Source organism: Duganella sp. Leaf126, from assembly GCF_001423125.1.
In the GTDB taxonomy this organism is placed as follows: domain Bacteria; phylum Pseudomonadota; class Gammaproteobacteria; order Burkholderiales; family Burkholderiaceae_D; genus Rugamonas.
This window is the reverse complement of sequence record NZ_LMNW01000012.1, coordinates 57672-115111: the sequence shown is the minus strand read 5'-3', so window position 1 is coordinate 115111 and position 57440 is coordinate 57672. Positions and strand designations below refer to the sequence as shown.

The 57440-nt window shown below is 63.9% G+C and carries 50 protein-coding genes; 22 read left to right on the top strand and 28 right to left on the bottom strand.

The features are described 5' to 3' along the window. Positions 1 to 13 precede the first annotated feature (13 nt). A complete protein-coding gene (gene apbC, locus ASF61_RS08240; RefSeq protein ID WP_056153819.1) occupies positions 14 to 1102 on the bottom strand; it encodes an iron-sulfur cluster carrier protein ApbC in 1089 nt (362 codons plus the stop codon). 132 nt (positions 1103 to 1234) lie between these two features. Here apbC and metG point away from each other — a divergent pair, with 132 nt between their 5' ends. The 6 genes from metG (at position 1235) to panC (ending at position 8391) form a co-directional block, all read left to right on the top strand. Beyond that, positions 1235 to 3433, top strand: a complete 2199-nt coding sequence (metG, locus tag ASF61_RS08235) for a methionine--tRNA ligase (protein ID WP_056153815.1) — start codon at positions 1235 to 1237, stop codon at positions 3431 to 3433. Between the two features lie 442 nt (positions 3434 to 3875). Further along, positions 3876 to 5612, top strand: coding sequence for a PHB depolymerase family esterase (locus ASF61_RS08230; protein ID WP_056153813.1), 1737 nt, complete (start codon positions 3876 to 3878; stop codon positions 5610 to 5612). Positions 5613 to 5846: 234 nt separating this feature from the next. Continuing rightward, positions 5847 to 6242, top strand: coding sequence for a hypothetical protein (locus ASF61_RS08225; protein ID WP_056153810.1), 396 nt, complete (start codon positions 5847 to 5849; stop codon positions 6240 to 6242). 191 nt (positions 6243 to 6433) lie between these two features. Then, entirely contained in the window at positions 6434 to 6643 is a 210-nt protein-coding gene (locus ASF61_RS08220) for a DUF3460 family protein (protein ID WP_056153804.1), read from the top strand. A gap of 18 nt (positions 6644 to 6661) precedes the next feature. Further along, positions 6662 to 7531, top strand: coding sequence for a ScpA family protein (locus ASF61_RS08215; RefSeq protein ID WP_056153803.1), 870 nt, complete (start codon positions 6662 to 6664; stop codon positions 7529 to 7531). Between the two features lie 20 nt (positions 7532 to 7551). Further along, positions 7552 to 8391, top strand: a complete 840-nt coding sequence (panC, locus tag ASF61_RS08210) for a pantoate--beta-alanine ligase (RefSeq protein ID WP_056153801.1) — start codon at positions 7552 to 7554, stop codon at positions 8389 to 8391. Positions 8392 to 8414: 23 nt separating this feature from the next. On the opposite strand, the gene ASF61_RS08205 is transcribed toward panC, so the two are convergent. From ASF61_RS08205 to flhD, 15 genes are all read right to left on the bottom strand, one after another. After that, the gene (locus ASF61_RS08205) at positions 8415 to 9647 is read right to left on the bottom strand and encodes an EAL and HDOD domain-containing protein (RefSeq protein ID WP_056153800.1); all 1233 of its coding nucleotides are present in this window, start codon (positions 9645 to 9647) and stop codon (positions 8415 to 8417) included. 147 nt (positions 9648 to 9794) lie between these two features. Continuing rightward, positions 9795 to 10184 (bottom strand): chemotaxis response regulator CheY, encoded by a 390-nt coding sequence (gene cheY, locus ASF61_RS08200; RefSeq protein WP_056153797.1) that lies wholly within the window; start codon positions 10182 to 10184, stop codon positions 9795 to 9797. Between the two features lie 134 nt (positions 10185 to 10318). Next, positions 10319 to 11395: a chemotaxis response regulator protein-glutamate methylesterase gene (locus tag ASF61_RS08195; RefSeq protein ID WP_056153795.1), complete on the bottom strand. Its 1077-nt coding sequence runs from the start codon at positions 11393 to 11395 to the stop codon at positions 10319 to 10321. 18 nt (positions 11396 to 11413) lie between these two features. Next, positions 11414 to 12010 carry a chemoreceptor glutamine deamidase CheD gene (gene cheD, locus ASF61_RS08190; RefSeq protein ID WP_056153793.1) on the bottom strand — a complete coding sequence of 199 codons (597 nt, stop codon included), beginning with the start codon at positions 12008 to 12010 and terminating at the stop codon, positions 11414 to 11416. A gap of 9 nt (positions 12011 to 12019) precedes the next feature. Beyond that, positions 12020 to 12886: a CheR family methyltransferase gene (locus ASF61_RS08185; protein WP_056153790.1), complete on the bottom strand. Its 867-nt coding sequence runs from the start codon at positions 12884 to 12886 to the stop codon at positions 12020 to 12022. Between the two features lie 66 nt (positions 12887 to 12952). Next, on the bottom strand, positions 12953 to 14746 hold the full coding sequence (locus ASF61_RS08180; RefSeq protein WP_056153787.1) for a methyl-accepting chemotaxis protein: 1794 nt from the start codon (positions 14744 to 14746) through the stop codon (positions 12953 to 12955). Positions 14747 to 14876: 130 nt separating this feature from the next. Continuing rightward, on the bottom strand, positions 14877 to 15365 hold the full coding sequence (locus ASF61_RS08175) for a chemotaxis protein CheW (protein WP_056153783.1): 489 nt from the start codon (positions 15363 to 15365) through the stop codon (positions 14877 to 14879). 12 nt (positions 15366 to 15377) lie between these two features. Further along, entirely contained in the window at positions 15378 to 17585 is a 2208-nt protein-coding gene (gene cheA, locus ASF61_RS08170) for a chemotaxis protein CheA (protein WP_056153781.1), read from the bottom strand. A gap of 45 nt (positions 17586 to 17630) precedes the next feature. Further along, a complete protein-coding gene (locus tag ASF61_RS08165; RefSeq protein WP_056153778.1) occupies positions 17631 to 17996 on the bottom strand; it encodes a response regulator in 366 nt (121 codons plus the stop codon). A gap of 82 nt (positions 17997 to 18078) precedes the next feature. Further along, positions 18079 to 18627: a hypothetical protein gene (locus ASF61_RS08160; RefSeq protein WP_056153775.1), complete on the bottom strand. Its 549-nt coding sequence runs from the start codon at positions 18625 to 18627 to the stop codon at positions 18079 to 18081. 52 nt (positions 18628 to 18679) lie between these two features. Next, positions 18680 to 19642, bottom strand: a complete 963-nt coding sequence (gene motB, locus ASF61_RS08155; RefSeq protein ID WP_056153772.1) for a flagellar motor protein MotB — start codon at positions 19640 to 19642, stop codon at positions 18680 to 18682. Between the two features lie 33 nt (positions 19643 to 19675). Continuing rightward, the gene (gene motA / locus ASF61_RS08150; RefSeq protein WP_056153769.1) at positions 19676 to 20536 is read right to left on the bottom strand and encodes a flagellar motor stator protein MotA; all 861 of its coding nucleotides are present in this window, start codon (positions 20534 to 20536) and stop codon (positions 19676 to 19678) included. Between the two features lie 129 nt (positions 20537 to 20665). Continuing rightward, on the bottom strand, positions 20666 to 21472 hold the full coding sequence (locus ASF61_RS08145; RefSeq protein ID WP_056153767.1) for a cyclopropane-fatty-acyl-phospholipid synthase family protein: 807 nt from the start codon (positions 21470 to 21472) through the stop codon (positions 20666 to 20668). Further along, positions 21469 to 22038, bottom strand: coding sequence for a flagellar transcriptional regulator FlhC (flhC, locus tag ASF61_RS08140; RefSeq protein ID WP_056153763.1), 570 nt, complete (start codon positions 22036 to 22038; stop codon positions 21469 to 21471). Before flhC ends, ASF61_RS08145 begins: the two co-directional genes overlap by 4 nt. A gap of 51 nt (positions 22039 to 22089) precedes the next feature. Continuing rightward, positions 22090 to 22407 carry a flagellar transcriptional regulator FlhD gene (gene flhD / locus ASF61_RS08135; protein ID WP_026636987.1) on the bottom strand — a complete coding sequence of 106 codons (318 nt, stop codon included), beginning with the start codon at positions 22405 to 22407 and terminating at the stop codon, positions 22090 to 22092. 577 nt (positions 22408 to 22984) lie between these two features. Here flhD and ASF61_RS08130 point away from each other — a divergent pair. From ASF61_RS08130 to ASF61_RS08125, 3 genes are all read left to right on the top strand, one after another. After that, positions 22985 to 23533 carry an alpha/beta hydrolase gene (locus ASF61_RS08130; protein ID WP_056153759.1) on the top strand — a complete coding sequence of 183 codons (549 nt, stop codon included), beginning with the start codon at positions 22985 to 22987 and terminating at the stop codon, positions 23531 to 23533. An 802-nt stretch (positions 23534 to 24335) separates the two neighbouring features. Continuing rightward, on the top strand, positions 24336 to 24839 hold the full coding sequence (locus ASF61_RS23200; protein WP_156369497.1) for a hypothetical protein: 504 nt from the start codon (positions 24336 to 24338) through the stop codon (positions 24837 to 24839). A gap of 136 nt (positions 24840 to 24975) precedes the next feature. Then, on the top strand, positions 24976 to 25863 hold the full coding sequence (locus tag ASF61_RS08125; RefSeq protein WP_056153756.1) for a hypothetical protein: 888 nt from the start codon (positions 24976 to 24978) through the stop codon (positions 25861 to 25863). Between the two features lie 217 nt (positions 25864 to 26080). Here ASF61_RS08125 and htpG read toward each other — a convergent pair whose 3' ends face one another. Continuing rightward, positions 26081 to 27994 (bottom strand): molecular chaperone HtpG, encoded by a 1914-nt coding sequence (gene htpG, locus ASF61_RS08120; RefSeq protein ID WP_056153753.1) that lies wholly within the window; start codon positions 27992 to 27994, stop codon positions 26081 to 26083. 124 nt (positions 27995 to 28118) lie between these two features. Further along, positions 28119 to 29558 carry a PLP-dependent aminotransferase family protein gene (locus ASF61_RS08115; RefSeq protein WP_082491346.1) on the bottom strand — a complete coding sequence of 480 codons (1440 nt, stop codon included), beginning with the start codon at positions 29556 to 29558 and terminating at the stop codon, positions 28119 to 28121. A 730-nt stretch (positions 29559 to 30288) separates the two neighbouring features. Between ASF61_RS08115 and ASF61_RS08110 the strand changes: the two genes are divergently transcribed. From ASF61_RS08110 to ASF61_RS08100, 3 genes are all read left to right on the top strand, one after another. Then, positions 30289 to 30750, top strand: a complete 462-nt coding sequence (locus ASF61_RS08110) for a RidA family protein (RefSeq protein ID WP_056153747.1) — start codon at positions 30289 to 30291, stop codon at positions 30748 to 30750. An 82-nt stretch (positions 30751 to 30832) separates the two neighbouring features. Continuing rightward, positions 30833 to 32026, top strand: coding sequence for a PLP-dependent aminotransferase family protein (locus ASF61_RS08105; RefSeq protein WP_056153744.1), 1194 nt, complete (start codon positions 30833 to 30835; stop codon positions 32024 to 32026). A 352-nt stretch (positions 32027 to 32378) separates the two neighbouring features. Further along, positions 32379 to 33722: a diguanylate cyclase domain-containing protein gene (locus ASF61_RS08100; RefSeq protein WP_156369495.1), complete on the top strand. Its 1344-nt coding sequence runs from the start codon at positions 32379 to 32381 to the stop codon at positions 33720 to 33722. On the opposite strand, the gene ASF61_RS08095 is transcribed toward ASF61_RS08100, so the two are convergent. Further along, positions 33700 to 34908, bottom strand: coding sequence for a hypothetical protein (locus tag ASF61_RS08095; RefSeq protein WP_056153738.1), 1209 nt, complete (start codon positions 34906 to 34908; stop codon positions 33700 to 33702). The two genes, ASF61_RS08100 and ASF61_RS08095, sit on opposite strands and share 23 nt — an antisense overlap. Before the next feature lie 144 nt (positions 34909 to 35052). On the opposite strand from ASF61_RS08095, the gene ASF61_RS08090 reads away from it, so the two are divergent. Continuing rightward, positions 35053 to 36099 carry an AraC family transcriptional regulator gene (locus ASF61_RS08090; protein ID WP_056153734.1) on the top strand — a complete coding sequence of 349 codons (1047 nt, stop codon included), beginning with the start codon at positions 35053 to 35055 and terminating at the stop codon, positions 36097 to 36099. A 6-nt stretch (positions 36100 to 36105) separates the two neighbouring features. Here ASF61_RS08090 and ASF61_RS08085 read toward each other — a convergent pair whose 3' ends face one another. Genes ASF61_RS08085 through ASF61_RS23970 form a run of 3 tightly spaced genes read right to left on the bottom strand, consistent with a single transcriptional unit; the run spans position 36106 to position 39910 of the window. Then, positions 36106 to 36972 carry an SDR family oxidoreductase gene (locus ASF61_RS08085; RefSeq protein WP_056153732.1) on the bottom strand — a complete coding sequence of 289 codons (867 nt, stop codon included), beginning with the start codon at positions 36970 to 36972 and terminating at the stop codon, positions 36106 to 36108. Then, positions 36969 to 38504, bottom strand: a complete 1536-nt coding sequence (locus tag ASF61_RS08080) for an aldehyde dehydrogenase (RefSeq protein ID WP_056153730.1) — start codon at positions 38502 to 38504, stop codon at positions 36969 to 36971. Before ASF61_RS08080 ends, ASF61_RS08085 begins: the two co-directional genes overlap by 4 nt. An 8-nt stretch (positions 38505 to 38512) precedes the next feature. Beyond that, complete coding sequence (locus tag ASF61_RS23970) at positions 38513 to 39910, bottom strand: NAD(P)/FAD-dependent oxidoreductase (RefSeq protein WP_056153727.1); 1398 nt, start codon at positions 39908 to 39910, stop codon at positions 38513 to 38515. A 261-nt stretch (positions 39911 to 40171) separates the two neighbouring features. On the opposite strand from ASF61_RS23970, the gene ASF61_RS08070 reads away from it, so the two are divergent. Then, positions 40172 to 42634: a TonB-dependent receptor gene (locus tag ASF61_RS08070; protein WP_082491342.1), complete on the top strand. Its 2463-nt coding sequence runs from the start codon at positions 40172 to 40174 to the stop codon at positions 42632 to 42634. A 15-nt stretch (positions 42635 to 42649) separates the two neighbouring features. On the opposite strand, the gene ASF61_RS08065 is transcribed toward ASF61_RS08070, so the two are convergent. Beyond that, positions 42650 to 42850, bottom strand: a complete 201-nt coding sequence (locus ASF61_RS08065) for a hypothetical protein (RefSeq protein ID WP_056143877.1) — start codon at positions 42848 to 42850, stop codon at positions 42650 to 42652. A gap of 67 nt (positions 42851 to 42917) precedes the next feature. Next, entirely contained in the window at positions 42918 to 45758 is a 2841-nt protein-coding gene (locus ASF61_RS08060) for a pitrilysin family protein (protein ID WP_056153721.1), read from the bottom strand. 115 nt (positions 45759 to 45873) lie between these two features. Between ASF61_RS08060 and ASF61_RS08055 the strand changes: the two genes are divergently transcribed. From ASF61_RS08055 to ASF61_RS08035, 5 genes are all read left to right on the top strand, one after another. After that, on the top strand, positions 45874 to 46662 hold the full coding sequence (locus ASF61_RS08055; protein ID WP_056153717.1) for an ABC transporter permease: 789 nt from the start codon (positions 45874 to 45876) through the stop codon (positions 46660 to 46662). 33 nt (positions 46663 to 46695) lie between these two features. After that, positions 46696 to 47706, top strand: coding sequence for an MlaD family protein (locus ASF61_RS08050; RefSeq protein WP_082491340.1), 1011 nt, complete (start codon positions 46696 to 46698; stop codon positions 47704 to 47706). Next, positions 47703 to 48380 carry a hypothetical protein gene (locus ASF61_RS08045; protein WP_082491338.1) on the top strand — a complete coding sequence of 226 codons (678 nt, stop codon included), beginning with the start codon at positions 47703 to 47705 and terminating at the stop codon, positions 48378 to 48380. Before ASF61_RS08050 ends, ASF61_RS08045 begins: the two co-directional genes overlap by 4 nt. Before the next feature lie 70 nt (positions 48381 to 48450). Then, on the top strand, positions 48451 to 49437 hold the full coding sequence (locus ASF61_RS08040) for a nucleoside hydrolase (RefSeq protein ID WP_056155338.1): 987 nt from the start codon (positions 48451 to 48453) through the stop codon (positions 49435 to 49437). Then, positions 49434 to 49784 (top strand): translation initiation factor Sui1, encoded by a 351-nt coding sequence (locus ASF61_RS08035; protein WP_056153713.1) that lies wholly within the window; start codon positions 49434 to 49436, stop codon positions 49782 to 49784. The genes ASF61_RS08040 and ASF61_RS08035 overlap by 4 nt, the downstream gene beginning before the upstream one ends. Positions 49785 to 49974: 190 nt before the next feature. Here the strand turns inward: ASF61_RS08035 and ASF61_RS08030 are convergent, their stop codons facing one another. Together ASF61_RS08030 and ASF61_RS08025 are read right to left on the bottom strand one after the other, a co-directional pair. Continuing rightward, complete coding sequence (locus tag ASF61_RS08030; protein WP_056153710.1) at positions 49975 to 51219, bottom strand: DEAD/DEAH box helicase; 1245 nt, start codon at positions 51217 to 51219, stop codon at positions 49975 to 49977. A gap of 84 nt (positions 51220 to 51303) precedes the next feature. Continuing rightward, complete coding sequence (locus tag ASF61_RS08025; RefSeq protein ID WP_056153708.1) at positions 51304 to 53139, bottom strand: DUF4153 domain-containing protein; 1836 nt, start codon at positions 53137 to 53139, stop codon at positions 51304 to 51306. Between the two features lie 175 nt (positions 53140 to 53314). On the opposite strand from ASF61_RS08025, the gene dapC reads away from it, so the two are divergent. From dapC to ASF61_RS08010, 3 genes are read left to right on the top strand one after another with little or no spacing between them, the layout of a single operon-like run. Next, positions 53315 to 54529, top strand: a complete 1215-nt coding sequence (dapC, locus tag ASF61_RS08020; RefSeq protein WP_056153705.1) for a succinyldiaminopimelate transaminase — start codon at positions 53315 to 53317, stop codon at positions 54527 to 54529. Positions 54530 to 54537: 8 nt separating this feature from the next. Then, positions 54538 to 55365 carry a 2,3,4,5-tetrahydropyridine-2,6-dicarboxylate N-succinyltransferase gene (gene dapD, locus ASF61_RS08015; protein ID WP_056153701.1) on the top strand — a complete coding sequence of 276 codons (828 nt, stop codon included), beginning with the start codon at positions 54538 to 54540 and terminating at the stop codon, positions 55363 to 55365. 26 nt (positions 55366 to 55391) lie between these two features. After that, positions 55392 to 56528 carry a PilT/PilU family type 4a pilus ATPase gene (locus ASF61_RS08010; protein ID WP_056153699.1) on the top strand — a complete coding sequence of 379 codons (1137 nt, stop codon included), beginning with the start codon at positions 55392 to 55394 and terminating at the stop codon, positions 56526 to 56528. Between the two features lie 19 nt (positions 56529 to 56547). Here ASF61_RS08010 and ASF61_RS08005 read toward each other — a convergent pair whose 3' ends face one another. After that, the gene (locus ASF61_RS08005) at positions 56548 to 56961 is read right to left on the bottom strand and encodes a PIN domain-containing protein (RefSeq protein ID WP_162241979.1); all 414 of its coding nucleotides are present in this window, start codon (positions 56959 to 56961) and stop codon (positions 56548 to 56550) included. Continuing rightward, positions 56952 to 57284, bottom strand: coding sequence for a hypothetical protein (locus ASF61_RS23195; protein WP_056153693.1), 333 nt, complete (start codon positions 57282 to 57284; stop codon positions 56952 to 56954). Before ASF61_RS23195 ends, ASF61_RS08005 begins: the two co-directional genes overlap by 10 nt. Between the last annotated feature and the right edge of the window lie 156 nt (positions 57285 to 57440).

Genomic DNA, 57440 nt, shown 5'->3' with positions numbered 1-57440 from the left:
CAGTCGTTCTTGTTCAGTCGTTCTTGATGACAATGCTCGGGAACTTGCTGCTCATGTCCTTGGCCTTTTCCGCCACCTGCACCGCGATCTTGCGGGCGATGTCTTTATAGATGGCTGCCACCGGGCCGTCGGGGTCGGCCACCACGGTCGGCCTGCCGGCATCGGCCTGTTCGCGGATCGCCATGGTCAGCGGCAGCGCGCCGAGGAAGTCGACGTGGAAGTCCTTGCACATCTTTTCGCCGCCGCCGGCGCCGAAGATGTGTTCTTCGTGGCCGCAGTTCGAGCAGATATGGGTGCTCATGTTTTCCACGATGCCCAGGATCGGGATGCCGACCTTTTCGAACATTTTCAGGCCCTTGCGCGCGTCGAGCAGCGCGATGTCCTGCGGCGTGGTGACGATCACGGCGCCGGTGACCGGCACTTTCTGCGACAGCGTCAGCTGGATGTCGCCGGTGCCGGGCGGCATGTCGACGATCAGGTAGTCGAGGTCGCGCCAGTTGGTCTGCTCGAGCAGCTGCTGCAGCGCCTGCGTGACCATCGGACCGCGCCACACCATCGGTTCGTCCGGGTCGATCAGGAAGCCGATCGACGACACCTGCACGCCGTGGTTTTCCATCGGTTCCATCGATTTGCCGTCGACCGTCTGCGGACGGCCGGAGACGCCCAGCATCATCGGCTGCGACGGGCCGTAAATGTCGGCGTCGAGCAGGCCGACTGCCGCGCCCTCGGCGGCCAGCGCCAGCGCCAGGTTGACGGCGGTGGTCGATTTGCCGACGCCGCCCTTGCCCGAGGCGACGGCAATGATGTTCTTCACGTTCGGCATCAGCTTGACGCCGCGCTGCACGGTATGGGCAATGATCTTCGCGCTCACGCCCACGCTGATATTGCCGGCGCCAGGCAGGGCCTTGAGGGCGGCGATGACGGTCTTGCGGATGCCGTCGATCTGGCTTTTGGCTGGATAGCCGAGTTCGATGTCGAGCGAAATGTCGCCATCTTCGACCTTCAGGTTCTTCACGGCCTTGCCGCTGACAAAATCCTTACCGGTATTGGGGTCGATTACCTGCGCCAGGGCGGCTTTGACTGCTTCTGCTGTGATGCTCATGAGGCTCTCCGTGAAATATGCGCCCATTCTAGCGCATCGCGGCAAAATTCCCCGGCTGGCGGCCCGCCCGGATGACTGCCCGGCCGAACCGCTGTTAAAATGCTTCTTTTCCACCCACAAAGTGCATCAACCATGACCCGCAAGCTGTTTGTCACCACTGCCCTGCCCTACGCCAACGCCGCTTTCCATATAGGCCACATGATGGAATACATCCAGGCCGATATCTGGGTCCGGTTCCAGCGCATGCAGCGCGACGGTGAGGGCGACCAGCGTCGGCCCCGCGAGGTGCACTTCGTGGGCGCGGACGATACCCACGGCACGCCGATCATGATCGCTGCTGAAAAGGAAGGCATCACGCCGCAGGAATTCGTCGCCAAGATCGCTGCCGGCCGCGCCCAGTACCTGGACGGCTTCCACATCGCCTTCGATAACTGGTACTCGACCGACTCGCCGGAAAACGTCGAGCTGTCGCAGGGCATTTACCGCAAGCTGCGCGATGCGGGCCTGATCCAGACCAAGATCGTGCCGCGCTTCTACGACCCGGTGAAGGGCATGTTCCTGGCCGACCGCAACATCAAGGGCGAATGCCCGGTGTGCCACGCAAAGGACCAGTACGGCGACAACTGCGAAGTATGCGGCGCGGCCTACCAGCCCACCGAACTGATCAACCCGTTCTCGGTGTTTACCAACGCCACGCCGGTGCTCAAGGATTCGGAACAGTATTTCTTCAAGCTGTCCGACCCGCGCTGCTACCAGTTCCTCAAGGACTGGCTCAATACGCCGGGCCGCCTGCAGCCGGAGATGGTCAACAAGGTCAGCGAATGGCTGGGCGAGTCCGGCGAAAAGCTGGCCGACTGGGATATCTCGCGCGACGCGCCATACTTCGGCATCCCGATTCCCGATGCACCGGGCAAGTTCTTCTATGTCTGGCTCGACGCGCCGGTCGGCTACCTGGCCAGCCTGAAAAACTACTGCGCCAAGCAGGGCATCGACTTCGACGCCCTGCTGAACGATCCTGCCACCGAGCAGATCCACTTCATCGGCAAGGACATCGTCTCGTTCCACCTGCTGTTCTGGCCGGCCATGCTGAAGTTTGCCGGCCACCCGGTGATCGACAAGCTGAAAGTCAACGTGCATGGCCACCTGACCGTCAACAACGAAAAAATGTCGAAGTCGCGCGGCACCGGCATCTCGCCGCTGCGCTACCTGAACCTGGGCATGAACCCGGAATGGCTGCGCTACTACATCGCCTTCAAGCTGAACTCCAAGGTCGAGGACCTGGACTTCACCGGCGACGATTTCGTGGCGCGCGTGAATAGCGACCTGATCGGCAAATTCGTCAACATCGCCAGCCGCTGCGCCGGTTTCATCGCCAAGAAATTCGACGGCAAGCTGGCCGACACGCTGTCGCCCGGCGCGCAGCAATGGATACAGCGCGCACTGGTCACGTCCGAAGGCGTGGAGCGCCAGGCCAATATCGCCGCCAACTTCGAGGCCCGCGAGTACGGCAAGGCGCTGCGCGAGATCATGGAGATCGCCGACATCACCAACCAGTACGTCGACGAGAACAAGCCGTGGATCCTGGCCAAGGACGAGGCGAAAACCGCCGAGCTGCACGACGTGTGCACGGCCGCCCTGATCCTGTTCCGCCAGCTCACCATCCTGCTCTCGCCGGTGCTGCCGGGCGTGGCTGCCAACGTCACCAAGTTCCTCGGTGACAGCCAGCTGGTCTGGGCCGACACCGATGTCGCCAGCGGCGTCGTGTCGCAGGCCATGCTCGGCCGCACCATCGGCGCCTACACGCACCTGATGACGCGCGTGGACGCCAAGATGATCGAAGAACTGTTCGACGCACCGGGCCAGCAGGCCGCTGCGGCCGCCCAGCCTGCGCCGGCCGAAAAGCCGGCCAAGGCTGCCAGGCAGGCCGCGCCCGCTGCCGTTGCTGCAGCGCCTGCGGTGCCGATGCCCGAAGGCGTGGAAGAACTGGCGCCGCAGATTTCGATCGACGACTTCGTCAAGATCGACCTGCGCGTGGCGCAGATCGTCAACTGCGAGCACGTGGACGGCTCGGACAAGCTGCTGCGCCTGACACTCGACGTCGGCGAAGGCCGCCTGCGCAATGTCTTCTCGGGCATCAAGTCGATGTACCAGCCGGAAGAGCTGGTAGGCAAGCTGACCGTCATGGTGGCCAACCTGGCGCCGCGCAAGATGAAGTTCGGCGTGTCCGAAGGCATGGTATTGGCTGGTTCGGCCAAGGATGAAAAGGCCAACCCCGGCATCTACATCCTCAACCCGTGGCCGGGCGCTGCGCCCGGCATGCGCATCCGCTGATCACCCCCCCCTCTTGCCAACCGCCCTGGCGGCGGTTGGCAGCGTTCCCACTCGCGCACGAGCCACCCTCCTACTGATTCCCCTCGAGGCTCGTGAAATACTGCGCGGTGGCTCCATCCAAAAGGTGGGGCCGAGCCCGAAATTGAGATGCCGGCTTGCGACCCAAGCGCACTCTGCAGTAAAAAGCACGAGACCTGTTCCCACCAGGCTTACACGGCGCCGCATGCTGTCCCACGAATGCGCCAACTGCTCAGACCGCCTTATGCCACAAGGCGCGCTTTCAATTTCTCCTTTACAGCATTTCGTTGAGTTGCGCCAAGCGCGCACGCAACAGTAGAACTACGGGGGTGCTTGTATGAAAATTTTCGTGGACTAATATTTCCCCAGCCACTCATGTTTTGGGCTGGCTTAGCACATCATTTTTTCTATAACGGAGACCATCATGACTCACCACCTCCAGCGCACGCTGTGGCACGCGCTCGTCTGTATTCTTCTCTGCTGGGCCTGGCCCGCATGGAGCGCCACGCCCGGTCCCGGCAAGTGGAGCGCGCAACAATCCTGGGCAGCCGACAGCGTCAACGGCGGCAACCTCACCGGCTTCTTTTACTGGCCCGCCAGCGAACCGACCATCGGTGGCAAACGCGCGCTGGTGCTGGTCCTGCACGGCTGCAAACAGACCGCCGCCAGCGACGTCATCGACGCCAACGACGGCGGCTACAACTGGGCGGCCATGGGCGACAAGTACGGCGCCGTCATCCTGGCGCCGAACGCGCCCGGCAATGTCTATTACAACCACTGCTGGGACTATGCCAACACCAGCCACACCCGCAGCGGCGGCGGCCACGACAAGGTGCTGCTCGACCTGGTGGATCGCTTCGTCAAGAATCCGCAGTACCAGATCGATCCCAACCAGGTGTACGTGACCGGCCTGTCGTCGGGTGGCGGCGAAACGATGGTGATGGGCTGCCTGGCGCCGGACGTGTTTGCCGGTGTCGGCATCAACGCCGGCCCCACCCCGGGCACCACCACGATCCAGATCGGCGGCGTCCCCACCGGCTATACGGCGGCCACGGCAGCATCGCGCTGCAAGGCCATGGCCGGCAGCGCGGCGGACAAGTTCAGCACGCAGATCGCCGGCGCGGTGTGGGGTACGTTCGACTACACGGTCGACCAGAAGTACGGTCCGCTGGCCACGGAGGCGATGCGCATCATCTACGGCGGCACGTTTACCCGTGGCGCCGCTGAAAACATCCCCGGCGGCGGCGTCAACATCCCTTACCTCGACAGCAACCGCAAGGTGCGCACCCACGAAATCACGGTGACCGGCCTGGGTCACGCCTGGCCTGCCGGCCCCGGCGGCCAGAACACCAATTTCGTGGACAACACCAAGATCAATTACCCTGCCTTCGTGATGGATTTCTGGTACAAGAACAACCTGCGCATCGGCACCAGCACCGGTCCGGAAATGACGTCGTGCTCGGCAGCCGGCATCAGCACCACCAGCGCCACGGTCAGCGGCGCCGCCACCGGCGAGGTCAAGAACTACACGGTGGTGCTGAACGGCCCCACCGCCGTCAACGACAGCGCAGCCGGCAGCGGCAGCAATTTCAGCCGCACCTACAACCTGGCCGCCGGCAACTACAGCGGCACGGTGACCGCCACCGACAGCGCCAACCGCAACTCGGCTGCCTGCAGCATCGCGCCGTTCTCGGTCGGTACGGCGCCTGCCCTGACGCCGCCGACCAACGTCGCGGCCGGCGCCGTCACGGACAGCTCGGTGCCGCTGACCTGGAATGCTGCCGGTGCCGCCACCGGCTACAACGTATACGTGAACGGCGCCCGCGTCACCAGCACGCCGGTGACCGCCACCAGCTACACGGTCACCGGCCTGACTGCCAACACCGCTTACACCATCACCGTGTCTTCGGTGGGCAATGGCGGCGAGAGCGCGCAGTCGTCGCCGCTGTCGGTCACCACCAGCGCCGGCAACGGCGGCTGGACCTGCACCACGGTCACCGCCACAAACTATGCCCATGTCCAGGCGGGCCGCGCCACGGTCAAGTTCGGCCTGGCGTACGCCAACGGTTCGAACGACCTGATGGGCCTGTCAACGGTGTTCTTCCGCACCACGCTGGCGCAGACTGCGCAGGACTTCTACAAGGTCGGTAACTGCCCATAAATCCCGCCAGCGCCCACGCATGATGTGCGTGGCATTTCCCGGCCGCCATGGCGCTTTCCGACGCCATGGCGGCTTTTTTTCGCCCATCAGTTAACAGAATGTCACTTTTCGATGGCTGCAGGATGGCAAATCGACACCATACAGTCCGACGTTGCCATGAGAGTGTGTCCTACGGATGAATTCGGTACCCGATGGAATAATCAAGCCTCATTCAACGCAATACGAGGAGCTGACATGAACACCAAGACCACCGCCAAGATGACTGCCCTGTTTGCTACCCTGTGCCTGAGCGCCAGCGTGTATGCGCAAAACGCCGCCCTGACCCCGAACCAGCTGAGCCCGCAAGAAGCGGCGCCGGTCACCTCGGAATCGCTGCAGGCGAAATCGACCACCGGCGAACTGCACCCTACCCTGCCTAGCCACGCCGCCACCCAGACCGATCCGCAGCAACGCTACCAGACCCGTGAAGATGCCAAGATGGCCAGCGCCCAGCGCATGACCGATGCGGGCTGCGTCGACGCCGGCGTTGCCACGCCACCGGCGCAAACCGCCGCCCACGCAGGCAAGCACGACAACCGCCTGGCGAAAGCCGACTGCATGCGCCCGAACGCGCAGCCGATGGTGCGCTGATCGCCCGTCACCGTGCAGCAAGCGCGCGAGGCCGCCCGGCATGCCGGTGCGGCCTTTGCCGTTCATGGCCGCACTACGCTGGCGCGACGGACCGCCAGCGCAAAAAGACTTGGCCGCAGCAGCGATCAAATTCGCCCCGAGCGGCGTTGACGCGGTAAAATAGACGTTGACTATCCACTCATACCAACGCTATGAAACTCTCCAAACAACATTCGATGTACGAATCCGACCACACCCTGTTCATCAAGGAACTCAAGGCGAAGAATCCGGGTATCGAAGCAGGTCAGCAACAGGGCCGCGCCTTGCTGTGGGATCGTCCGCCGATCTCGCTCGACGAGCAGGAACGCCAGCTGAAGTCTGCCGTCAAGCAGCAAGCCTACGTGTACCAGAACAAGCTCTGATCACGGCGGACGCCACGCATGTTGCCAGATCCAGCGGCGGAAACGACGCAGGCCGGCACGGCTGAGGCCACCGCGTCCGTCGAAGCAGACAGTGCCGCCGCCACCGATGGTGCCGGCTACGCGCGGCTGTACGGCGAACCGCTGCTCAAGCTGCCCAACGACCTGTACATTCCGCCCGATGCGCTGGAAATTTTTCTCGACGCCTTCGAAGGGCCGCTGGACCTGCTGCTGTACCTGATCCGCAAGCAGAACTTCAACATCCTCGATATTCCGATGGCGCAGCTGACGCTGCAATACCTGCAATACGTGGACGAGATCCGCAAGTCCAACCTGGAACTGGCGGCCGAATACCTGCTGATGGCGGCCATGCTCATCGAGATCAAGTCGCGCATGCTGCTGCCGCAGCGGCAGGCCGAGCTCGACATCGAGGTGGACGATCCGCGCGCGGAACTGGTGCGGCGCCTGCTCGAATACGAGCAGATCAAGCTGGCCGCATACGAGCTCAACGCCTTGCCGCAGCTCGACCGCGACTTCGTGCGGCCGCAGATCCATATCGAGCAGAGCCTGGTGACCGTGCTGCCCGACGTCTCCCCCATCGACCTGCAGCAGGCCTGGCTCGACGTCATGAAACGCGCGCGGCTCACCCGGCATCACCAGATCAGCCGCGAAGAGCTGTCGGTGCGCGAACACATGACCGGCATCCTGCGGCGCCTGCAATCGACGCGGTTCGTCGAGTTCGCGGACCTGTTCGACGTGGCAGGCGGCGTGCCGGTGGTCGTGGTCAATTTTGTCGCCCTGCTCGAACTGGCGAAGGAAACGTTGGTCGAGATCACCCAGGCCGAACCGTTCGCACCGATCTATGTCCGGCTGGCGTATGCGCCGGTCTGAATTGTTTACCGAAATCATCCATGAAAATCATCACCACCATTGAAGAATTGCGCGACCAGCTCAGCGGCCAGCTGCGCACCGCCTTTGTGCCCACCATGGGCAATCTGCACGAGGGCCATCTGTCGCTGATGCGCATCGCCCGCAAGCATGGCGACCCGGTGGTCGCGTCGATCTTCGTCAACCGCCTGCAGTTCGGCCCCAACGAAGACTTCGACAAGTACCCGCGCACCTTCCAGGCCGACGTGGAAAAACTGGAAAAGGAAGGTGTGTACGTGCTGTTCGCGCCGACCGAAAAGGATTTGTACCCGGAGCCGCAGGAGTTCCGCGTCAGCCCGCCGGCCGACCTCGGCAACACGCTCGAGGGCGAGTTCCGTCCCGGCTTCTTCACCGGCGTGACCACCATCGTGCTCAAGCTGTTCTCGTGCGTACAGCCCAAGGTGGCCGTGTTCGGCAAAAAGGATTACCAGCAGCTGATGATGGTGCGCAATATGAGCCGCCAGTTCGCCCTGCCCACCGAGATCATCGGCGCCGAGACCTACCGCGCCGACGACGGCCTGGCCCTGTCGTCACGCAATATGTACTTGTCGGCCAGCGAGCGGGCCGAGGCGCCGGTGCTGTTCCAGACCCTCAATTTCGTGGCCGAAGAAATCCGCGCCGGCCATCTCGACGTGTTCCAGGTCGAGCACAAGGCGATGGACAGCCTGGCCCAGCGCGGCTGGCAGCCCGACTACGTCTCGATCCGCAAGCGCAGCGATCTGCAGCCGCCGTCGGCCGGCGACCTGGCGCAGGGTGCGCCGCTGGTGGTGCTGGCAGCCGCCAAACTCGGCACCACGCGCCTGATCGACAACCTCGAGATTTAAGGGGCTCAGGCCGGCGCAGGCGCCTACCCGGCCATCTGCTGGGCCCAGGCCAGCGCTTGCAGATGCGCCCGGTTGATGTCCTCCGGGCGCAGCTTGAGGGCAATGGCCAGCGCCGCCACCAGGTCGGAATTGAGTTCGCACGCTTCGGCCAGGGCCAGGTAAGGGCCGTAGCGTCCGCTGCGGGTCAGCAAGGCTTCGATCACGCCGTCCGGCAGCTGGACGGCGCCCAGCACCTCTTCCATCGTCATGCCCAGCAGGCGGTCCAGCAGCGAGAACATGCCGGCCACGAAGACCTGTTCGGCTTCGCTCTTGCCGAGCGTGTCGCGCGCCAGCAGCTCGGCCAGGCGGCCGCGCACCACGGCTGTTTCCAGCAGCACCGGCGAATAGCCATTGCTGCTGGCAGTCGCCAACAGCAAGGTCAGCCAGCGCTGCAGCGGCGCGTAGCCGAGCAGGGTCAGCGCCTGGCGCAGCGACTGCACCTCGCGCCCGGCGCCGAATCCGGCCGAGTTAATGAAGCGCAGCAGCTTGTACGACAGCGTCGGGTCGCGCCGCAGCACGGCCTCGATCTGCGCCAGGTCGGCATTCTCGCGCACCATCTGCATCAGCTGGACGATGAAGGTCTGGGCCGGGTTGAGGCCGCGCGCGCTGCTGCCCGGGCGCGGTGTCAGGTGCAGCTTGCCGACAAAGGCGTTCAGACCCAGCGCGGCGCAGGCGTCGAAGTCGGTCCAGTTGCTGACCGGGCGCGCCACCATGGTCAGGCCCGACTGCTTGAGCGCAGCGTAGGCGCGCGCCTGGGTGGCGACGTCGGCGCCGCTGAACCGCACTTCCACGTAGGAGGCCAGCGACGACAGGCGCAGGCCGGCCGGCGCGCGGGACACATGCCGCAGCAGGATGCCCACGCCGCCGGCGCGCAGCGCGTGGACCGCTTGCAGGGTATCGGGATCGGCCAGCACGGCGGCGGGCAGCGACAGCACCGTGCGCGCGGGTGGCATGCGGTGCAGCGCGTCGGCCGACAGCATCTCGGGCACGGCTTCGAGAAACAGGGTTTTGTCGCGCAGCAGCCAGGTGTCGCCGTCCTCGCCGCCGATCACGTGGCTGGCCACAAAGGTCAGCAGCGATTCGAGTGCGATCACCGGCGCGGGGGACGTGGGCGCTGCTGCGTGTGGCGCAGGCTGCTGCCAGGACAGTTCGTAGCCGACCACCCGCTGCTGCGGATCGAGCAACGGCTCGCGAACCAGGAAATGGGTATGGTGCATGGCCGTCCGTGGGCAGGCAGTGGCTGGTGGCCGGGCCGAGACCGCGTAAAGCTCTCCATGCCCGGCTGTTGCAACCGATAGGCAACAAACACCGGAACCGCCACGCTGGCGTGAGGGTTCCGTTCGTGACGATAGTGCTACAGCAAATTAAGCGTTGAGCTTTTCGAAAATCTTGTTCAGCTTTTCGTCCAGGGTGGCGGCCGTGAACGGCTTGACCACGTAACCGTTGGCGCCGGCCTGGGCGGCGGCAATGATGTTTTCCTTCTTCGCCTCGGCGGTCACCATCAGCACCGGCAGCTTGGCCAGGGCGGGATCGGCACGAATGTTCTGCAACATCGTCAGGCCGTCCATATTGGGCATGTTCCAGTCCGAGACGACGAAGTCGAACGACTCGGCGCGCAGCTTGGCCAGCGCCATGACGCCGTCTTCCGCCTCATCGACATTGGCATAACCCAGTTCTTTCAACAGATTTCGGACGATGCGACGCATCGTCGAAAAATCGTCAACAACTAAAAATTTCATCTTCGGATCAGCCATGAATTACTCCGTTGTTTCTTTACGCGGTTGTTAATATTGCCTACAAACTCCAAGCAAGTTGTAGGATAGCATTTTCGTTGCTCCAAGGCGAACAAAGTCGCAGTAAAACGTCACTGCAACCACAATTAGCGCCTTTAGACCCTCAAGGCACGCATGCCGTGTTGCGCCAGGTACCCTAGTACCATGCCAGGCAGTGCGGTCAGTGCACCAACCTCGTGCGTGGCGCCCACGGCGATCGCCTCGCGCGGCATGCCGAACACCACGCAGCTGGCCTCGTCCTGGGCAAAATTATGGGCGCCTGCGGTCTTCATTTCCAGCATGCCTGCAGCGCCATCCTTGCCCATGCCGGTCAGGATCACGCCGACCGCGTTCTTGCCGGCCGCCTGCGCTGCCGAGCGGAACAGCACGTCCACCGACGGCCGGTGACGGTTGACCGGATCGGCCTGGTCGATGCGGGTCATGTAGTTGGCGCCGCTGCGGGTCAGGTACAGGTGCGAGTGGCCGGGCGCGATGTAGGCGTGGCCGGGCAGCACCCGCTCGTTGCCCTGCGCTTCCTGCACCGAGATCTTGCACAGCGAGTCGAGCCGCTTGGCAAACGAGCGCGTAAAGCCTTCGGGCATGTGCTGGGCGATCAGGATGCCGGGGCAGTCCGACGGCATCTGCATCAGAAATTCGCGGATCGCCTCGGTGCCGCCGGTCGACGCACCGACGATGATCAGCTTTTCCGACGACAGCAGCGGGTTGCGCAGCGCCGACAGCGGCGCGCTGCCCGGCGCAGCAGCGCCGGCCGGCGGCAGCGTGCGGGCGCGCACGCGGGCCTTGGCAGCCGCGCGGATCTTGTCGGAGATGAGCTCGGTATATTCGCGCATCCCGGCCTGGATCGAAATCTTCGGCTTGGTGACGAAATCGACTGCCCCCAGTTCCAGCGCGCGCATGGTGATCTCGGAACCGCGCTCGGTCAGCGACGAGACCATCACCACCGGCATCGGGCGCAGGCGCATCAGCTTTTCCAGGAAATCGAGACCGTCCATCTTCGGCATCTCGACGTCGAGCGTCAGCACGTCCGGGTTATGCTGCTTGATCAGCTCGCGCGCCACCAGCGGATCGGGGGCGGTCGCCACCACTTCCATGTCGGGTTGACTGTTGATGATCTCGCTCATGACGCTGCGGATCAGCGCAGAGTCGTCGACGATGAGAACCTTGATCTTCATACGGGTGCTTTCTACGGATTAAAACAAGTCGATTTCGCCGCCCACCGGCGCCTTCTTCAGGCGGCTCGCGTATTCCACTTCACGTTTGGCCAGCGTATCGTTATGGGTCTGCATCAGCTTTTTCACCAGCACCTTGCCGGTGCGGGGGAAGAAATACACCTTGCGCGGGTGGATGTCGTTCAGGTCTTCGGCCACCACGCGGATGCGCTCGGTCTTCAGGAAATTGAGCACGAACGCCGCGTTGCGTTCGCCGACGTTGATCGCCGTAAAACCCTTGAGCACGGCGCCGCCGCCGAACACCTTCGCTTCCAGGTTCTCGCGCTTGGCGCCAGCCTTGAGCAGGTCGTTGATCAGCACTTCCATTGCATAGGTGCCGTAGCGCGCCGAGGCCGAGACCGGGCTGCCGTCGCCGCCGCCATCGGGCAGCATGAAGTGGTTCATGCCGCCCAGGCCCGTGGTGCGGTCGCGGATGCAGGCCGATACGCACGACCCGAGCACGGTCACGATCAGCATGTCCTTGTTGGTGAAATAATATTCGCCAGGCAGGATCTTGGCCGCTTCGCAGTCGAAGGTGCGGTCGTAATACAGGTTCGTGGCAAATTGTTCGAGGTCCATGACTGTTCCCTAGGCGCGGTGCGGGGACTTGGCAGCGGCCCGGTGTTTGTCGTCGAGCTCGTACACGGTCTTGCCGCGCAGCTTGAGCGCATCGGACACGTAGAGGAAGTTCTCGGAGTGGCCGGCGAACAGCAGCGCATCGGGCTTCATCAGCGGCACGAAGCGCGACAGGATCTTGCGCTGCGTGTCCTTGTCAAAATAAATCATCACGTTGCGGCAAAAGATCACGTCGAACTGGCCGCTCACGGGCCAGCTGTCGGCCAGCAGATTGAGCGGCTTGAAGGTGATCATATTGCGCAGCTCCTGGCGCACGCGCGCCTGGCCCTCGCGCTCACCCTTGCCTTTCAGGAAAAAGCGGCGGCTGCGCTCCGGGGTCATCTTGTCGAGCCGGTCCATCGTGTACACGCCGTTGGCCGCGTGGGCCAGCACGTTGGTGTCGATGTCGGTGGCGATGATCTGGCAGTTCGGCGTGAGCGTGTTGAACGCTTCGCAGACGGTCATGGCGATCGAATACGGCTCCTCGCCGGTGGACGAGGCCGAGCACCAGATATTGAGCGTCTCGCGCTTGCCCTTGACGTGGTCGGCCAGCAGCGGGAAGTGGTGCGCCTCGCGGAAGAACGACGTCAGGTTGGTGGTCAGCGCATTGGTAAACGCTTCCCACTCGTCGCCGAGGCGGCCCGCTTCCAGGTCGTCCAGGTACCTGGCGAACGAGCCGATGCCGGTGGCGCGCAGGCGCCGCGCCAGGCGGCTGTACACCATCTCCTGCTTGCTGTCGGCCAGCGAGATGCCGGCCCGCTTGTAGATGAGTCCGCGCACGCGCTCGAAGTCCCGGGCATTGAAATCGAATTCTTTAACGGTATCCTTAGTGTGCGGCATGGTGTGTCCTCGATCCAGCATGGCTTGTTGCGCTGCGCGTTGCGCCGGGCGCGTCCATCACGGCGTTCAAAATTCTTCCCATTCGTCGGCCAGCGGCTTGGCGACAGGCTTGGCGACAGGCTTTGCGGGCGGCTTAGGTGCAGCATTCGGTGCAGCATTCGGTGCGGCCTTGGGCGCCGGCGCGGCTGCGGCCGGCGCAGCCGGCTTGACGGCGCCGGGCAGGCGGGCAGCAGGCCGCGCCGCCGGACGGGCAACCATTGCCGCCGGGCGTGACGCGGCCGGTGCCGGGGCCGACGCGGCGCGGTATCCGCCGTCGCTGGCGAGCTTGAAGATGCTGACCGCGCGCGCCAGGATCTCGGCCTGCTCGTTCATGCTTTCGGCGGCAGCGGCCGCTTCTTCAACCAGTGCGGCGTTCTGCTGGGTCATCTCATCCATCTGGGTGATGGCCTGGTTGACTTCCTCGATGCCGCTGCTCTGCTCCTGCGTGGCGGCAGTGATCTCGCCCATGATGTCGGCCACCTGGCGGATCGAGGTCACCACCACTTCCATGGTCTGGCCCGCTTCATCGACGAGGCGGCTGCCAGTATCGACCTTTTCCACCGAGTCGTTGATCAGCTCCTTGATTTCGCGCGCGGCGCCGGCCGAGCGCTGCGCCAAGTTGCGCACCTCGGACGCCACCACGGCAAAGCCACGGCCCTGCTCGCCTGCGCGGGCCGCTTCCACGGCCGCATTCAGGGCCAGGATATTGGTCTGGAACGCGATGCCGTCGATCACGCCGATGATGTCCACGATGCGGCTCGAGCTTTCCTTGATCGAGCCCATGGTGGAGACCACCTGCGACACCACGTTGCCGCCCTTTTCCGCCACCGACGAGGCGGAGACCGCCAGCTGGTTGGCCTGGCGCGCATTGTCGGCGTTCTGGCGCACGGTGCTGGTCAGTTCTTCCATCGAGGACGCCGTCTCTTCCAGCGAGCTGGCCTGGGTTTCGGTGCGTGCCGACAGGTCGGCATTGCCGGCCGCGATTTCCTGGGCGGCCGTGGTAATCAGTTCGGAACCGGCGCGCACCTCGCCCACCGTCTTGGCCAGGCTCTCGTTCATGTCGTGCAGCGCCTGCAGCAGTTCGCTGGTTTCGTCGCGGCCCACCACCACCACTTCCGAGCTCAGTTCGCCGGAAGCGACGCGCTGCGCCACCACCACGGCACCGGCCAGCGGTGCCGTGATCGAGCGGGTGATCGCCACCGCGCACACCACGCCCAGCGCCACGGCTGCAGCGCCGAGGCCGAACAGCAGGTACATCAGCGAGCGCACGGCGCCCTCCGAGCTGCCGATCACCTGGTCGGAACTGGCCAGCTGCAGGTTGACCAGCTTATTGATCTGGCTCAGGGTTTGCTGGCTCAGCGGATCGATGCGGCCCGACAGGATCTTGGCTGCGCCTTCCGAATTGAACGCCAGGATCTGCGCCAGCGCTTCCTTGAAGGCGCTGTCGGTCTGGGCGTCGAGCTTGCCGATTTCGGCCAGCACACCCTGCTCTTCGCCGGACAAGCCCAGCGCCTGCAGGTCTTTCACGGCCTTTTCGTACAGCGCACGCTGGTCCTTGACCTTTTGCTCTTCCTTCTGCATCAGGCTGACATCCGATTGCAGGCCGATATTGCGCATGGCGATGCCGGTTTCCAGCATCGCGCTTTTCATCAGGCTCGCCTGCAGACTCTTGGCATTGGCCACGGTCAGGCCGTCTTCCAGGCGCTTGCTGTTGTTGTAGTTCAGGTAGTTGGTCAGCAGGACCATCGCTACCAGGATCGCCAGAATGGCGCCAAAGCCGGCACGCAGACGCGTACCAATCGTTACATCGCGTAAATTCATCGCTGTTACCCCGTTGCTCCATTGTTATACGCCACCGAAAACGTCCATCCGGTGGTGCTGCTAGTTTCTTCTGGCACGCCCTCTGTGGGGCACGCCGCGGGCAGGGACGCGTACCGCTTTGGGGCTGGGTTCAGGCCGCCAGTTGTTCCATCAAGCCCATTTCGGGGCTCAACATCAATTTGTCGATATTTACCAGGATCAGCATGCGCTCGTCGATGGTGCCCAGGCCGATCATGTAGTCGGAGCTGAAGGCGGTGCCCATCTCGGGCGCGGGCTTCACTTGCTCCGGGGTCAGCGTGGTGACGTCGGACACCGAATCGACCACCATGCCGACGATGCGGCCGCTGATGTTCAGGATGATCACGACCGTGAACTGGTCATAGATCGGCTCACCCAGGTTGAACTTGATGCGCATGTCCACCACCGGGATGATGATGCCGCGCAGGTTGATCACGCCCTTGATGAACTCGGGCGCGTTGGCGATGCGGGTCACGGCTTCGTAGCCGCGAATTTCCTGCACCTTCAAAATGTCGATGCCGTACTCTTCCGAGCCCAGCTTGAAGGCCAGGTATTCGTGGCCGGCGATTTCGTTGGCGCCTGTGGTCAATGCTTCGGACATGGTAATTCCTTTCTACGAAAAAATCTGTTCGTCGGCCAGCTGGCGCGACGAGCGTATCAGCGCTGCAACGTCGAGAATCAGGGAGACGCCGCCGTCGCCCAGGATGGTGGCGCCGGAAATGCCGGCCACCTTGCGGTAATTCGATTCCAGGTTTTTCACCACCACCTGCTGCTGACCGACCAGGTCGTCGATGAACAGCCCGGCCTTGCGGCCCTCGGTCTCGATGATCACCACGATACCCTGGCTGGGGTCGGTAAACCGCGGCACGATATCGAACATCTGGTACAGCGGCACCAGCGGCAGGTACTCGCCGCGCACCTTGATCACGCGGCCCTTGCCGCTGATTTCCTTGACGTCTTCCGGCGTCGGCTGCAGCGATTCGATCACAAACCCCAGCGGCAGGATGTAGACTTCCTCGCCCACCTTGATCGACATGCCGTCCAGGATCGCCAGCGTCAGCGGCAACGAGATCGAGATCGTGGTGCCGAAACCCTTGGCCGAGCGGATATCGACCACCCCGCCCATGGCCGTGATGTTGCGCTTGACGACGTCCATGCCCACGCCGCGGCCCGACACGTCGGTGACCGCGTCGGCCGTGGAAAAACCGGGCGCGAAGATCAGCTGCCACACTTCGGCATCGGTCATGGTGTCGCTGGCGGCCAGGCCGCTCTGCATGGCCTTGGCCAGGATTTTTTCCCGGTTCAGGCCGCCGCCGTCATCGGACACCTCGATGATGATGTTGCCGCCCTGGTGGGACGCCGACAGGAACAGGCGGCCGGCGTCGCTCTTGCCGGCAGCGCGCCGCACCTCGGGCATTTCGATGCCGTGGTCGATCGAGTTGCGCACCAGGTGCGTCAGGGGATCGACGATGCGTTCGATCAGGCCCTTGTCGAGTTCGGTGGCCGCGCCGTTGGTGATGAAATCGACTTTCTTGCCGAGCTTGGCAGCCAGGTCGCGCACCATGCGCGGGAAGCGCGAGAACACGAAGTCCATCGGCATCATGCGGATCGACATCACCGCTTCCTGCAGGTCGCGCGTATTGCGGGTCAGCTGGCTCACGCTGTTGAGCAGGCGCTCGTGCTTCATCGGGTCGAGCGTATCGACGCGCTGCTCGATCATGGCCTGCGTGATCACCAGTTCGCCCACCAGGTTGATCAGCTGGTCCACCTTTTCGATCGAGACGCGGATCGACGACGATTCGGCGCCGGCGTGGGATGCTTTCTCTTTTTCCTTCTCTTCCTTCTTGGCCGCCTTCTTTTCTTCTTCCTGCACGGTGGCCGGATCGGTCACGATGCCGGCGGCCGCGCGGATCTGTTCCAGCGGCTGGAAGAAACCGTAGCCGCGCGCATCGTCGCTGGCCGCCTGCGCATTGGCGCGGATTTCCTCGAGCGGCTGGAAGAAGCCGTAACCCTCGACGGCACCGGCGCCGCCGGCGCCCTGCTGCGGGTGCAGCGGCACGGCGTCGAAGAAGCCGTATCCGAGTTCGTTCTCGACCTTGCTGCGGGCCGCGTCTTCGAGCTGCTGCTGGGCGGCGTCGAGCGCCGGCAGTTCGGTCACCCGCATCTCGTCCGGGTTCAGCACGAACGAGCAGATGGCAATGATGTCGTCCAGGCTTTCGTGGGTGGTGACCACCATGGCGTTGCGGTCCTTGTCGAGCGGCGTGATGGAGACGTGTCCCATCAGGCCCAGCTCGGCGCCGAGCGCGGTCACTTCGCGGTGGTCCATCACCGGCAGCTCGAGCCGGTAACGGCGGCCGCCGCTGTGATCGACGACCGGCGTCTCGGCCACGCCGAACGAGGCCACGGCCACCGGCGACAGCGCCGCCACCGGCACGTTTTCCGTCAGCGAATGGAGCACCATGCGGATATTGCCGACCGCATCCTGGTCCACCTCGGCGCCATGGCGATGGCCGTCGAGCTGCATCTTGAGGATGTCCTTGGCGGCCAGGAAGGCGTCCACGTGCTCCGACGTCAGCGCCATTTCGCCTTTGCGGATGCGGTCGAGCAGGGTTTCCAGGATGTGCGTCACTTCCGCCATGTCGGTCACGCCGAACGTGGAGGCGCCGCCCTTGACGGAATGGGCGGTGCGGAAAATCGCATTGAGATCTTCGGCGTCGGGCGCGTCGACATCGACCGCCAGCAACAACCGTTCCATTTCAGCCAGCAGTTCCTCGGCCTCATCGAAAAAGACCTGGAAAAACTGGCTTATATCGATGGTCATGGTGCTACTCCGTAAAGTTCGCTCAGCATCATTGCATACGTCCTGTCAGCCGATGACTTTCTTCACCACCTCGTTGAGCCGCTGCGGATCGAACGGCTTGACCAGCCAGCCGTTGGCGCCGGCAGCGCGGCCCTTGTTCTTCATCTCGTCCGACGACTCGGTCGTCAGCATCAAAATCGGGGTCTTGGCGTAGCTGGGCAGCTGACGCAGCATCCTGATCAGTTCCAGGCCGTCCATGCGCGGCATATTCTGGTCGGTCAACACCATGTCGACCTGTTGCAGCCGCGCTTTTTCCAGGCCGTCCATGCCGTCCACGGCTTCGACCACGTCGTAGCCGGCCGCCTTCAGGCTGAAGGCCACCATCTGGCGCTGGGAACTGGAATCATCAACTGCAAGTATTGTCTTGGCCATCTTGGTTCTCACTAAAATTATTGCCGGTGTTCCGGCATATCAGGGTCGTATCGGCGCTGCTCGGGCGATTTTCACGCGCGGTTCAGAACAGTTCGATGTCGCCGCTCTCCATGTGTTGCTGATGTACGGCCTTGCGCAGCACGCTGCTCAATTCCAGGCTCTGGACGGTCAGCGCAATGCTGACCTTGCCGAGCAGTTCGACGATTTTCTCATCCTCGCTCTCGGCCGTCATTTCCGCGCCATGCTCGCCCAGCTTGCCGAGGAAATCGCGCAAGCCGTTCACGCGCTTGAGCGTGCGGTCGAGCAGCTGGCCGGTCATGTCCTGGAACTGCAGGCTGACCACGGCCGCATTCACATACGTGCCCAGCTGCCCGGGCAGGGCCTCGAGCCGGGCGCGCTGGTCGGCCGTGATGTCGGCGCCCGCGAGCAGGCGGTCGATGGTGGCCTGTTCGCCCGTCACTGCCTGGTGGATGGCCATGAAGTTGAACGACAGCTTGTCGATCGCCTCCTCCAGCAGCAGCCGGGTCTGGATCAAGTCGGTTTCGACCTCGGTCAGATGCTTGAGCCCGTGGTCGGACACGCCCGACATCAGGCGTTTGACATGCGACCCCAGGATTTTTTTTCTCGTCATATAAGTCTCGTGATTACTCTTGCTGCTGGCTGCGTAAATTCGTGGCGTCGCATCATTTGCGTACCGGCGGTCCCGCCGGCGCCGCCGTTGCCGGCGGTGCTGCCGGACCGTCTTCGACCGTGCCCTCCTCGGCGCCGACCTCGATCTGGCGGCCGCCGTCGCGGATCACGCTTTCCTCGGTACGCTTGTTCATCACCAGGATGCTGATGCGGCGGTTGATCGGATTGAACGGATCAGCCTTGTCGAGGTTGGCGGCCGACGCCAGGCCGGTCACCCGCAGCACCTTGGCGTCGGACATGCCGCCCGCAATCAGTTCGCGGCGCGAGGCATTGGCGCGGTCGGCCGACAATTCCCAGTTGCTGTAGCCGGTCTCGCTCATATACGGCGTCGAATCGGTGTGGCCGGTGAGGCCGATGCGGTTCGGCACATCGTTCAGCACAAAACCGATCTCGTGCAGGATGTCCTTGAAATACGGCTGCAGCTCGGCGCGCGCCGAATTGAACATCGGCCGGTTCTGTTCGTCGACGATCTGGATCCGCAAGCCTTCGCTGGTAATGTCGAGCAGCAGCTGGTTCTTGAACTTGGTCAGCACCGGGTTGGCGTCGATCTTCTGCTCGATCTTCTGCTTGAGATTTTTCAGGCGGTCTTTTTCCTCGGCTTCGAGCGCCTTCTTGGCCGCGTTGAGGTTGTAGGTCTTCTGTTCGGTCGGCGCATCGCTGGCCTTGACCTGGCCGGTCTTGCGCGTCAAGTCGGTGCCGCCGCCCTGGATCACCGAGCTGCTGTCGCCGCTGCCCGAGCCGCCCTGCATCGCCACCTTCAACGGCGTTTTAAAGTATTCGGAGATGCCGTTCAAATCGCCCTTGGTGGTGGAGCCGAGCAGCCACATGAGCAGGAAAAACGCCATCATCGCCGTCACGAAGTCGGCATAGGCGATCTTCCACGCGCCGCCGTGGTGACCGCCGCCGTGTTTCTTGATGCGCTTGACGATAATCGGGCGTAAGCCTTCTTCAGCCATTTCGGTTCCTTGAGCCGGACATCGGGTAACCCATTACTTGGATTTCGATTTCTTGATGTGGTCTTCCAGCTCGCCGAAGGTCGGACGCTCGGTCGAGTACAGCACCTTGCGACCGAACTCCACCGCCAGCGCCGGCGCGTAACCGTTCAGGCTGGCCAGCAGGATGACCTTCACGCACTGGTACATCTTGGCTTCTTCTTCCAGCTTCTGTTCGTGCAGGCTGGCCAGCGGCGCCACGAAACCGTAGGCCAGCAGAATACCGAGGAAGGTACCGACCAGCGCGTGGGCGATCAGGATGCCCAGTTCGGCCGGCGGCAGGCCGACGTTTTCCATCGTGTGGACCACGCCCATCACCGCCGCCACGATACCGAAGGCCGGCATGCCGTCGCCGAGACGGGCGATGGCGTGGGCCGGCGCGGCGCCCTCGTGGTGGTGAGTGTCGATCTCGTTGTCCATCAGGTTTTCGATCTGGAACGCATCCATATTCCCGGACACCATCAGGCGCAGGTAATCGGTGATGAATTCGACCACGTGGTGGTCGGCCAGCACGCTCGGATACTTGCTGAACACGGGGCTCTGTTCGGGGCTGTCGATATCGCCTTCGATCGACATCAGGCCTTCCTTGCGGACCTTGGACAGCACGTCGAACATCAGCGACATGAGCTCCATGTACAGGTCCTTGTTGAACTTGGACCCTTTTAACAGCTTGGGCAGCGCGCCCATGGTGGCCTTGATGGTCTTGGCATTATTGCCGGCAATGAAAGCGCCGAATGCGCCGCCGCCGATCATCACCAGTTCGAGCGGCTGGAACAGCGCAGCCAGGTGCCCGCCCGCCATGGCGTAACCGCCAAAGACGCCGACCATGATGACTACATAACCGATGATGACAAACAAGAAAGGCTCCCGAAAAAGAAAAAGGGCCAAAACATTAACTCGCGGCGGCCCGATTTCATAAAATTTACGTGTAGAACTACAATAGCTTGTCTCAGTGCCCCCGGGCAAGCGAATAACGCCAAATGATGCTTAAAAGTACCATTTATAGAGGGGAGTCGTGTCGTTTGTGGCGTGAATGACGAGATCGGGCGGCTTGCCGCAGATGTCAAATTCATAGCTTATTAAATTGCTACCAGGACACATTTCAGCCTGCGCCTTGCGCCACAATTGCCCCATCGCGGCCGGCGACAGATACGCGAAGACCAGGTCGAACTGGCCGAAATCGAGCTGCTCGTAGTCGCCGCGGAGGAACTGCGCGCGGCTGCCGGACAGCCGGGCGCGCAGCCAGCTGGTCAGCCACGGCAGCGGGGCCAGCTCGATGCCGACCACGTCGACATCGGGCCGCACGCGCGCCAGGTACAGCACAAAGCCGCCCAGCCCGCTGCCGATATCGATCACGCGCAGGCGCCCGCCGCCGGCGCGCGGTTCGGGCAGTTGCTGGCGCACGGCATCCCACACGCCGGGGCTGGACGGAAAATACGGCACCTGGGTGCGGAACGTGGACCAGTACCAGCCCAGCAGGACGAGAAAGACCAGCAGGAAGATCCACGACGGCAGCTGCAGCGCCAGCGCCGCCAGCACGGCCAGCGGAAACAGCAGCTCGATCAGGCGCCACCACGGCGCCAGTCCGGCGCGCCAGGTGATGGCAGCCGCGACCAGCCCGTGGACCACGGCCACGGTCAGATAGCTGACCGGATACAACCAGCTCAGGCGCAGCGAGGCTAGCAGATAGACCAGGACCAGCGTCAGCGGCGCAGCGCCGCACTGGATCAGCAGGGCCCGCACGGCAGGCGTGCGGACCAGGCGGGAGAGAATGGAGGAAGGTGGGCGGGTCACGCAGCCAGGGCGTCGCCGTCAACCAGTTCGGCGTCGCGTGCTTTTTGCGCCGCCTTGGTCTTGCCGGCGCGCGAAGGCATGTGGCACAGGCCGCAGACATAGCTGCCGTGCAGATCCATGGCATTGACCACGAACTTGCCCTGGCATTTGCCGCAGTGGGCCGTTTCCAGCATCTTGCTGCTGAAGAAGCGCACCAGGGTCCAGGCACGGGTCAGCGACAGCAGCGGCTCTTCGCCCGGGGCCGGCGGCATCTGCTCGAGGTAGAGCTGGTAAGCCTTCATCACGGCCTGGATGCCGGAAGCGCCAGCGTGGGTGACCAGGAACTGGTGGATGTTGATGAACAGCGAGCTATGGATGTTCGGCTGCCAGGTCAGGAACCAGTCGGTCGAAAACGGCAGCATACCCTTCGGCGGCGACACGCCGCGCAACTCTTTATACAGCTTGAGCAGGCGCTCGCGCGACAGCGAGACTTCCGATTCGAGCAACTGCAGGCGCGCGCCCAGTTGGATCAGTTCGATGGCCAGCTGGATTTCCTGGGCTTCGGAGACTACGCTTTTCTTGGTCATGATCTGGGCTCCCGGCTGCTGATAGATAGGTGGCGACGTATCGTGGTCTGATTACGCGATTTCTTCAACGGCCTGGCCGGCCATCAGGATGGCGGCGTGCGACTGCGCCAGGTTGCGGTCTTTATTATAGTTGGTCAGCATCGACAGGATGGCGCTGTCGTCGAAGCGGAAACGGGCCAGCATCATGTTGCCGCCTGCGAGCTTGAGGATCTGGGCATTGCTCATGCCTTCGATCAGTTCGGCGATTTCGGCAGCGATGCCGAGGCGGAAGATCGCGGTGACTTTGTCAGCGCGAATCATTTGCTGCGCGAGCATCAGGTAGCTCAGGTTAGCATCGCGGATCTCAGCCATCATGTCGTTTGCGGTCATTTCCATCTCCCAGTTCGTTCGTGTGTTTCACTGCGGAATTACGTTTCCAGTGAGATACATTCTGCGGGAGCAACAAAAATACGAGTAGAGGTGCACCTCCGTATTTTCCGTCGGGAAATAGCGAACGCGACCTGTCCGTGTTTGTCTTACAAACACATGCAGATCGGGGGTCTACGCCCTTGCGGCGTAGGCATTTGGCGGCTGACAGTCTTCAAAAAAATCCTGGAAAGGTGATGAAACCGGCCCAAAAATCTTGTTGCGAGCGACGCTTTTTTGCTACATCTGAGCTGGTTACGGCAGCATTTTCGGGAACTTTAGGGTTTCCACGAAAAAATTTTCAATTATTTTTAACTACCTTTTTGCAACCCGGGACGGCGACCTGCGCCTTTTCAGACCCATTTCCCCGTATCCTGAACCTGGTAACGGCAGCGTTTTGGGTAACTTGAGGGTTTTTCCGAATTATTTTTCGATTTTTTTTCGATTTTTTTTCGATACGCAGCCCATGCCATTTAGGCAATTGCCGCACTGCTCCCTGCCTCGGTTATCATGTTGCTACGACGCGACGGGAGAGGCGGACATGGCGCAACAGGTATTGGTGCTGGCAGGATTATGGAATTCAGGTCCCGCGCACTGGCAAAGCCAGTGGCAGCAGCAGCGCCCGGACTGGCGGCGGGTGGAACACAGCGACTGGGAAACGCCGGACGCCGGCACCTGGGTGGCCGAGCTCGACGCCGCCATCGGCCGCTGCGCCGAGCCGCCGGTACTGGTCGCCCACAGCCTGAGCTGCGCACTGATCACGCGCTGGGCCGCATCGGGCTCGCAGTACAAGGCGGCCGGCGCCTTCCTGGTCGCCCCTTCCGACACCGACGCCCCCACCTACCCCGACTGCACCACCGGCTTCCAGCCGATGCAACTGGCGCCGCTGCCCTTCCCGACGCTGATCGTCGCCAGCAGCAACGATCCGTATGTCGACATCACCCGCGCCCGCCAGTTCGCATCGGCCTGGGGCAGCACCTGCATCGAGATCGGCAACGCCGGCCACATCAACGGCGACGCCGGCTATGGCCCTTGGCCTGAAGGGCTGGCATTGTTCGACGAGTTTTGCGCCGGGCTCGGTGATCGATAAATTCCGAGCATGCTTGCAATTTTTATATTTTAACTTTTGGATCCCCGTCTTCCTGCTTCGGCAAACGGTCGCGAGCGCAGTAACCTGAATCTTGCGAACGTAGCCGGGTATAGGTGGAAATTCGCCCTCGACTTCACAGATGCAATACTCAGACTGCCGAGGCCAGGTTTTCGCTTGACTTAGCAGCATCTTGGACTGTTTAAAGCTCATGTGCCTGAGTGGCCGATCATCGCTACGTGGTGGCTGACTACAAACTATCTGAACAGGTAACGATCGACATAGAGCAAAGGCACGCTGGAGCAAGTAGTTTGCTACAGCAAGACAAACCGTGGACATTCAAAGGACGCATCAGCTTGAATTATCCCTGTTAGTCGCTCGGAGTGTAAAACCGCCAATCAGTAGCAAGCGCACCAGCTATCCAGCAGAAGGCTTTGGCAACAGTAAAGCTTCCGGCCTGGTCGTGAGCTGCTCGAGCTACCAACAGCTAAAAGGCTATGGTTGATCGCGGAAGTCTGCTCTGACTCCTCCGTCCGACTCTCGCAAGGATTATAGGCGCGTTGAGGACGTCGAAGGATTTAAGGACCTAATTTCAACGCCTCCATATCCAACCACTTCTGCTACCGGTGCATCAGCTACATGCGATAACGGAAATACAATGAAACATGGCGTTACGTTAACTTACACAAAATGATTTGATATTGTATTTTTTGACACGTAGAGTACTTCATCATTGACCGAATCAGAATGGTGACGCTCAAACACCGAACATGTCTGTTTTGGAGTTCCATATTTTTACAAGCACATGAAAAATCTACTATTTTCGCTATTCACAGTAGCTTCGCTCTTACCTTTAGCGAGTTTTGCGGATCCTAATATGGACACGGGAAAGTTAGATAATCCCGTGTCCGCAGATGCAGCCTTTATTCCCGCAAGACTATTATTTGGAACACATATTAATGATGCAATTTTGCAAAAAATTGGATGTAAATATTTTATCGATGGTCCGGATAAATCTTTTCAACTACTGAAAATTCTACTCACAGCGCGTGATTTACCTCAAGATCAATTAATTTCAAGAAAAAAATTTGAAGTTAGAAATAAAATAATTTTTCATTTTAAGAACAGCGAGGATGTTTCTGTAGAATTCGGTCAAAAATTTCTGAACCAGCCCTATGTAAATGCGACCTGGAATACGCAGCCAATATTACTTCGCGATGAAGTAGTCGCTGAAATTCGCGAAGTAATTAAAGGCGGAAAATTCGCACAAATCAATGAACATGCGTCATCTCCTTGCGATCTCCTTTGATTATTAGAAGACAGTTTGGAAAATTATTCCCATCAATGGAATATTCAGAACCATAGAAAATAACAACGGTGCTGATCTGGAAAAACTTCAGAGTGCATTAAGTTACGGAAGTCAAAATGCGCAAGGAATTCAGCTGTTGCGCGATACGTCTCAACAGCACGTCGACCTTGTAATCGACCACACCGGCCTTAATCAAACCTCAATCAGCCCGGATGGGCAGATCACCATCACTTGGGACCCGAACACTGCTATTGCTGTCACAGATGCGGACGGAAATATCAGCAACTATGAATCCCCAGCTGCGAATCTGTTTCATGAAATGTCGCATGCGGCCGATAAGGACCTCGCGACTACGTCAACCACCCCCGATGCTCAATATGAGTTCGTCGCAGAAAGGATCGCTACCGAGAGAACAAACTCCATCATCGTTCCACTGGGCGAGGAAGGACGTACCAATCACTCCGGTGACTACGTTGCTGTAAACAACCCTACCGAGCATACGGCCGAAGGTAAATGGGTCGAAGTAGGGTCGGACGGGCAGGTCAGATCTTCGACGCAAGCGGATGGTTTTAACGATAACTGGAACGGCACTGATAGTGATCCTGATGATCCAGGTGGAAGTAGCGATGGCGATGGTGGTGGAAGCCTCGGGGCCTGCGTCAGTATTGACTCCATCCTGCCTGATGGGAGGTTAGCCGGTGAAATCGTGGTGGGCGATGAACTGCAACTGGCCGATGAACGCATGCTGGAGCCTGGGCGCGGTGTGGTCAGTTATTCACAAATTAAAACCGCAGCGGGCTTCCGGATTACCACCGAGAGCGGTACCAGCCTCAAGTGCTCCGATACTGCTCCTATACCGACTCCCGAAGGTTTGGTGCTGGCGCCTGACTTGCTCGGCAAACAGGTGGCAGTGCGCCACGACAGCGGAAACGGCTTGGTGCAGTGGGAAACGGTGATTGCTGTTGAGGCAATCGGTGAGATATTAGCGTCACCGAAACCCAGCATTATGCACCGGTGGAAGTGACACTAGTCGGCCATCATGATGTGGGCATGCACCATATAATGATTATGTAAGCGAGCGTCCATCACCTCACTGTCCCTCAAAAACGGGCCAGCCACTAAAATCACGCATAGAACGACTAAACTTTACCGGAGTTCGAGTTCGGCAGCTCATCGCACCTTGGTACGATGAGCTATTCATTGCTACGGTTTTTAGAAACTGCCTTTTGGGCGCAGCAAAATTACTTCGCGCTCAACAGCAACTCGTTCAGGCGCTTGACGAACGACGCCGGATCGGTCAGCGAACCGCCTTCGGCCAGCAGGGCCTGGTCGAACAGGATGTTGGCCCAGTCGTTGAACGAGCTGGCCACGTCTTCCGCTTTGAGGCGCTGCACCAGCGGGTGGTCGGGGTTGATTTCCAGGATAGGCTTCGACTCCGGCGCATTCTGGCCGGCCGCCTTCAGCATGCGCAGCAGGTTGCCCGACAGTTCGTTCTCGTCGGCCACCAGGCAGGCTGGCGAATCGGTCAGGCGGAACGTGACGCGCACGTCCTTGGCCTTGTCGGCCAGCGCTTCCTTCATCTTGCCGACCAGGTCCTGGTACGAGGTCTGGGTTTCTTCGTGCTCTTTCTTCTCGGCTTCGTCTTCCAGTGCGCCCAGGTCGAGGCCGCCCTTGGCCACCGATACCAGTTCCTTGCCCTCGAACTCGGTCAGGAACGACAACATCCATTCATCGACGCGGTCGGTCAGCAGCAGCACTTCCACGCCCTTCTTGCGGAAGATTTCCAGGTGCGGGCTGTTCTTGGCGGCGACATAGTTGTCGGCCGTGACGTAGTAAATCTTGTCCTGGCCTTCCTTGGCGCGCGCCAGGTACTGTTCCAGCGAGACCGACTGCGCGTCGCTGTCGTTGGCGGTGGAGGCGAAGCGCAGCAGCTTGGCCAGGCGGTCCTTGTTGGCCGCGTCCTCGCCGATGCCTTCTTTCAGTACCTGGCCGAATTCGGTCCAGAAGGTGGCGTACTTGTCTTTCTTGTCCTGTTCGTCCGCATTGGCCAGCTCTTCGAGCATGCCGATCACGCGCTTGGTCGAGCCTTCGCGGATCACGCGCACGTCGCGCGACTCCTGCAGGATTTCGCGCGACACGTTCAGCGGCAGGTCAGCCGAGTCGATCACGCCCTTGACCATGCGCAGGTAGGTCGGCATCAGCTGTTCGGCGTCGTCCATGATGAACACGCGCTTGACGTACAGCTTGAGGCCGCCACGCTTGTTGCGGTCCCACAGGTCGAACGGCGCCTTGGCCGGGATGTACAGCAGCTGGGTGTACTCGCTGCGGCCTTCCACGCGGTTGTGGGTGTAGGTCAGCGGCGCCTGGAAGTCGTGCGAGACGTGCTTGTAGAACTCGTCGTATTGTTCCGGCGTGATGTCGGACTTGTTGCGGGCCCACAGCGCGCTGGCCTGGTTGACGGTCTCGGTCTCGTCCTTGAGGACGGTTTCCTTCTTCTCGTCGTCGTACTCTTCCTTGTGCATCACGATCGGCAGCGAGATGTGGTCCGAGTACTTGCGGATGATCGATTTGATCTTCCACGACGACAGGAACTCGTCCTCGCCTTCGCGCAGGTGCAGGATGATGTCGGTGCCGCGGCCGGTTTTTTCGATCTGCTCGATCGAGTAGTCGCCCTCGCCGGTCGATTCCCAGCGCACGCCTTGCGACGCGTCCAGGCCGGCGCGGCGGGTTTCGACGGTGATCTTGTCGGCGATGATGAAGCCCGAATAGAAGCCGACGCCGAACTGGCCGATCAGGGCTGCATCTTTCTGCTGGTCGCCCGACAACTTGCCGAAGAACTCCTTGGTGCCGGACTTGGCGATGGTGCCCAGGTGCGAGACGGCCTCGTCACGGCTCATGCCGATGCCGTTGTCCGAGATGGTGATGGTGCGCGCGGCCTTGTCGAAGCCGACCTTGATTTTCAGCTCGTGGTCGTTGCCGTACAGGGCGTCGTTGTTGATCGCCTCGAAGCGCAGCTTGTCCGCAGCGTCCGAAGCGTTCGAGATCAGCTCGCGCAGGAAGATTTCCTTGTTCGAATACAGCGAGTGGATCATCAGCTGCAGCAGCTGTTTTACTTCGGCCTGAAAACCAAGGGTTTGTTTATCGTTGTCTGCCATGTTGTCGTCAACCTCTAAGTCTAAGATGAAAAATACGTGGGTCGCGCGGTCGCGAAACCGCTGGTGTGCGGGAAGTGGGGATCAGATAAATGTTTTCAAGAGCAAAATATTTTCAGCAGTGATTTTACGGCAGCGTCTTCTCCAGGAACCGCCAGACGGCCGGCTCCTGCATGGCTGCCACGTTGACGCGCATGAAGGTCGATGGCCGCTGGCTCGGCGAAAACAGGCTGCCGGGGGCCAGCAACAGCTGCTCCGCCATGGCGCGCTCGGCCAGGACGTTGGTGTCGCAGCCGGTATCGACCCACACGAACATACCGGCCGGGGCGGCCTGCACCGGCTTCAGCCCCACCCGCTCCATCTGGCGCAGGGTCCTGGCGCGAACGCTGTCGAGCCTGGCTCGCACGCGGTCGGCGTGCTTGCGGTACGAGCCCTCGGACAGCACTTTATAGACCACGCGCTCGCCGATATCGCTGGTAGTCAGCGTGGACAGCATCTTGCGGTCGGCCAGCCGTTCGGCCCGCCCGGGCGAGGTCGCAATAAAACCGACCCGCAGATTGGCCGCCATGGTCTTGGAAAAGCCGCCGAGGTAGATCACGCGCTGCAACTGGTCGAGGGCGGCCAGCCGCGTTGCCGCTTGCACCGCGCTGCCCGGGTGCAGATCGCAATAGATATCGTCCTCGACCAGGATGAAGTCGTGCTCTTCGGCCAGTTTGAGGACCTGGAACGCCTTGGCTGCCGACAGCGACGTCGAGCTGGGGTTGTGCAGCACCGAGTTGATGATGTACAGCCGCGGCCGGTGGATCGCGGCCAGCTCGGCCAGCCTGGCCACGTCGGGACCGTCGCCGAGGCGCGGGATGCCGATCACCTTGGCGCCCAGCGCCGCAAACGAGCCGAACATCAGGAACCAGGCGGGGTCGTCGACGAAGATGGTGTCGCCGGGACGCGTGAATTCGCGCGCCACCAGGTCCAGCGCCTGGGTCACCCCGGCCGTTGTGACGATCTGCTCCGGTGCGGCGGCAATTTCGAGCTCGGCCAGCTTGTTCTGCAACTGCTGGCGCAGCGGCAAAAAGCCCTGCGGCACACCATAGCTGAGCAGCAAACCCGGATGCTGGCGGCTGACGGCGCGCAGCGCATTGGCGACCGCTGCGCCGTCGAGCCAGTCGGTCGGCAGCACGCCGGTGCCGGGCATGTGCTGGTGCGGCAGCTGGCGGAACATATTACGGACCAGCCAGACCACGTCGATCGGCTTGGCTGCCGGGCAGGCGTCCGCAGCCGACGCCGCCGCGCGCCCTGCCCCGGGCTCGGCGCCGCTGAGCGCCATCGGCAAGCGTTCGCGGACAAAAAAGCCGGCGCCGCGCCGCGATTCCAGGTAGCCGGCCGCCACCAGCTTGTCGTAGCTGGCCACCACGGTGAACGGCGAAACCCCATTGCTGGTCGCAAACGCGCGGATCGACGGCATGCGCGCGCCGCCGCGCAGCAGGCGCTCGTCGATGCGGCTGATGACCGAACCGACGATCTGGTCGATCAGGGTGATCCCGGCGTCGCGCGATAGCGGCCCCAGCATGGCGCCCGCTGACGGCCGCGCAGCCGGCGGCGATGTCACCGCTGCTGCGGTCGCTGCCAAAGACGGCCTGACTGCCGCCTGCAGCGCTGAAAACGCATGCGTTGTCGTGACCGCCACTGCGCTGTCACCAGTGCCTGACCGTGTGCTGGCATCGCTGCCTGACCATGCACCTGCCCCGTTGCCTGACCGCGCGTCTGCCCCGTCGCCTGGGCGTGTGCTTACCCCTGTATCGGCCCCGTTGCTTGCCGCTCTACCTGCTTCTGCAACCGGCGCTTGCTTCTGCGCGCCCGCGGCAGCGCGCTCGGCCTGCGCCGCCAGCGCTTCGGCCACGGCAGCCGCAGCGCGGGACGCAGCGGCGCCCAGCATCGAGGGCCGGTTTTTCGTATTGCTCATATCACCATGACAGTACAAGTCCTTATCTGGCAAAGTGTACCGGCACTGTACTGGCTTTGTCACTTATTATAGGAATCGGCGTTCCCGGCAAGGTCCCCGGTCGTCTGCGGCCAGGGCGCCGCGCAGGATGGGGCGGATTGCCACCAGGCGCTTGCTTCCACAGCACCATTTTCGCAATCGCCGTGGCCGTCACAGCGGGCGCCGAAGGCTAAACGGGGGTAAAACCGCGTTGAAACCGTGGACTATCTGGTTTTTGCCCGCTTTGCAGGCACAGCCGGCAGCGCGGGTACAATACCGGATCACCGATTAAATTTTTTCATCACGTTTGGATAAGCCCATGTCTGTCTACGAAAAACTGAAAGCGCTCGATATCACCCTGGCCGCCCCGGCAACGCCGGCTGCCGCCTACGTCATGTACGCCCAGACCGGCAACCTGGTGTTCCTGTCGGGTCATATTGCCAAGCGCGCCGACGGCAGCGTCTGGACCGGCCAGCTGGGCAAGAACATCGATACCGCCGAAGGCAAGCAGGCCGCGCGCGCGATCGCCATCGACCTGATCGGCACCCTGCAGGCGGCCGTCGGCGGCGATCTCACCCGCGTCAAGCGCATCGTCAAGGTCATGAGCCTGGTCAATTCCACCGGCGACTACACCGAGCAGCACCTGGTCACCAACGGCGCTTCCGAGCTGCTGGGCGAGGTGTTCGGCGACGCCGGCAAGCATGCCCGTTCGGCCTTCGGCGTGGCGCAGATCCCGATGGGCGCCTGCGTGGAAATCGAACTGATCGCCGAAGTGGCTTGACCGGCACCGGCCGGCGTCCCGCAGCCAAAACGCATAGCAGAAGCGCACCAGCGCGCATTGTATCCACCACAGTGAGACCCGTATGAAAATCGAAAACCCGAATCCTATCCAGTGGCGCTTTGCCGAGCGCGCAGACCAGCTGCAAGCCTCGTTCATCCGCGAGATCCTCAAGATCACCCAGCAGCCTGAAATCATTTCGTTCGCGGGTGGCCTGCCGTCGCCGCTGACCTTCCCGGTCGAAGAAATGCAGGCGGCCTACGACAAGGTCCTGCGCGACAACGGCAAGGTGGCGCTGCAATACGGCCCCACCGACGGCTACCTGCCGCTGCGCCAGTGGATCGCCGATTCGCTGTCCACCGAAGGCGCCCGCATCGTGCCGGAGCAGGTCTTGATGACGTCCGGCTCGCAGCAGGCGCTGGACCTGCTGGGCAAGGTGCTGATCGACGAAGGCAGCCGCGTGCTGGTGGAAACGCCGTCGTACCTGGGCGCCCTGCAGGCGTTTTCGGTCTATCGTCCCGAATTCAAGTCGGTGGACACCGACGACCACGGCCTGGTGCCGTCGTCGCTGGCGGCCGTTGCCGAAGGCGCGCGCCTGCTGTACGCGCTGCCGAACTTCCAGAACCCCACCGGCCGCACGCTGTCGGTCGAGCGCCGCCTGGAACTGGTGGAAACCTGCGCCCGCCTGGGCCTGCCGCTGATCGAGGACGATCCGTACGGCGCCCTCAGCTACAAAGGCGACCCGCTGCCGAAGATGGTGGCGATGAACCCGGACGGCGTGATCTACATGGGCTCGTTCTCCAAGGTGCTGACCCCGGGCATCCGCCTCGGTTACGTGGTGGCGCCGCTGCCGCTGGTGCGCCGCCTCGAACTGGCCAAGCAGGCGGCCGATCTGCACACGTCGCAGCTGACCCAGATGGTCGTGCACGAAGTGGTCAAGGATGGCTTCCTGCAGCACCACATCCCGAAAATCCGCAGCCTGTACGGCAACCAGTGCCAGGTCATGCTCGACGCCATGGCCCAGTACTTCCCGGCCGGCGTGGAGTGGACCCGTCCCGAAGGCGGCATGTTCATCTGGGTGACGCTGCCCAAGCACATCAACGCCATCGCCCTGCTCGATGAAGCGATCGCCCAGAAAGTGGCGTTCGTGCCGGGCGCGCCGTTCTACGCCAACGATCCGGCCACCAACACGCTGCGCCTGTCGTTCGTGACGGTGGCGCCGGAACGCATCCGTGCCGGCATCGAAATCCTGGCCAGACTGATTGCCGCCAAAATCTAGGTCACCGCGCTGCGGGCGGCATGGGCCGCCCGTTTGGACTTGCAGAAATACAACACTTACGAGTTCCCAATAGGTAATTGGCAGTGACAGACTGTGGTAAAAACCACCAAATCATTTGCCAATTCGCCATCCATAATGAATGCAGCCGATGGATCGGCCGTGTTCAACCGTATTCATGTGGCACTGGCGTACAGCGGTCCCGCTAAATCTCACATTTCCTGCAGTCAAAGTTGTATGATTCACGGTAGCTCCCATCCCTCAACCAAGGTCTACCATTGTTCATCCGCGCATACCTCCTCGCCGATCGCCGTCCTACCCTGACAGCAGTCGATGCGCCATGATGCCCGCATCGATGAACATTGCAGGCCGGCGCGACGCCGCCGTCCTGATCGTCGATGACGCGCCGGAAAACCTGGCCGTGCTGCGCAAGCTGATGGTGGAACAGGGTTACCAGACCTTTGTCGCCAATTCGGGCGAGCGCGCCCTCAAGATCGCGCGGCGCGCCCATCCCGACCTGATCCTGCTCGACGTGATGATGCCGGGGATGGACGGTTTCGAAACCTGCCGCCAGCTCAAGGGCAGCGCCGCCACGGCGCGCATTCCCGTCATTTTCATGAGCGCGCGCACCGAGACCGACGACGTGGTGGCCGGCTTCGACCTCGGCGCGGTCGATTACATCAGCAAGCCGCTGCGCCTGGCCGAGGTGCGGGCACGGGTGCGCACCCAGTTGCAGATCCGGGTCAACGCCGAGTCGCAGGAAGAACAGGCAGAGCGCCTGCGCACAATTGTCAACAACATGGCCGAGGGCCTGCTGATCATCGAGGCGGACGGCCGCATCCAGTTTGCCAATCCGGCCTGCAACCGGCACCTGGGCTACGCGGACAATGCGCTGGCCGGCTACCATATCTCGGATCTGCTCAACCCTGCCGTGGTGCAGGAGTATCTCGAGTACTTCAGCCGCTACGCCAGTGCGCCCGGCGTCACCCACCACCATGGCACGCGCGAGGTGATCATCCGCCAGCGCAGCGGCAGCCCGGTGTGCATGGACCTGACGCTCACGCCCATGTATCTGCGCCAGCCGCTGTTCATCGGCCTGCTGCACGACATCACCCACCACAAGCGCTCGGAAGATGCGCTGCAGCGCGCGGCCATGATCGATCCGCTGACCAAGATCGCCAACCGCCGCCACTTCGACAGTTTCCTGGAACAGGAGTGGCAGCGTTCCATGCGCAGCGGCCAGCCGCTGTCGCTGGTCGTGCTCGATGTCGATCACTTCAAGCTGTACAACGATACGCTGGGCCACCCGGCAGGCGACGCCTGCCTGCAGCAGGTGGCGCAGGCCATCGCCTCGCACGCGATGCGCACCACCGACCTGGCGGCGCGCTACGGCGGCGAGGAATTCGTGATGCTGTTTGCCGAAACGCCGTCCGACGCTGCCTGCACGCTGGCCGAGGCAGTGCGGGCCCATGTCGAGGCGCTGCAGATACCGCATCCGCGCTCGACCACCTCGGCGTGGCTGACGGTGAGCATCGGCGTGGCCACCATCTTGCCGCACCAGCTGGACAATACCGAATCGCTGTTCGTCGCCGCCGACCGCGCCATGTACGCGGCCAAGGAACGAGGCCGCAACCAGGTGTGCTGCACCAATACCGGCAGCGCGGCGCTCGAGGCGATCAAGGCGCTGATGACGAGTTGACCACGGCGCCGGTACCGCTGCGCGCGCGCAGGGCGCCCAGCCCCAGCGGGGCGCTGGCCGCCAGCGCCAGCAGCGCGAACACGATCACGCCGACGGCGCCGGCGTCCTGGAACAACTCCCCTGCTCCGACTGTGCCTGCCGCAACGGCCGCGAACGTGACGATGACCGACTGCGACAACAGCGTGCCGTCGCGGTCGCGCGCCGAAATGAACCCGTTGAGGAGGGCCATGACGGCGTAGAAGCCGGCATTGAGCAGCGTCTGCGACACGAAGAACATCGTGGCCGAGCGGGCAGTGAAAAAGCACGCAACCGACGCGCCCATCACCGCCAGCGCAGCGGCCATGGTGAGGCCGCGTCGTCCGGCCAGTGCCGGAAGCGCCGGCGCCAGCGCGCCAAAAAAACCGAGCAGCGACGACAGCGCCAGCAGCGTGCCGATCACGGGCAATGGCAAGCCCAGGCGCTCGCCCTGCAGGGCCGACACCGCCCACACCCCGGCCTGCACGCTGTAGGCGCCCACGAACACGCCCCACGCCATCCAGACATCGGCGCCGATCCGCGGCGCCGAATCTGCTGAACTTGCCGAAGCTGGCGCCGGCCGGACGGCAGGCAGGCGCACCGGCACCAGCGCCGGCACCCGCAGCGCCACGGTCGCCAGCACCAGCGTCAGCACGGCCAGCGCGCTCCAGAGCCGGGCGTCGGCCGCCACGGCCGGGAACAGCGAGAGCACGGTAAATGCCCCGGCCGCGATCAGCCCGGACCACAGCAGCACCCAGCCCCACAGCCGCTCCGCATCGCGATGGCAGGCCAGGCAGATGCCCACCATGACCACCAGCTGCGCTTCGCAGACGCCGGCCACCGCACGCAGCATGCCGAACAGCGCCAGCTGGCCGGCCCACGCCGTCAGCGCCTGGCATGCCGCCAGCAGCAGCAGTGCGACGGCCGTGGTGGCGGCCGGACGGCGCCGCGCCAGTGGCGGCAGGACGATGCAGCCCGCCAGCATGCCCACCATTTCCAGCCCGCTGATCATGGTGGCCTGCCCTTCGTCCAGGTGCAGGCGCGCCATGGCGTTGGTCACCAGCAGCGGCATCAGCGTGGTGCCGGTGATGCCCAGCGCCCAGGCGCACGACAGGATGGCGGTGGGCGCGTGCTGGCGCGCTGGGCGGGCGGAGGCGTGAACGGTTTTCATCGCACCAGCATACGGCCTGCGCCGCATTGCAGGGGGCCGCAGCGGCCAAAAAAGCGACAGTCGCGGCCATTTCGACACCGGTGTCGCCGGCCGTCACATCGCTTATGCTAGCCTGTGATCCTGTCACGCCGATCCGGAGCCGCCATGCCGAACAAGTCGCCCCTGCCCGATACCGCCGCCGACGTGCCCCCGCACGTGATCCGCCAGGTGCTGCAGCTGGTGGCAGCCAGCGGCCACTCGCCCGAGCGCCTGTGCAAAGGGCTGGGCTTCACGCCGGACAATCTGTGCGACGCCAGCTTCCGGGTATCGTACCGCCAGACCAGCGCGCTGGTGCGGCGCGCCATGCAGTGCTGGGGCGACCCTGCCATCGGGATTGCCACCGGCGCCCGCCAGACCGTGGTGTGCTTCGGGCTGCCGGGGCTGGGCATGCTGACCTGCCCCACGCTGGGCGAAGCGCTGCAATACCTGATCCGTTACCAGCATGCGGCAGGCGCGTTCACGGTCAACGAACTGACTCCGGTGGACGAGCGCCATTTCGCCATCGGCGTCACCACCCGCTTCCACGATCCGGAGCTCGAACCATTCTTCATCGAGGAGATATTCGTCAGCGGTACGGCAGTGGCGCGCTCGCTGGTCGGCTCGCATTTCCGCCCCACCCGGCTCGAGCTGCGCTATCCGCGCCCGGCCTATGCCAGCGCCTACAGCGAATACTTCCGCTGCCCGATCGAATTCAACGCGCCGCTCAACCGCATGGTCAGCGACATGAGCTGGTTCCACTGCCCGCTGCCCACCCACGACCGCTTCATGCAGGACAGCCTGCAGGCGCAGATCGACCACATGCTGTGCGCCGAAGCGCCGCGCAACGACCTGGTGGAATCGATCATGAACGTGCTGCGCGCCGCGGTGGACGACATGCCCGACCTGTCCAGCGTGGGCGCGGAACTGAACCTGAGCGAACGCACGCTGCGCCGCCGGCTGGCCGAACTCGATACCTCGTACCAGAAGCTGGCCGACCAGGTGCGCTACGAGTGCGCGCTCGACCTGCTGCGGCGCAGCGACATGGCGCTGGTCGATATCGCCATGGCCACCGGTTTTACCGATGCGCGCAACTTCCGCCGCGCGTTCAAGCGCTGGTCGGGCATGCTGCCCAACCAGGCGCGCCACGCCGGCCGGCATGGCGAGCTGGCCTAGCGATATTCAAAGCATTTCCCAGCGTCCCTCGCGCAACTGCACCAGTCCGCGCTGGCGCAGCGACTCGAGGTAGCGCGCATGGCCGCGCACCCCTTTCTTGCGAAACAGCGGGATCAGCCGGGGCAGCAGGTTGGGCAGCAGCATGGCCAGGCGCACCGACCACGATTCGCCCAGCCGCGGATAGCGTTCGAGCCGCGGCGCCTCGAGCATGCGCATCACCTGGCGCGCCACGTCGGCAGGCTGCTGCGGCGGGTCCATGAATTGCAGCGTATTGCCGCCCTCGACCGCCTCGCGCATCAGCATCGGGGTTTCGGTTGCCGACGGCATCACGTTCCCGACCCGCACCCCGTGCCGCTCATGGTCCATGCCCAGGCACAGCATGATGCCGCGCAGCCCGAACTTGGTGGCCGAGTAGATGCCGGTCTCCGGCAGCGGAAAAATCCCGCCCAGCGACACGGTGTTGATCACGCGCCCGTCGCCGCTGCGCTGCAGCGCAGCGAACGCCAGCCGGGTGAGCACGATCGGTGAAATCAGGTTGATATTGAGCTCGCCCACAATGCTGTCGAGCGAGCGCTCCTCGAAGTGGCCGGTCGCCGTGATGGCGGCGTTGTTGACCAGGATGTCGAGCCGGCCGTAGCGCTGCTGGACCTCGTCGAGCAGTCCGGGCAGCGCGTCGAGGTCGGTCAGATCGACCTGCACGCCCACGGCCGACGGCCCCAGTTCGGCCGTGGCGCGATCGAGTGCGCCCTGGTCGCGGTCGGCCAGCACGCAGACGATGCCGCGCTCGATGAAGCCGCGGCACACGGCGCGGCCGATGCCGCCCGCGCCGCCCGTGACCAGCGCCACCCGGCCGGAAAATGCATGCGATGTCATCGGCCCTCCTTCGATTCCGTGCTGCCGGCAGCGCCGAGCTGGATCCAGATGGTCTTGGTTTCGGTGTACTGGTCGTGCGCCAGCAGCGATTTTTCACGGCCGCCGAAGCCCGACTCCTTGTAACCGCCGAACGGCACGCCGGTATCGCCTTCGGAAAAGCAGTTGACCGACACGGTGCCGGCGCGGATCGCCCGGGCCACGCCGTGTGCGGCGTCGAGGCTGCCCGTGTACACCGAGGCGGCCAGGCCGTAGCTGGTGTCGTTGGCGATCGCCACGCCCTGCGCCAGCGCGTCGTAGGCGGTGACCGCCAGCACCGGCCCGAATACTTCCTCGCGCGCGATCGTCATCGACGCCTGCACATTGTCGAAGATGGTCGGCTCGACGAAGCTGCCGCCCGTCTCGCGCCGGACCTGGGCGCCGCCGTGCACCAGCTGCGCGCCCTGCTCGCGGGCGCCGGCAATGTAACCGAGCACGCGCGCCATGTGGCCCGGCTCGATCAGCGCGCCCACGCGGGTGGCCGGGTCGAGCGGATCGCCGACGCGCCACGCGTCGAATGCGCGTTTGACTTCCTCCAGCAGTTCGTCCTTGCGCGCGCGGTGCACGATCAGGCGCGAGCCGGCGCTGCAGTTCTCGCCCTGGCAAAACAGCGCGCCCAGTGCGATCTGGTCCGCCACCCGGGGCAGATCGACCGCGTCGGGCAGCACCAGCGCCGGGCTCTTGCCGCCGCATTCGAGCACCACCCGCTTGAGGTTGGACTGCGCCGCATACTGCAGGAACAGCCGCCCCACTTCGCCCGAACCGGTAAAACTGACGCCGTCGATGTCGCCATGCAGGCCCAGCGCGCGGCCCACCGTCTCGCCGGTGCCGGGCACCACCTGCAGCACGCCGTCCGGGATGCCCGCCTCCAGCGCCAGCCGTCCCAGCATCAGCGCGGTGAGCGAGGTCTGCTCGGCAGGCTTGATGATCAGCGAGTTGCCGCTGGCAAGCGCCGGGCCGATCTTCCAGCCGGCCAGGTAGAGCGGAAAATTCCACGGCAGGACGGCGCCGACCACGCCCAGCGGTTCGCGCACCACCATCGCCACCACGTCCGGCGCGGTGGGCGCCACCTGGTCGTACAGTTTATCGGCAGCTTCCGCGTGCCAGCGCAGGCTCTCGATCATGTCCGGCAGGTCGGTGCCGAGGGTGTCGCGCACCGGTTTGCCGGCATCCAGGCTTTCCAGGATGGCCAGCGTTTCGAGGTTCTCTTCCACCAGGTCGGCCAGGCGCAGCAGCACCTTCTTGCGGTGCTTGGGCGCCGCGCGCGACCAGTCGCCGCGGTCGAAGGCCAGGCGGGCTGCCCGCACCGCCAGATCGACGTCGGCCTGGTCGCAGCTGGCGATGGCGGCGATCATGCGGCCGGTGGCGGGGTTGACGGTGTCGAGCCGCGCGCCGGACGCGGCATCGACGAACCGGCCGCCGATCAGCGCCCGGGTTTCGAGCCGGGGCACGATCAGGTCCGCCTGCTGGCGGTAATAGGCATAGTCTTTATCCATGGGGGTCCTCATGCGGCTGCGCGCAACGACGCCGGCGCGTGCGCGGTGGCGGCGCCGGGCTGCTGGCGCAGGTGATCGTAAAAGGTGTCGGTCAGCTCGGGCCAGCCCATGCGCTTGCGCAGCCGCTTCAGATAGGACTTGAGCGCATGCGCTTCCAGGTAAACCTCGTGCCGCTGCGACTGCACGAACTTCAGCCCGCCGGACAGGTCGGGATTGTCGTTGGCGATCAGCGCGTCGAAGCGGCGCGCAGCGCCCAGCTGCTTCACCTGGTCGCGCAGGTAGCAGGCGATCATGAAGGCTTCGGTGTCGAACAGTTTATAGGCGCTGGAATTGGTTTCCACGTAGCCGATGCCGAACAGGTTGCGGTGCTCGCGGCTGAACATCGACAGGTACAGCTGCGGCCTGCCGCCGCGCCACTCGAAGTAGTCGGCCGCGTATTTGCAGCTCCACTTGTAGCCGGTGGCGTACACCACCAGGTCCAGCTTCTCGCGGCTGCCATCGACGAAGACCACGTCGTCGCCGTCATAGTGGGCAATGTCGGGACGCACCGCGATATTGCCGTGCTGGAGATGGTGCAGCAGCTGCGAATTGAGCAGCGGGTGGCTCTCGAACAGCCGGTGATCGGGCTTGGGCAGGCCGAAGCGGGTGAGGTCGCCGGTGAACATCTTGAGCAGCACCGACATGACCGGGCGCGCGATCCACAGCGGCAGTTGCGGGCCGCTCTCGCCGACCTGGTCGGCCGGAAGGCCGAACAGGTGCTTCGGAATGAAGTGGTAGCCGCGCCGCATGCTGATAAAGGCCTTGCCGGCGCGGGTGGCGGCGTCGCAGGCGATGTCGGCGCCGGAATTGCCGGCGCCGACGATCATCACGCGCTTGCCGGCAAATTCGTCGGCCTGCTTGTAGGTGACCGAATGGCGGATCTCGCCGTTGAACTGTCCTTTGATGGCGGGCATGTTGGCATCCCAGTTGCAGCCGGTGGCGCAGATCACGGCCAGGTAGCGGCGCCGGCTGCCGTCGCCGAGCGTGACCAGCCAGCGGCCGTCGTCCTGCTTCTGCACGTGCTGCACCGGCGTGTTGAAGCGGATCGCCGCGCGTAGGCCGTAGGCGTCGGCATAGCTGCGCACGTAGGCCAGGATCTGCTGGTTGGTCGGGTAGTCAGGATAGGACTTGGGCATCGGGAAGCCGATGAAGCCCGACAGGTCGCGCGACGAAATGAAATGCGCCGACTGGTAGATCGGGCTGCCGGGATTGTGCATGTCCCAGATGCCGCCCACGTCCGAATGCCGTTCGAACTGTTCGTAGGCGAGCTGCATGCCCTTGAGCGCGCGCGCTGCCGACAGGCCGCCCGGCCCGGCGCCCACCACGCAAACCGCGTTACCGCAGTCGATGATTTGATCGTGCTCCATTGTTGTCTCCCGTTGTGTTGTGGATGCCGGACCATTGTGCAAACAAAGCGCTGGCGCCACGGGGGCCAAAGGGACAGCAGGGGTGCATTTCCGGCCACGCTGGCTGGCGCCCGACCGGCCGCAAGGGGGCTGCTATCGGCGGCAATTGGCCGTACCAAGGTCCGTCGATGTCCGATCCGGCCCCCGCCCGGCCGCGCCGCGCGTCTACATTCAAATCACAAGGACGCACGCCCGCTGCGCCGACAAAAACCAGGAGATATCGTGAAAAGAGCCCTCGCCGTTCCACCGAAACCCACGCAGCGGCGCCTTGCCCGCAGCATCGCCCTCGCCTTCGTGGGCACTTGCGGCGCGGTCGCGCTGCCGCAGCACGCACTGGCAGCCGGCGATCCGACTGCCGACGCCCCGGCCGACGTGCAAAAAGTCGTGGTCACCGCGCAGCTGCGGGCGCAGGCGGCGCAGGATGTGCCGATCTCGATGGCGGTGGTGACCGACAAGGACATCCGCAACCTGGGCGCACGCGACCTCGGCGACTTGAACGGTTATCTGCCGGGGCTGCAAGTGGACGCCACCCAGCCCACCCAGCCGCAGTTCGGCATCCGCGGCGTGCAGGCCGGCGACTTCGGCATCGGCACCGACATGCCGGTCGGGATCTATGTGGACGGCGTCTACACCGGCAAGACCGGTGGCGCGCTGATGAATTTTGTCGACGTGCAGCGGGTGGAAGTGCTCAAGGGACCGCAAGGCACGCTGTTCGGCCGCAACAGCGCTGCCGGTGCCATCTCGGTGGTGACCAACGAGCCGGAAGCGGCATTCGACATGAGCGGCCACCTGAAGCTCGGCGAGTACCGGCGCGCCAACCTGGACGCCATGGTCAACCTGCCGCTGACGGACAGCACGGCGCTGCGCTTCGTGTTCGTGCGTGCGGGCAGCGCGGGCTGGGTGCGCAACAGCACGACCGGCGAGCGCGCGGCCGGCGACAAGTCATGGGCCACGCGGCTCTCGCTCAAGCACAAACTCGATGCCGCCACCGTCAACCTGTCCTGGGAACACGAACAGCTGCGCCAGCGCGGCTGGCCGGCGTTCGGCGTGGTGAAGGATCCGGCCCAGCCGTTCGCCGGCTTTCGCGGCGTGTATGACGCAGCCTACGTCGCCAACTTCGTCGATCCGCGCAGTGCACCACTGGAAAACGATGTCGGTGGCAGCGAGCGGCGCACCTTCGATGGCCTGACGGCGCGGGTGCAGGCGCCGCTCGGCAGCGCGACCCTGCACTCGATGACCGCGTACCGCACGTTTGCCACGTCCAACCTGACCGACAACGACGGCACTGCGCGGCCCGATTTTTCGCTGGCCAACACCGACCGCAAGCAATCGTGGAACTGGCAGCAGGAGTTCAAGCTGTCCGCCACTACAGGTCCGCTCGACTGGATTGCCGGCGCCAGCTTTTACGACAACCGCGAGCGCCAGGCATCGACCGCGCAACTCAATACCGCCACGCTCGACAGCGTAAGCCTGCTCGGCGGCGGCAATGCCGATTTTGCCGCGCTGGTTGCCGGCCTCGGACAGGCCGGGGTGCCGGGCGTGGATGGCACGTCCAGTTTCCCGTGGGGCGAGACCACCTACAATGTACTGCGCACGCGCGCGTTCTCGCTGTACCAGGACGTGATCTGGCATGTGACGCCCGCCACCAACCTGACGCTGGGGCTGCGCTGGAGCCGCGACCGCAAGCAGATGACCTGGCAGGTGCCGCCGCGCCAGTCGCCAGCGCTCGACCAGCTGCTCGACACCTATGGCGCGCCGGCTGGCTTCAGCGCCGCCTCGCTGCCCGCCAACCAGATCTTTTACGCGGCCGGCCTGCTGGCAGCGCAACCGGTCACCACCACCAAGCGCTGGACCGACTGGAGTCCGCGCGTGGTGCTCGACCACAAGCTCACGCCCGACCTGATGCTGTTTTCCTCGTTCTCGCAGGGCTACCAGGCCGGTGGCTACAACGTGTTTACGCCACCGAACAGCGCCGCCACCGATGCCCGCCAGCGCGACCCCAGCTACGCCCCCGAAAAAATGACCAACCTGGAAGCGGGCTTCAAGCTGTATGTGCCGGCCATCAGGGCCACCCTGAACGGTTCGCTGTTCGCCTACCGCTTCAAGAACCTGCAGGACATCAGGCTCGGCGGCACCGGCCCCATCCCTACCTACAACGTGGTCAATAGCGACCAGCAGGCCAAGGGCGTCGATCTCGACGGCCGCATCCGCGTCACGCCGATGCTCACCGTGTTCGGGGGCCTGGAGCTGATCGACCAGACCTACCGCCGCTACCGCACCACGTCCGACAATGGCGCGACGCTGGACCTGTCGGGCCAGACGGTGGGCACGCCCGCGTTCACCGGCATGGCCGGTGTGAATGCCAGTTGGGATGGGCCGGGCGGCAGGATCAGCGCCACGCTGCAGGGCACGCACCGCAGCCGCCTGCGCTGCAACGACGACACGCGCGCGCTGCAATGCCTGGATGCGCCGGCACTGCGCACCGGCACTGCGACCACCAAGGCCGACCTGCGGCTGGCCTGGGACCACGACAGCGGAAAGTTCGGCGTGGCGCTGCTGGTCAACAACCTGTTCGACCAGCGCTATGTCAACACGCTCGACGGTCAGACCAAGCCGTTCGGTCTGCCGTATGGCATCGTCACGCCGCCGCGCACCATCGCGCTCGAACTGCGCGGCGCCTTGTGAGCGGGCTGCCGATGCTCAGGCAAGGGCCTCCTTGGCGGCTTCCTCGGGCGTGAGGCCGTCATAGAACTGGTCGGTGAACCATTCGATCTGTTCCTCGATATGTTCCTGCGCCTGGTCCTGGGTGGCGCCGCCGGCGACCAGGAAGCCTTCGACCTCGATGCACCAGTGGATCAGCGCCAGGGTTTCCTCGTCCAGTTCTTCTTTTTTCTTTGCCATGATGAGCCTCTGCTGCTTGGGATGAACACGAGGCGCCAGTGTAACAGGCGCCCCGCCCGGTGCTTGCCTACTTTGCCGGATACAGCACCACCTGCACGTAATTGGACAGGTCGAAGTAGCGCTGCGCCGCCTGCGCTACGTCGCCCGGCGTGACGGCGGCCAGGCGCTGCTCGAAGGTCAGCATCTCTTCCGGGCTGGTGCCGTTGACGAAGGCGTTCTGCAGGGATCCCATCCAGAAGCCGTTTTCGCGCATGCCCTTGCGGTAGGCGCGCAGCATCGCTGCCTTGACCTTGTCCAGGTCGGCCGGCTGCGCGCCCTGCTGCCTGATGCGGTCGATCTCGGCAAAGGTGGCCGCCAGCACCTTGTCCACGTTCTCCGGCGCGCACGGCAGATTGGCGTTGATGGCGTAGTTCGGATACGGCACGCGGTTGAGCGAGCCGCTCAGGTCGGCGCTGTAGATCGCCCCCATCTTCTCGCGCAGCACCTCGATCAGCTTGATGTTGAGGACTTCGGTCAGCACGCGCATGCGCAGCGCGTCGTCGCGGCTGTACGGCGCCGCGCCGGTAAACGACAACGAGATCACGCTCTTTTGCTCGGTGCCCGCGTGCACCTCCTTCTTGATCACCCCGCGCACCGGGCGGATGCCCTCGTCGCGGAAGGCGGTGGCGGTCGGCGCGGTGGGCAGGCTGGCCAGGTAGGTGGTCAGCAGCGGCTTGATGTTCTCGATGTCGAAACTGCCGACGATGAAGAAGGTGAAATCGCGCGCGCTTGCCATGCGGCTGGTGTACAGGTCGAAGACCCGGTCGAGCGAGAGCTGGTCGAAATCGGCCGGTCTGGCCAGGTGCGGCACGCGCGGGTTGTCGTTGTACAGCGTGCGGTTGACGGTGTCGTAGAACACCGATTCCGGCCGCACCAGGTTGTTCTGCGCCAGTTCGCGCTGGCGGTCGACGACCGCCTTGTAGAGGACCGGATCCTTGCGCGGCTGCGTCATTTGCAGGTACGCCAGCTGCAGCATCGCTTCGATATCGTCGCGTCCCGATTCGCCGCGCACCGCTTCATTGAGCGCGCTCACGCGCGCGTTGGCGCTGACGCTCTTGCCGGCCAAGATCTTGGCCAGGTCGTTGGGCGAGTAATCGAGCACGCCCATCTGGTTGACGATGCTGCTGGCATAGTGTCCGGCAAAGGTGTCGCGGTCGTCGAACAGGGACCAGCCGCCATAGCGCACGCCGGCCATCAGCACTTCGTCGTTGTTGAAGTCGGTCGGACGCAGCACCACGCGCACGCCGTTGCTCAGTACCAGTTCGGTGGTACCGAGTTTGTCGTTGCGGGTCTGCTGGACGATGCTGCCGGGCGCCGGCCTGGACGGCATCAGCTGGCTGGCATAAGCCTTGTCCGCATTGGCCTTGACGCTGATCTTCTCGGCGGCGGTGGCCAGTGCCAGCAGCTCGTCGGGCTTGGGCGGCTGCACGCCCGGTTTGTCGATGCCGGTGTAGACCACCAGCTTGCTCTGGTTGTCGGGAATCGCCGTGCGCATGGCCGCATTGACCTCGTCGAGCGAAATACCGGGGATCAGCTGCTGCGCGTACTGGTACTCGGCCACCACGCCGGGAATCGACTCGCCCTCGAGGAAATTGCGGATGTATTCGGCCGCGAAACCTGCCGAATCGGACTTGTCGCGCTCCTGGTACATGTTCTCGTAGTTGCGCAGCATGCCTTTCTTGGCGCGTTCCAGCTCCGACACCGTGAAGCCGAACTGGCGCGCGCGCTCGTCTTCGGCCACCAGCGCCTTGATGGCCGGCTCGACGCCGCCCTTGCCGAGCACCGCGCCGGCGCCGAACGAGCGATAGCCGCGCACGATCTTGCTCATGCCGCTGCCACCCTGCAGGAATGGCGGGTTGGCCTGCTGCGTCAATTCATACATGCGCTGGCTCAGGATAAAGGCACCGAGACTCTCGATCAGCTTCTGGCGGTAGTCGCCCAGCGTGTTCTCGGCCGGCCAGGGCTGGATCGGATAGCGGATGAAGACGTTATTGGTGCTCATCTCCTTGTCGGTGACCACGACGCCCTCCGATGCCTGGCGCTCGGGAATCGTCGCATAGACGCGCGGGCGCGGGTTGGCCGGATTGTTCAGCCGGCCGAAATGGCGCTCGATCAGCTGTTGCGCCTTGTCCGGGTCGATGTCGCCCACGGCCACCACCGCCATCAGGTCGGGGCGGTACCAGTCGCGGTAAAAGCGCCGGATGGCGTCGTACTGGAAGTGGCGGATGATCTGCTCTTTGCCGATCGGCAGCCGCTCGGCGTAGCGCGAGCCGTTGAGGATCTTGGGCAGCAGCACCTTGTTGATGCGGTCATCGACGCCTTTACCGATGCGCAGTTCCTCGAGCACGATGCCGCGCTCGCTGTCGATATCGGCATCGTTCATCGACAGGCCGTGGGCCCAGTCTTCCAGCACCTGGAAGCCCTGCTCCACCACGGCCGGGTTGTCGGTCGGGATGGGCAGGATATACACGGTCTCGTCGAACGTGGTGTAGGCATTGAGGTCGGCACCGAATTTCACGCCGATCGACTGCAGATAAGATACCAGCTCGTTGCGCTTGAAATGGGTGGAGCCGTTGAAGGCCATGTGCTCGGTGAAGTGGGCCAGGCCCTGCTGGTCGTCATCCTCGAGGATGGACCCGGCCTTGACCACCAGCCGCAGTTCGAGCTTGTTTTCGGGGCGTGGATTCTTATGGATGTAATAGGTCAGACCATTGGCCAGCTTGCCGGTCGTGACCAGGGGGCTGATGGGCAGGTGGCTCGATAGTGGTACCGATGCGCTGGCAGCGGGCTTGGCGGGGACAACGACTTGCGCCGTCGCGATGGCGCCGCACGACAGCAGCACGGCGGCCAGGATGGTTCTGATCTTCATTCGGGGTGCACTGGATTATGATAACCAGCTACCTTACACCGAATTGGCCGTCCCCGGCAGGAATCGTCGCCCATCCGTACGCCCTGCCGCGCAGCGTGAATGCTAAGATGCCAAGATGAACGCTCTTCCATCACATTCTGGCATCGCGCACCGGCTGCACCGGAGCGCAGTGTCGTGGCTGTTGAGCTGGTGGCGGCTGCTGAATTTTTCGGTGCTGATGCTGACCATCGCCGTGCTGCCGGCCACCTACCGCAAGGACAACCGCCGCCTGCTGGCGCAGCACCTTGTGCGCGACACCGCGCCGAACCTGGCCTGGTTCGGCGTGCTGTCGGCGCTGGTCAGCCTGGTGCTGATCCGCATCGTGCTGGTCACCTCGCAAAGCTACGGCTTGACGCGCTACGCGCTCGACCTGGTGGTGCGCGTGCTGACGCTGGAACTGATCCCGCTGACCGCCGCTGCCTTCGTGGCCTTGCGCACCACGCTGCCGGCCGGCCTCGAATTTTCGCAGCACCGTCAGCGCGCCGCCGTCGCCACCGTGGCCGAGATGCGCAGCGTGTTTTTCCCGCGTGTGGCGGCCGGCATCTTCGCCGTCTGGATGCTGGCGGCCGTCTCGTGCGTGCTCACGCTGGTGCTGGCCTACCTGACCCTGTACGGCTTCACGCCGTACGCCCTGCCCGGCTACACGCGCGTGGTGGGCCAAGTGTTCAACCCGGCGGTGACGATGATCCTGGCGCTCAAGATCATCTTCTTCAGCTTTGCAGTGGGCCTGATCCCGATGGCTTCGTCGTTTTATTACCGCGCCAGCTACCGGGCCAAGGTGACGCACGGCCTGTCGGACATGGTGCGGCTGTTTGCGGCGATCCTGCTGATCGAGATCGCATCGCTGATGGGTAACTACTACTAGAAACAGATCAATTCAGGACGACCAGGTTTAACGATGACAGAACCCACCCACCAGGAATCGCCGAACCAGGCGATGCAGGAACCGCTACCGGAAACGCCGGTGCCGGTGCGTAATGCCGAATTCAAGGCTGCCGTGCTGCTGGCGATGCTGGTGCTGCTGGTTGCCGGCGCCGCCGTGTACCTGATGTATGCCCGCGGCGCGTTCGAATCAACGCAGCGCCTGGTGCTCGAAGCCGACGATTCCGACGGCGTGGTGGTCGGCATGGATGTGACGTTTGCCGGCTTCCCGATCGGGCGCGTGCGCCGCATCGAATTGAGCAAGGAGGGCAAGGCCCGGGTGCTGGTCGATGTGCCGCGCGACGACGCCCACTGGCTGCGCACCTCGAGCATCTTCACGCTCGAACGCGGCCTGGTGGGCGGCGCCAAGCTGCGCGCCTTTAGCGGCATTCCCACCGACCCGCCGCTGCCCGACGGCGCCGCGCGCACCCTGCTGGTCGGCGACGCCGGCGCGGAAATCCCGCGCCTGCTGGCGTCCGCGCGCGATCTGCTGCAAAACCTCAATACCCTGACGGCCGAGAATTCGGCGCTGGCCGCCAGCCTGGCCAATGTCCAGGGTGTGACCGGCAAGCTCAATGGACCATCGGGCGCCATGGGCCTGATTGCCGGTGACGACAAAAATGCACAGCAACTGACCGAGCGCGCCAACAAGCTGCTGATCACGGTGAACGCACTGGCCGCCAAGGCCGACAGCCTGGTCGGCAATGCCGACCGCCAGGTGTTCGGGCCGCAGGGCGTGATGACCGACGCCCAGGCGACCATCGTCCAGCTCAACGGCCTGCTGGCCGATGCCCGCAACAGCCTCAAGAAAATGGACGCGGTGCTGGTGGAAGCGCAGGCCGTCGGCGCCAACGCCAAGGAAGCCACGGCCGACCTGGGCACACTGCGCAACGAGGTGGAAAGCAGCTTGCGCCGCGTGGAGCAGCTGGTCAACGAAATCAACCGCAAATGGCCGTTCAAGCGCGACCCGGAGATCAAACTGCCATGATAGCGAAGCATTTCTTCCTGCTGGCCGCCGCCGTCGGCTTGGCTGGCTGCGGCAATACCCCGCCCGCACCGGACTGGAAGATGACGGCGCACAGCGCGACCGAGCGTTTTACCAGCGCTTACCTGACCGGCAACAGCCGGGTCGAGGACGCCGACTTCCGGCGCGCCCGCGAGGCGCTGGCCAGCACCGGTCAGGCCAGCATGGTGCTGCGCGCCGAACTGACGCGCTGCGCCACGCGGGTCGCCGCGCTGGTGTTCGAGCCGTGCACCGGCTTCGACCAGCTGGCGCAGGACGCCAGTCCCGCCGACCGCGCCTACGCCGCCTACCTGGCCGGCCGCGCCACCGCGGCCGACGCCGCACTGCTGCCCGAACAGCATCGCGCTGCCGCCAGCGCAGCGAGCGCCGGCAACGATGGCGCAGCAGCGACCGCCGTGCAGGCGATCGCCGATCCGCTTGCCAGGCTGGTCGCCTCCGGTGTGCTGATGCGTGCCGGCAAAGCCACGCCGCAGACCTTGCGCGACGCCGTCGATACGGCCTCGAACCAGGGCTGGCGCCGGCCGCTGATGGCCTGGCTCGGCGTGCAGGTCATGCGCGCGCAGCAGGCTGGCGATACGCAGGAAGCGCAGCGGCTGCAGCGCCGGATCGACCTCGCGGCCGGGCAACCGAAAACCTGAACTGCCGCTCTCGCTCCAGGCTGGCCCCGGTCCTCTGCTAAAATCCGGCTTTTGTCGTGTCGGGATGTTCATGGCCTACCCTCCTTTCCATCCGCTGCGCGCGGCCTTGTCCGCGCTGGCGTTCAGTGCCGCCGTGCTGGCGTCGCCGGCGCACGCAGCCGCCCCCGCCCGCCAGCCGGTGATCGTCGACATGGACATCGGCGACGATATCGATGACGCGTTCGCGCTGGCGCTGCTGCTGCAAAGCCCGGAGATCGAGATCGTCGGCATCACCACTGCCTGGGGCGATACGGCGCTGCGCGCCCGCCTGGTCGAGCGCATGCTGCGCGAGACGGGCCACAGCGGCATTCCGGTCGCCACCGGCATCGCCACCACCGGCAATCCGCAACCATTTACGCAGGCGCGCTACGCACAGCGCGGCAAGCCGGTGCCGAACATCCCGGCAGTCGACTTCCTGCTCGACCAGGTCAGGCGCCAGCCGGGCAAGATCACCTTGCTGGCGCTGGGACCGCTGACCAACGTCGGCGCGGCCATCGCACGCGACCCGGCCACCTTCGGCCAGCTGAAACAGGTGGTCATGATGGGCGGCTCGGTGCGCAGCGGCTATCGCAAGTCGCAGTATGTGCCGGCGCGCCCTGCCGACAAGGAATACAACATCGCCTCCGACGTCAACGGTGCGCAGCGGCTGTTCGCGTCCGGCGTGCCGATCGTGATGATGCCGGTCGATTCGACCCAGATCCGCCTCGACGAAGTCGAACGCAACGCCCTGCTCGGCCATGGCGCGCCGGTGACCGACGCGCTGGCGCTGCTGTATCACCAGTGGATCAACGCCTACCAACCATGGTCCAGCAATATGCCGTCGCTGTTTGACGTGGTGCCGGTGGCGTGGCTGCTCGATCCCGCCGTGTGTCCGACCACGCCATTACGCATCGTGGTGACCGATGACGGCTACACGCGCGAGGCGGCCGGCAAGCCGAATGCCGCCGTCTGCCTGACGTCGAACCAGCCGCGCTTCTACGGCCTTTTCATGGGCCGCCTGCTGGCGGAGCAGCCATGAGCAGCCGGCTGGTCTACTCCACCGAAACCGGCCGCCTGTGCCCGGACTGCAGCCAGCCTTTGAGCGCCTGCGCCTGTAAGGCCGCCGCCAGGGCACGGCCGCAAGGCGACGGCAATGTGCGCGTGGCGCGCGAATCGAAAGGACGCGGCGGCAAGACCGTGACGCTGGTGCGCAGACTGGCGCTGGACGCCGCAGCGCTGGCGGCGCTGGGCAAACAGCTGCGCAGCGCCTGCGGCGCGGGCGGGACGGTCAAGGACGGCGTGATCGAGATCCAGGGCGATCATTGTGACCTGGTGATCGAGAACCTGAAGAAGATGGGGTATAGCCCGAAGCGCATCGGCGGCTGACAAGCCAGCGCCGCGCGGCAGGACTCGCTTCCCGCCTGCGCGCGAATGACGCCTGTCGGGAGGCTGGCACGGCGTGGGCCGCCGCGCCGGTCGCCAGCACCAGCCGGGCGCCCGCTGCGTGCAGCAGGCCGCGCCGGCGGCACGCAGCAGTCGGCACGCGGCAGTGGGCACACGGCCCGCGGTGGGCGCGCTAGGCCGATTTGGCCGCCGCCTCGCGCAGCTTGTCTTTTTTACTCTTGCGCTTGCCCTTGATGCCGCCGTTGACCGTATCGGTGGCAGCGCTCACCGGGGGCGCCGTCTCTACCGGCTCGAACCCGGCCACCTGCTCCAGTGGTACGCGCATGCCCTGGCGTTTTTCGATCAGGTGGAAATGCTGCTCGGTGGCGGCGCTGACGAAGCTGATCGCCACGCCGCGCTCGCCCGCGCGGCCGGTGCGGCCGATGCGGTGGGTGTAATCGACGGCCGAACGCGGCAGATCGTAGTTGACCACGGCCGGCAGGCGCGCGATGTCGATGCCGCGCGCGGCGACGTCGGTGGCGACCAGCACCTGCAGGCGGCCGGCCTTGAAGTCACCCAGCACTTCGGTGCGGGCGCCCTGGCTGAATTCGCCGTGGAAGGCGCCAGCCTTGATGCCGTTGCGATTGAGCTTGTCGGCCACGTGTTCGGCCGCGTACTTGGTCGCCACGAACACCAGCACCCGGTCCCACTGATACTGCAAGATCAGGTAACGCAGCAGCATGGTCCGGCGCGGCACATCGACCAGGATCGCGCGCTGGGCGATATCGGGTCTGGTCGCCGGCTCGGCCAGCACCTCGACCCGCGCGGGCCGGTGCAGCATGGTGTCGGCCAGCGCCTGCACGGCGGGCGGGAAGGTCGCGGAAAAGAACAGGTTCTGACGCTGCCGTGGCAGCAGTGCCAGGATGCGCGCCAGTTCTTCGGCAAAGCCCAGGTCCAGCAGGCGGTCGGCCTCGTCCAGCACCAGCATCGCCACGCGCGACAGTTTCAGGGCATTGTGGTCGATCAGGTCGAGCAGGCGGCCGGGCGTGGCCACCACGATGTCGGCGCCGCCGCGCAGCGCCATCATCTGCGGATTGATCGATACACCGCCGAACACGATCGCCACCTTGACCGGCATGGGCAGGTGCGACACCAGCTTGCGCACCGACTCTCCCACCTGCACCGCCAGCTCGCGCGTGGGCACCAGGACCAGGCCATGCAGCTGGCGCGCGCCGTCGCGGTTATCGAGCAACGACTGCAGCAACGGCAGCACGAAGGCGGCCGTCTTGCCGGAGCCGGTCTGGGCCGCGCCCAGCACGTCCTCGCCGCGCAGGATGGCGGGGATCGCCTCGCGCTGGATGGCAGTGGGTTGCTGATAGCCGACGGCGGCGACCGCGTCGAGGAGCGCGGGAGCGAGGCCCAGTGAGGAAAATGACATGGTGGCCTGAGTGTGAGGATAACGGCCCGACAGTATACGCTATACGCCAAGCCCCTTCACCCGTCCAACCCGACCGGGCGACCGCTATCGTCCTTCGGAAGCGGCAGGCGCAGACTTGAGCGCTCTGCAGTCGCCCGTCGAAAACACGGGCTGGAACAACAGCAGCATACCGTCGACATCGATCGCTTTCATCGGCGGCTGCACCAGTTTGTAGCGCCCCGCGCGCAGTCGTTCCAGTGCCGGCTGACAGAAGCTGGCGATGCGCGCCGACGCTACCCATCGCCCGTCCGGCTGCTGCTGGTACAAATAGCTCTCGCCGTAACCGTACGGCTGCAGCAGGACATCGCGCCGGCCGTCGCCGTCGGCGTCCAGCAGCAAGGCTGTGCATCGCTGCGCCGCGTCTTTCAGGCAGTCGGGCAGCGGCTGGTCATTTCCCTTTTTCCATTGCTGACCGATGAAACTGGCCGGCAGCGCGTCGCCAGCCGGCACCACGGTGATGTTGGCGGCGATGGTGGCTGCTGTCGCAGGACCGCTGTCGGTGCTCCAGCGATTGGTCCGCTTCAACGCTGCCGCCGCCCCGGCGGCGACCAGTGCCGGTTGCGGTCCCACTCCCTGGCGCGCCAGCTGCTGCAGCGCTTGCTGGCCATACCGCTGGCCCTCGAAGCGTAGGAAGTGGTAATCGAACTTGTCGGCCTTCACCAGCCCCCGCTCGAGGCGCCCAACCTGGCTGGCGACCGCAAGACGCGCCGGATCGGCGAGCGGCGTAAACAGCGCCAGCAGCACCACCAGGGCCACGCACGCGGTGCCGACATTGACCGGCGCGATCTCCACCAGCCAGGTTTCGTAACGGTGCGCGGCCCACTGGTAGCCGAGCGCGTAGCACGACGCCACCAGCAGGCAGGCGGCAGCGACGATGCGATCGACGGTCCAGCCGTATTCGTGCACCCGCAAGCCCAGCGCATAGATGGCGATGCCGGTCAGCGGCAGCAGCAAAATCGCTGCCATGCGCGCGGCAATGCGGATCGCCAGCGTGGCGGCGGTCTGGCCGTTCTGGAAGGCGCAATTGATCAGCAAGACCAGCACGGCCACGGTGGTCAGCAGCAGCGCGGTGGCCGAACGCGTTTTCCACAGGCCATCGAGGCCGGTAAAGGGCAAGGTGCACAGGAAGCCGCCGATCAGGACCACCGCCACCGGCAGGATCCAGGACGCCAGCACCAGCAGCAGCGAACGGATGCCGCGTACGATGGCTGGCCGGACATCGGTGATGTGCAGCGCGCACGAGAAAGCAAAACAGATGACCGGCGCCACGAACCACGGTTTGCCGAGCAGGCGTTCCAGAAAACCGAGTTTGACCATGCTGAACAGGCCTGCGCCCATCCACAGCACCAGCCACAGGGCGCCGACGAAAAAGGCGGAAAACAGCAGCTGCACGGCCAGCTTCCAGGAGATTTCAAAATAGCTGCCATAGCTGGCGATGCGCTTGCCGTCGCCGACACCGGCCATGACCAGCGTGTGGGCGATGTACAGGAACACGCCGGAGAACACGATCACCTGCATGGTGGGCACGCGCTCGGCCAACTGCGCCATGAAACCGCCGCCGAGATCGACGGCTCCCGCGCTGCGCCATGCTTCGTGCAGCGCCATGATCAGCAGCACCGCGCCGGCGGCAGCCGTCCAGCGCGCCACGTTGCGCGACGTCATATGACCGAGGCTGGCAATGAACACGACCGGGAGCAGCAGCACCAGCAGGAACAGCGGCAGGAATACGAACGGCTCGGTGGCCGGCCAGATGGCGATGGTGGCCGCGCGGTACAGCAGGTAGAGCAGCACGCCCTGCACCAACCCCGTCGCCAGGCGCAACGTCATCACGGGGCGGCTGACCTGGGCGCCGGGCACCTCATCATAGTGTTCGATTTGCATACGGATCCGGTTCTGTAGTCCCTGATAGCGCCGCAGTATCGCACTAAACCTGCACTGTTATCAATTTGCTTAGCGTGCCGGCAGGCGTCACCATGCCGGTGCGGAGGCGCTATAATGCCTGACCCGCGCTGTCCGTTTCCAACTTAGCCAACAACGTTAGCAACGTTAGCATCCCGTGAATCCACATCTCGACAAGCTGCAACCGTACCCGTTCGAAAAGCTGCGCCAGTTGTTCGCGCAGGTGACACCCAATGCGCAGTACAAGCCGATCAGCCTGGGCATGGGAGAACCCAAGCATCCGACGCCGCCGTTCATCGCGCAGGCGGTGATCGACAACATCGGCGGCCTGGCCACCTACCCCACCACCATCGGCACCGAAGCGCTGCGCAGTGCGATCGCCGGCTGGCTCGAGCGCCGTTACGGCCTGCCTGCCATCGATCCGGCCACGCAGGTACTGCCGGTCAACGGCTCGCGCGAAGCGCTGTTCGCGTTCGCGCAAACCGTGATCGACCCGGCCGCCAACGCGCTGGTGGTGTGCCCCAACCCGTTCTACCAGATCTACGAGGGCGCGGCCTACCTGGCCGGCGCCGAACCGTATTTCGTCAACTCCGACCCGGCCCGCAACTTCGGCTGCGACTACGACACCATCCCCGCTGCGGTCTGGGAGCGCGTGTCGCTGCTGTTCCTGTGCTCCCCCGGCAATCCCACCGGCGCCGTGCTCACGCTCACCGACTGGGAACACCTGTTCGCCCTCTCGGAGCGCTACGATTTCATCATCGCTGCCGACGAGTGCTATTCGGAGATCTATCACGGCGCCGAGGCCCCGCTGGGCGCGCTGCAGGCGGCCCACATGCTGGGCCTGTCGTCGGTGGACAAACCGTATGCGCGGCTGGTGGTTTTCTCAAGCCTGTCCAAGCGCTCGAACGTGCCCGGCATGCGCTCGGGCTTCGTGGCCGGCGACGCCGACGTGCTGAAAAAATTCCTGTTGTACCGCACCTACCACGGCAGCGCCATGAGCACTGCCGTGCAGGCTGCGTCGATCGCGGCGTGGAACGACGAAACCCATGTCGAAGCCAACCGCGAACAATACCGCGCCAAGTTCGACGCCATCACGCCGCTGCTGCAGCAGGTGCTGGACGTGGAACTGCCCGACGCCGGTTTCTACCTGTGGGCCGACGTCTCGCGCACCGGCCTTTCGGACACCGAATTCGCCCAGCGCCTGTATGCCGACTATCACGTGACGGTGCTGCCGGGCAGCTACCTGGCGCGCGACGCGCACGGCGTCAATCCGGGCCGCAACCGCATCCGCATGGCGCTCGTGGCCGAAACTTCGGAAGGCCTCGAAGCTGCGCAGCGCATTGTCCAATTCTGCAAAACCCTCGTTCAATAAAGACCATCATGACCCAACAACTCCAGCACATCATCGACCAGGCCTGGGAAGACCGCGCCAACATCAACCCTGCCAACGGCGCAGCCGAGCTGCGTGACGCCGTCTCGCACGTGATCGGCGGCCTCGATGCAGGTACCATCCGCGTGGCCGAAAAAACCAGCGGCGACTGGGTAGTGAATCAGTGGGTCAAGAAGGCCGTGCTGCTGTCGTTCCGCCTCGAGAACAACGTGGCCATGCCGTCGGACGGCACCATGCAGTTCTACGACAAGGTGCCGACCAAGTTTGCCAACTACACCGAGGCCGATTTCGCCAAGGGCGGCTTCCGCGTGGTGCCACCGGCCGTGGCGCGCCGCGGCTCGTTCATCGCCAAGAACGTGGTGCTGATGCCGTCGTATGTCAATATCGGCGCCTATGTCGATGAAGGCGCGATGGTCGATACCTGGGCCACCGTCGGTTCGTGCGCACAGATCGGCAAGAACGTCCACCTGTCGGGCGGCGTGGGCATCGGCGGCGTGCTGGAACCGATGCAGGCCAATCCCACCATCATCGAGGACAACTGCTTCATCGGCGCCCGTTCGGAAATCGTCGAAGGCGTGATCGTCGAAGAAAACTCGGTGATCTCGATGGGCGTCTACATCGGCCAGTCGACCAAGATCTACGACCGCGCCACGGGCGAAGTGACCTATGGCCGCGTGCCGGCCGGTTCGGTGGTCGTGTCGGGCAACCTGCCATCGGAAGACGGCAAGTACTCGCTGTACTGCGCCGTGATCGTCAAGCGCGTGGACGCCAAGACCCGCGCCAAGACCGGTATCAACGAACTGCTGCGCGGTATCTGATCGCAGCACTCTCCAGGGAGAAAGCGATGGCCATGGAACGCCTGTTCCAGCTGATGCAGGAAAAGCATGCGTCGGACCTGTTCCTCGCCGCGCACTCTCCCGTGCATCTCAAGATCGGCGGCAAGCTGGTGCCGGTCAACCAGCAGGCGCTCACGCCCGAGAACATCGAAGCGCTGCTGGCCCAGGTGGCCTCTCCGGCGCAGATGGCCGACCTGGCCGTCACCAACGAACTCAATATGGGCGTGTCGCTGGCGGGCGTGGGGCGCTTCCGCCTGTCGGCATTCCGCCAGCGCGGCAGCGTGTCTGCCGTGTTCCGCTATATTCCCGGCGACATCCCCGACCTGCAGGACTTGAAGGTGCCGTCCGTGCTGGCGGACCTGATCATGGCCAAGCGCGGCCTGCTGCTGGTGGTGGGCGCCACCGGTTCCGGCAAATCGACCACGATTGCCGCCATGCTCGATCACCGCAATGCCCATTCGGCAGGGCACATCCTCACGCTGGAAGATCCGATCGAGTTCCTGTTCAAGAACAAGCAGTCGATCGTCAACCAGCGCGAGATCGGCAGCGACGCCACCAGCTTTGCCACCGCCCTGCGCAACTCGATGCGGCAGGCGCCCGACTGCATCCTGATCGGCGAAATCCGCGACAAGGAAGCAATGGGCGCAGCCATCGCCTACGCGCAGTCGGGCCACCTGGTGGTGGCCACCCTGCACGCCAACAACAGCTACAACGCGCTCAATCGCATCATCGGCTTTTACCCGGTCGAGAGCCGCATGGCGCTGATGCAGGACCTGTCGTCGGCCGTAAAGGCAATCGTCTCGCAGCGGCTGGTGCCGGCACTGCACGGCGGCGCGCGCGCCGCTGCGGTCGAGGTGATGGTCAACTCGCGCGCGGTGGCCGAATTGATCGAAGCGGGCCGCATCGGGGACATCAAGGAGGCGATGGACAACAGCATGTCGCCCGGTTCGCAGTCGTTCGAGCAGGCGCTGGTCAACCTGGTGCGCGATGGCGTGATCAGTGCGGAGGAAGCGCTGGCCAATGCCGATTCCGCCACCAACCTGCTCTGGCAGCTCAATAACGCGCTCGATCAGAAGGAAGCCGCCGGTCAGGCTGGCACCAGCACGCCGTCGGCGTCGTTTTCGGGATTTACGCTCGATACCTGATGCGGTTGCAGTGCCGAGCTCAGGAAACAGGTGCTTGGACGTCCACCACCACCCCATTGACGATGCGATAAGGCATGTGCACCCTGGCGTTCGACACGCCGCCGAAATCGACCGGATCGCGCGTAATCACGACGCGCCTTCCGACATCCGCCGTCGCACGAATGATGCAGTCTGGCAGCTTCTTGCGCGTCGCCCCGCGCAGCTCCGTGGCGCGGTGCATGATGGCGTCGTCGGTATGGATGACATCGATCCCGAGCATGTACAGCTCGATTTCCAAGGTATATCGCTGCCGGACGTCGAGCTTGCAGCAAGCCTCCATCCATGTGTTGGCGCTGATCGCAGCGTGGTCGTACGCGGCAATCTCCGACCGTGCCTCGGTATAGCCGAGGGTGTGGTCGATGATGATATTGGAATCGAACAGCACTAAGGCCATTCTGCGCGAAGTGCTTGCTGATATACCAGGCCGTCGCGCGGCATACCTGGCTCTCCGGACCATATCCCGCTGCTGTTTTGCAGAATGGCGAAACGCCTGGCGCGCCGCTCTTCCAACGTCAGGCCGGTCAGATCGAGCCTGGAAACTGGTAACGTATTGTCCTCAACAGCATAGGTCGATTGCGACGACCGCATTTGCTGCAAGCCCTGCTTGACCACCGCAGACAGGATGTTCGATGGGTCAGTTTTACTTTCCTGGGCAGCAGCGCGCAAATGCGCGAGCTCGGTGTCGTCGATGTCGATATCCAAGGTAATTCGGGTCATGACCGGCTCCCAGTCGCTGTATATAAAACCAGTCTAGCGCATTTGCACGCTCAAATCTTTTATCGCCAATTGTGCCTGGAAATTTTTGCCAAATTTTGTGGCTTCGGACGCGCATGATAAGCTATAGCCCCCGCAAAGCAGCAACCACAGCAGCGA

Bases quoted from the DNA above. Each gene is read 5' to 3' on its own strand.
- apbC (WP_056153819.1), bottom strand. From the start codon at position 1,102: ATGAGCATCACAGCAGAAGCAGTCAAAGCCGCCCTGGCGCAGGTAATC.
- metG (WP_056153815.1), top strand. From the start codon at position 1,235: ATGACCCGCAAGCTGTTTGTCACCACTGCCCTGCCCTACGCCAACGCC.
- ASF61_RS08230 (WP_056153813.1), top strand. From the start codon at position 3,876: ATGACTCACCACCTCCAGCGCACGCTGTGGCACGCGCTCGTCTGTATT.
- ASF61_RS08225 (WP_056153810.1), top strand. From the start codon at position 5,847: ATGAACACCAAGACCACCGCCAAGATGACTGCCCTGTTTGCTACCCTG.
- ASF61_RS08220 (WP_056153804.1), top strand. From the start codon at position 6,434: ATGAAACTCTCCAAACAACATTCGATGTACGAATCCGACCACACCCTG.
- ASF61_RS08215 (WP_056153803.1), top strand. From the start codon at position 6,662: ATGTTGCCAGATCCAGCGGCGGAAACGACGCAGGCCGGCACGGCTGAG.
- panC (WP_056153801.1), top strand. From the start codon at position 7,552: ATGAAAATCATCACCACCATTGAAGAATTGCGCGACCAGCTCAGCGGC.
- ASF61_RS08205 (WP_056153800.1), bottom strand. From the start codon at position 9,647: ATGCACCATACCCATTTCCTGGTTCGCGAGCCGTTGCTCGATCCGCAG.
- cheY (WP_056153797.1), bottom strand. From the start codon at position 10,184: ATGGCTGATCCGAAGATGAAATTTTTAGTTGTTGACGATTTTTCGACG.
- ASF61_RS08195 (WP_056153795.1), bottom strand. From the start codon at position 11,395: ATGAAGATCAAGGTTCTCATCGTCGACGACTCTGCGCTGATCCGCAGC.
- cheD (WP_056153793.1), bottom strand. From the start codon at position 12,010: ATGGACCTCGAACAATTTGCCACGAACCTGTATTACGACCGCACCTTC.
- ASF61_RS08185 (WP_056153790.1), bottom strand. From the start codon at position 12,886: ATGCCGCACACTAAGGATACCGTTAAAGAATTCGATTTCAATGCCCGG.
- ASF61_RS08180 (WP_056153787.1), bottom strand. From the start codon at position 14,746: ATGAATTTACGCGATGTAACGATTGGTACGCGTCTGCGTGCCGGCTTT.
- ASF61_RS08175 (WP_056153783.1), bottom strand. From the start codon at position 15,365: ATGTCCGAAGCATTGACCACAGGCGCCAACGAAATCGCCGGCCACGAA.
- cheA (WP_056153781.1), bottom strand. From the start codon at position 17,585: ATGACCATCGATATAAGCCAGTTTTTCCAGGTCTTTTTCGATGAGGCC.
- ASF61_RS08165 (WP_056153778.1), bottom strand. From the start codon at position 17,996: ATGGCCAAGACAATACTTGCAGTTGATGATTCCAGTTCCCAGCGCCAG.
- ASF61_RS08160 (WP_056153775.1), bottom strand. From the start codon at position 18,627: ATGACGAGAAAAAAAATCCTGGGGTCGCATGTCAAACGCCTGATGTCG.
- motB (WP_056153772.1), bottom strand. From the start codon at position 19,642: ATGGCTGAAGAAGGCTTACGCCCGATTATCGTCAAGCGCATCAAGAAA.
- flhC (WP_056153763.1), bottom strand. From the start codon at position 22,038: ATGACCAAGAAAAGCGTAGTCTCCGAAGCCCAGGAAATCCAGCTGGCC.
- flhD (WP_026636987.1), bottom strand. From the start codon at position 22,407: ATGACCGCAAACGACATGATGGCTGAGATCCGCGATGCTAACCTGAGC.
- ASF61_RS08130 (WP_056153759.1), top strand. From the start codon at position 22,985: ATGGCGCAACAGGTATTGGTGCTGGCAGGATTATGGAATTCAGGTCCC.
- ASF61_RS23200 (WP_156369497.1), top strand. From the start codon at position 24,336: ATGAAAAATCTACTATTTTCGCTATTCACAGTAGCTTCGCTCTTACCT.
- htpG (WP_056153753.1), bottom strand. From the start codon at position 27,994: ATGGCAGACAACGATAAACAAACCCTTGGTTTTCAGGCCGAAGTAAAA.
- ASF61_RS08115 (WP_082491346.1), bottom strand. From the start codon at position 29,558: ATGCTGGGGCCGCTATCGCGCGACGCCGGGATCACCCTGATCGACCAG.
- ASF61_RS08110 (WP_056153747.1), top strand. From the start codon at position 30,289: ATGTCTGTCTACGAAAAACTGAAAGCGCTCGATATCACCCTGGCCGCC.
- ASF61_RS08105 (WP_056153744.1), top strand. From the start codon at position 30,833: ATGAAAATCGAAAACCCGAATCCTATCCAGTGGCGCTTTGCCGAGCGC.
- ASF61_RS08100 (WP_156369495.1), top strand. From the start codon at position 32,379: ATGAACATTGCAGGCCGGCGCGACGCCGCCGTCCTGATCGTCGATGAC.
- ASF61_RS08095 (WP_056153738.1), bottom strand. From the start codon at position 34,908: ATGAAAACCGTTCACGCCTCCGCCCGCCCAGCGCGCCAGCACGCGCCC.
- ASF61_RS08090 (WP_056153734.1), top strand. From the start codon at position 35,053: ATGCCGAACAAGTCGCCCCTGCCCGATACCGCCGCCGACGTGCCCCCG.
- ASF61_RS08085 (WP_056153732.1), bottom strand. From the start codon at position 36,972: ATGACATCGCATGCATTTTCCGGCCGGGTGGCGCTGGTCACGGGCGGC.
- ASF61_RS08080 (WP_056153730.1), bottom strand. From the start codon at position 38,504: ATGGATAAAGACTATGCCTATTACCGCCAGCAGGCGGACCTGATCGTG.
- ASF61_RS23970 (WP_056153727.1), bottom strand. From the start codon at position 39,910: ATGGAGCACGATCAAATCATCGACTGCGGTAACGCGGTTTGCGTGGTG.
- ASF61_RS08065 (WP_056143877.1), bottom strand. From the start codon at position 42,850: ATGGCAAAGAAAAAAGAAGAACTGGACGAGGAAACCCTGGCGCTGATC.
- ASF61_RS08060 (WP_056153721.1), bottom strand. From the start codon at position 45,758: ATGAAGATCAGAACCATCCTGGCCGCCGTGCTGCTGTCGTGCGGCGCC.
- ASF61_RS08055 (WP_056153717.1), top strand. From the start codon at position 45,874: ATGAACGCTCTTCCATCACATTCTGGCATCGCGCACCGGCTGCACCGG.
- ASF61_RS08050 (WP_082491340.1), top strand. From the start codon at position 46,696: ATGACAGAACCCACCCACCAGGAATCGCCGAACCAGGCGATGCAGGAA.
- ASF61_RS08045 (WP_082491338.1), top strand. From the start codon at position 47,703: ATGATAGCGAAGCATTTCTTCCTGCTGGCCGCCGCCGTCGGCTTGGCT.
- ASF61_RS08040 (WP_056155338.1), top strand. From the start codon at position 48,451: ATGGCCTACCCTCCTTTCCATCCGCTGCGCGCGGCCTTGTCCGCGCTG.
- ASF61_RS08035 (WP_056153713.1), top strand. From the start codon at position 49,434: ATGAGCAGCCGGCTGGTCTACTCCACCGAAACCGGCCGCCTGTGCCCG.
- ASF61_RS08030 (WP_056153710.1), bottom strand. From the start codon at position 51,219: ATGTCATTTTCCTCACTGGGCCTCGCTCCCGCGCTCCTCGACGCGGTC.
- ASF61_RS08025 (WP_056153708.1), bottom strand. From the start codon at position 53,139: ATGCAAATCGAACACTATGATGAGGTGCCCGGCGCCCAGGTCAGCCGC.
- dapD (WP_056153701.1), top strand. From the start codon at position 54,538: ATGACCCAACAACTCCAGCACATCATCGACCAGGCCTGGGAAGACCGC.
- ASF61_RS08010 (WP_056153699.1), top strand. From the start codon at position 55,392: ATGGCCATGGAACGCCTGTTCCAGCTGATGCAGGAAAAGCATGCGTCG.
- ASF61_RS08005 (WP_162241979.1), bottom strand. From the start codon at position 56,961: ATGGCCTTAGTGCTGTTCGATTCCAATATCATCATCGACCACACCCTC.
- ASF61_RS23195 (WP_056153693.1), bottom strand. From the start codon at position 57,284: ATGACCCGAATTACCTTGGATATCGACATCGACGACACCGAGCTCGCG.